Genomic DNA, 57671 nt, shown 5'->3' with positions numbered 1-57671 from the left:
TCACGACGCAATGCGGCGTGGGCAATGGGTACGACCGGTGCGATGGGCAGCCACCCGCAGTGTAACGGCATCGCACCATCGCTCGGGAGACGCGCGCGCCGCAAGTCGTCCCGAAATATGCTTCCGTACGCCGCGGCAGCCCCGCGATCGAACCGATGGCCCACCCCCGGCGTTCGACCGCCCAGCGGAACAAGCGCTGGCAGGCGCGGCAAGATCGGCGACAATAGCGCCAACGCGATTTTGGCACCGGTTTGCATTAGCTGGAGAGACGTCAGGAAATTCATTTCCCGACCGACCGGTCGGACGGTAGAATGACACGTCACTTCCATGCCCGCGCCGTGCGCGCGAACCGCGCCACCCCGATCGACGACACCCGAGCCCCCCGATACCCATTTCGAGACACTCCGTATGACTGCATCCTCCTCCCAGGCCTGCGCGACCTCCCCCGGCAAGGCTATCGACGTGCTGGGCATTGTCGGCGCCGGCGCCATGGGCCGCGGCATCGCCCAGATCGCCGCGCAGGCCGGCCTGCGTGTGAAGCTTTACGACACCAACGCCAGCGCCGTGCAAGCCGCGCTGGGCACCCTGCGCGATACGCTGGACAAGCTCGCCGCGAAGGGCAAGATCGACGCGTCGAGTGTCGAGGCGACGATGGGCCGTCTGCAGGCATGCAGTGCGCTCGAGGATCTGGCCGATTGCCAGCTCGTCGTCGAAGCCATCATCGAGAAGCTCGAGATCAAGCGCGATCTGTTCCGCTCGCTCGAAGGCATCGTGGCGGCGGACGCGATTCTCGCGTCGAACACGTCGTCGCTGTCGATCACGGCAATCGCGGCCGCGTGCGAGCGTCCGGAGCGCGTGGCAGGCTACCACTTCTTCAACCCGGTGCCGCTCATGAAGGTGGTAGAGGTCATCGACGGCCTGCGCACCGCCCCCGAGGTCGGCGACGCCCTGCTCGCGCTGGGTCAGCGCATGGGGCACACGGCCGTGCGTTGCAAGGACATGCCGGGCTTCATTGTCAACCACGCCGGGCGCGGCATGAACACCGAAGGCCTGCGCGTGGCGAGCGAAGGCGTGGCGAGCTTTGCCGACATCGACCGCATCCTGCGCGAGCAGGCGGGCTTTCGTCTCGGCACGTTCGAGCTGCTCGACCTCACCGCGCTCGACGTCTCGCATCCGGTGATGGAGTCGATCTACCACCAGTTCTACGAAGAAGCCCGCTTCCGTCCGTCCCCGATCACGGCCGTGCGCTTCGCGGGCGGCCTGCTGGGCCGCAAGGTTGGCGAAGGCTTCTATCGCTACGTCGACGGCAAACAACAGGTGCCGCCTGAAGCCCCGGCACCCGACACCCTGCCCGCCAGCGTCTGGGTGAGCCGGGCCGACACGCGCGGCTTCGCGGCCGTGGTTGAATGGCTCGGCGCGACGGGCGTCACCCTCGAAAGCGGCGACAAGCCGTCGGCGACAGCGCTGATCGTTGTCACGCCGCTCGGCCTCGATGCCACGACCTGTGCCGTCGAACAGGGGCTCGACGCGGCGCGCACGGTCGCTGTCGACACGTTGCTGCCGCTCGCGGGCGCGAAGCGTCACACGCTGATGACCACGCCGGTCACGACGCCCGAGGCACGCGACGCCGCACATGCCCTGTTTGCGCACGGCGGTACACCGGTGACGGTGATTCGCGACTCGGCGGGCTTTGTCGCCCAGCGCGTGATCGCCACCATCGTGAACATCGGCGCGGACATCGCGCAGCAACGCATCGCAGCCCCAGGCGACATCGATCGTGCCGTGACGCTGGGTCTGGGCTACGCCAAAGGCCCGCTCGCCCTTGGCGACGCCGTCGGCGCGCGCCAACTGCTCACCGTCCTGCGCAATCTGCAATCGTTTTATGGCGATCAACGCTATCGTCCGTCGCCGTGGCTCACGCGCCGCGCGCAACTGGGCGTGTCGCTGCTGACCGAAGACCAGTGATCCGGAGACTCGCCTCATGAGCGCCGAACTGCTTGCCGAACGCGTCGACCACACCCTGGTGCTGACGCTCTCGAACCCCGGGGCGCGCAATGCGCTGCACCCCGGCATGTATGCCGCCGGGGTCGAAGCGCTGGCCACGGCCGAGCGCGATCCGTCCGTGCGGGCCGTGGTGCTCACCGGCGCCGACAACTTCTTTTGCGCGGGCGGCAACCTGAACCGGTTGCTCGAGAATCGCCAGAAGGATCCGGCGGTGCAGGCCGCGAGCATCGACGCGCTGGCCGAGTGGATCGAAGCGCTGCGGGCGTGTCCGAAGCCGATCATTGCGGCCGTCGAGGGCGCTGCCGCCGGCGCCGGCTTCTCGCTCGCGCTCGCGTGCGACCTTCTCGTCGCGGCCGACAATGCCAAGTTCGTGATGGCCTATGTCAAGGTCGGCCTCACGCCCGATGGCGGCGGCTCGTGGTTCCTCTCGCAAGCCCTGCCCCGCCCGCTCGCCACGGAGATCCTGCTCGAAGGCAGGCCGGTGGCCGCAGGGCGTCTGGCGGCAGCGGGTCTCGTGAACCGGGTGGTCGCACCGGGACAAGCCCGTGCCGAGGCGCTGAACTGGGCGACCGATCTCGCGCAGCTCTCGCCGAACGCCGTCGGCCGGATCAAGTCGCTTATCGAGAGCGGCGCCAGCCAGACGCTCACCGCGCAGTTGGGCGCCGAGCGCGACAGTTTCGTCGCATCGCTTCACCATGCGGACGGCCTGGAAGGGATCAGTGCCTTCCTCGAGAAACGTCCGGCAAAATACGCCTGATGGCTTGACCGACGGCGCGCGACCGAACTTCGCACGCGTGCCGTCGGTCAATGCATTGCCGCAGCGCCCCGACCGACTGCCGGCGCCCCTCTCAGGAGAGTTACCGCATGCGCGACTCACTCGGCCAACCCGGCCCCGCCGCCGGCCCCTTGACATTCACGCCACCGCAGCGCCGGCGCATCTATCTGATGCGTCATGGCGACGTCACCTACTTCGACGACAGCGGCAAGCCCATCGACCCCGACACCGTTGCGCTCAACGCGCTGGGACGCTCGCAAGCCAGCGCCGCCGGACGCGCCTTTGCCGCCGAGAACATCCGCTTCGACCGTGTGATCGTGAGCGGCCTGCCGCGCACCCGCGAGACGGCCGAGCGCGTGCTGGCCGAGACCGGGCAATCGATCGACATCGAGACGTGGACCTGCTGGCAGGAAATTCGTGCCGGCAATATTTCCGACCTGCCACCGCACGAGATCGCACAGGCGTTTCTCGGCGCGTTCGATGGCCTCGTGCCGGAGCACACCCGCTTCATGAACGGCGAGTCGGTGCGCGAGTTGCTCGACCGCGTGGTGCCGCCGCTGGCAGAGCTGCGCGCTGATCGATCGTGGGACACGGTGCTGCTTGTGCTGCATGGCGGCGTGAATCGCGCGATACTCTCGCATGCCATGCATCCGCTGGGGCGCCTCTTCCTGGGCCAACTCGCCCAGACACCCGCCTGCATCAACGCGCTCGACGTGGGCGACAAGCCCGACGACTGGGTCGTGCGCCTGATGAACTTCGCGCCGCCGCAACAACTGCATCGCGACAACCGGCTGACCGTCATGGAAAAGATCTTTGCGTCGTTCGTGCGAACGCGAGCGCGCGGATAAGTCCATCGAGTGCACGGGCGTCGCCCGGCGCTTGGTCTTTTCCAAGTCGCATGACCCGCAGTCGCAGCACAAGCCATGACAGGTAAGCACAGGTAACACACAGCGCCGTCGACGCGCTCGAACTCGTCACCGTTAACGTAGCACCGGAAATGCAGGAGACAGCATGACCGAGGAGCTTGCGCAGGACTATTCCACATTCGCTGGCGAACGCGCGCTGGACGCTCGCGTGCCTTTCGATACCGTCGCGCTCGAAGGCTGGCTCGCCGCGCAGGTCGACGGCTTCGCCGGGCCGCTGACGATCACCCAGTTCAATGGCGGCCAATCCAATCCCACCTATCGCCTGACGACGCCCGGCGCCGCCTACGTGCTGCGCACCAAGCCCGCGCCGGCGGCCAAACTGCTCCCGTCTGCCCATGCCATCGAGCGCGAGTATCGCGTGATGGATGCCCTCGCCGGCACCGACGTCCCCGTGGCCCGCATGCGCGGCCTGTGCGTGGACGAAAGCGTGATCGGGCTGGCGTTCTACGTCATGGACTTCGTCCCGGGACGCGTGTTGTGGGATCCCTCACTGCCCGGCATGACGCTCGCCGAGCGCGCGGCCATCTACGACGAGATGAACCGCGTCATCTCGGCCTTGCACCGGGTCGACTACCGCGCCATCGGCTTGGCGTCCTACGGCAAGCCGGGCGACTACATCGCGCGCCAGATTGCCCGCTGGAGCCAGCAATATCGCGCCTCACAGACGCAGACCATCGACGCGATGGACCAGCTCATCGAGTGGCTGCCCACGCATCTGCCGACCGGCGAGCCCGAGCGCACGAGCATCGTGCACGGCGACTTCCGCCTCGACAACCTGATCTTCCATCCAAGCGAGCCGCGCGTACTTGCCGTGCTCGACTGGGAACTGTCGACGCTTGGCGACCCGCTCGCCGACTTCAGTTATCACTGCATGGCGTGGCACGTCAGCCCCGGCGTCTTTCGCGGAATTGCCGGCCTCGACTGGACCGCCCTCGGCCTACCGGACGAGAACGCCTACGTCGCCCGCTACAGCCAGCGCACCGGGATCGCCCGGCCCGCGCAGTGGCATTTCTATCTGGCTTACAACATGTTCCGTATTGCTGCGATTCTGCAAGGCATCATGAAGCGCGTCGCCGACGGCACCGCCGTCAGTCAGCAGGCGCTCGATGCGGGCAAGCGCGCGCGGCCGATGGCCGAACTCGCCTGGGCGTACGCGCAGCGCAGTACGGAACCGGCGCCATAGTGACCACAATATCGATCGTGGCCACGAAAACAGGCAGTCACGCAACGGAGACCCCATGGATTTCAGCTACAGCCCGAAAGTCGAGGCATTGCGCGCGCGCCTCAGCGCCTTTTTCGACGAGCACATCTTCCCGAACGAACACCGCTATCTCGAAGCGATCGAGGTGGCGCGGCGCCAGGGCGACGCCTGGCAGCCGTCAACGGTCATCGAGCGCCTCAAGCCGCTCGCGCAGCAGGCGGGACTGTGGAACCTGTTCCTGCCCGACTCGGGCCGCGGCGCGGGCCTGACCAACGTCGAGTACGCACCGCTATGCGAGATCATGGGACAAGTGCCGTGGGCCCCGGAGGTCTTCAATTGCAATGCCCCCGATACCGGCAACATGGAAACGCTGGAGCGTTACGCGACCGACGCACAGAAGGCCCAGTGGCTCGAGCCGCTGCTGCGCGGCGAGATCCGCTCCGCCTTTCTGATGACCGAGCCGGACGTGGCCTCGTCCGATGCCACCAACGTGCAATGCCGCATTCGACGCGACGGCGACGACTACGTCATCAATGGCCGCAAGTGGTGGTCGACGGGCGCGGGTGACCCACGCTGCGCCCTCTACATTGTGATGGGCAAGACCGATCCGGACGCGCCGAAACACGCCCAACAATCGATGATTCTCGTGCCGGCCGACGCCAGGGGCGTGACGCGCGTGCGCCCGCTCACTGTCTTCGGCTACGACGATGCCCCGCACGGCCATATGGAAATCGTGCTCGACGAGGTTCGCGTGCCGGCGAGCAGCCTCCTGCTCGGCGAGGGACGCGGCTTCGAGATCGCGCAGGGGCGCCTCGGCCCTGGGCGCATTCACCACTGCATGCGGCTCATCGGGCTGGCCGAGCGCGCGCTATCGCTGATGTGCCAGCGCACGCTCTCGCGGGTGGCGTTCGGCAAGCCGATTGCGGCGCAGGGCGTCACGCGCGAGCGCATCGCCGAAGCCCGGTGCCTGATCGAGCAGGCGCGTCTGCTCACGCTCAAGGCCGCCTATATGATGGATACGGTCGGCAACAAGGCGGCGCGGGCCGAAATCGCCATGATCAAGGTCGTGGCGCCGAACATGGCGTGCCAGGTGCTCGATTGGGCGATGCAGGCACATGGCGCGGCAGGGCTGTCCGGCGACTTTCCGCTGGCCTACGCGTATGCGAGCGCGCGCACGTTGCGTTTCGCCGACGGCCCCGACGAAGTCCATCGCAATGCCATCGCCAAGCTGGAACTGGCACGTTACCCGGGCGCGCCGAGCGCCCCGTCGTCAACCGACGCCCCAACAAGGAGCCACAATTGATTCAGGTCTATTCCTGGGCCACGCCCAACGGCCACAAGGTCCACATCATGCTCGAAGAGTGCGGGCTGCCCTACCATGCACATCCCGTCGACATCGGGGCGGGCGATCAGTTCAAGGACGCCTTTCTCGCCATCTCGCCGAACAACAAGATCCCCGCCATCGTCGACGAGGATGGCCCGGACGGCAAACCGATGTCGCTGTTCGAGTCGGGGGCGATTCTGCTGTATCTGGCGGGCAAGACCGGGCGCTTTCTGCCAGAAGACGTGCGCGGCAAGTACGAGACGCTCGAGTGGCTGATGTTCCAGATGGGCGGCGTCGGGCCGATGCTCGGTCAGGCGCACCATTTCCGGATCTACGCGCCCGAGAAGATCGATTACGCGATCAAGCGGTACACCAACGAGGCACGGCGACTGTATGGCGTGCTCGACAAACAGCTTGGCCAGCATCCATATGTCTGCGGCGACATGTACACCATTGCGGACATCGCGATCTGGCCGTGGCTGCGCTCGTGGAAGAATCAAGGGGTCGAGCTATCTGACTTCCCCAATGTGCAGCGCTGGTTCGAGACCATCGAAGCACGTCCGGCCGTGCAGCGCGGCATCAAGGTGCTGGCCGAGGCGCGCAAGCCATTCCAGGACGCCAAGGCCCGCGAAATGCTGTTCGGCGCGACGCAATACTCGCGCCATTAAGCCCACGCCGGTCCACCGAGCGGCCCGCCAGCGCCCGACGCAACCCGCAACCTCGTGTCCCCGCCACGCCGTGCGCCGATGGCCAGGGTTCGGCGGGGGGCGGGGCGAAGTGGTTTACACTTCGCAACAGACGGCGGTTTCGTCGCGACGCCGGCAGTGCTAATCTAGGTGCATTACGCTACGGTGCGCAGGCGCATCGAACCTGTCGAACGCGTTGAACACGTTCCTGCAGACGTTTTTCCAGATGTCTTTGACGCGGCCGGCAGCCGTCGTCCCCTTGCAGTTCGCAGTCCCTCGCCGCTGGCTTTTGGAAGATCCGGGAGATCCACATATGTCAGGCAAGTTCGAACTCAAGCGCAGCCCCAACGGTGAATTCCACTTTCACCTGCTGGCCGACAGCGGGCACATCATCCTCTCCTCCGAGACTTACAAGGCGCGTGCCTCTGCGCAGAATGGCATCGAGTCCGTTCGCAAGAACTCGGTCGAGGATCATCGTTTCGAGCGCAAGACGTCGACGTCCGGCCGCCCGTATTTCGTGCTCAAGGCGCGCAACGGCGAAATTATTGGCCAAAGCCAGATGTTCTCGAGCGCCGAGCAGATGGAAGACGGCATCACGCAGGTCAAACGCGACGCCCCGGCGGCGTCGGTGAGCGACTTGTCGCATTGAGACGCGTCGCGACGAGCCGACGCGAGCGCCGATGCGCCGGGCGCTCGTGCGTCAGGCGGTTCGCTTCAGATAGAGCCCGGTTCCGCGGAACCGGCAGACTTCTTCGCCGTGCTGGTTGGTGGCCGTCCAGAGCTGGCGCACGATACCCCGGTCGGGACGGCTTTTCGACGCGCGCACTTCCAGCGTGCTGCTCGTCACCGTGATCGTGTCTCCCGGACGCACCGGTTTGAGCCATTCGATCTGCTCGACGCCCGGCGATCCCATGCTCGACGAGCGCGAGAGCAGCTTGTCGACGTTCATCCGCATCATGATGCTGCACGTGTGCCAGCCACTGGCCACCAGCCCGCCGAAATGCGACGCGCGCCCGGCGGCGTCGTCGATGTGAAACGGTTGCGGATCGAATTGCCGGGCAAAGTGCACGATCTCGTCGGCCGTGAACGTGTACTCGCCCAGATCGAAAGTGTCACCGACTGCGAAGTCTTCGAAGTAGTACTCGAGGTTTGCCATCGCTAACTCCTGCGTGCGGCGCGCCGGTGTGGTCTGTCAGGCGCGCACGAATGGAAAGGCGGGGACACGCCCGGAAAAAGGGCAACGGCCAACGGCCGACGCGAAACAGGCGCCCCGCCATCGGTGGGCGAGCGGTGATCGCCATGCGCCCCCGCGCCCCGGGCGGTTACGGGCTTACTGTAACGTATCCTTGAAGCCGTCGGGAATCGGTAGCGGCATGACGTCGATGCCCTCCTCCGCCAGCGCTTCGCCCTCTTCTCGCGACACGGTGCCGCGAATATTGCGCTCCGGGGCTTCGTGGTAGTGAATCTTGCGGGCTTCTTCGGCAAACTTGCTGCCCACGTCTTCCGTATTCGCCATCACGTGGCGCACGGCCTTCATCCAGAGCGTCTGCAATTCGCTTTTCGCCTTGGCAACGTCCTGCGGCACCGTCTCGCCGCGAGGTGGCACGATCGGGGCGCTGTCGGCACGCGAGGTGGCCCCCGACAGGTTCAGGCGCGGCGCAGACGGCATGCGCGCAATCTGGGCGTCGCCGCAGACGGGACAGCTCACCAGCCCGCGCGCTTGCTGCGACAGGTAATCGTCCTCCGAGCCGAACCAGCCCTCGAAGGTGTGCTCGTGTGCACAACGCAAATCAAAAACCTTCATGACGCGATGGATGTGTCCCAGCCCCGCCAGTCACGAGACCTCGGGGCCGACAAGTTGACGGTGGCTTAGCGCTGGGGCGACCGCTCGTTCGGCTGCCACATCCCCGATAATATCTTTTCCAGCCAAAACGCGCCGATGATCGATTTGACGTCCGTGATACGCCCGTCTCGCACCCATTGCAGCAGTTCGGTCGCGGGCATCTTGAACACGTCGAGAAACTCGCCGTCGTCGAGTCGTTGCTCGCCAAGCGTCAGGTCGCGCGCGAGCCAGATGTCGATGAATTCGGTCGAGTACGAGATCACCGGGTGAATGCGCGTGAGGTAATCCCAGCGCTCGGCGCGATAGCCCGTCTCTTCCAGCAGTTCACGCTGACCGCACGCCAGCCCGCCCTCGGCGTCGTCGAGCTTGCCGGCGGGCAGCTCCGTCATCACGCGCTCGAGCGGGTAACGGTACTGGCGCTCCATGAGCACCTGACCATCATCGAATAGCGGGATCACCATGACGGCCCCCGGATGGGTGGTGTATTCACGCGTTGCGGTCTTGCCGTCGGGCAGACGCACGCAGTCCCGCTTGATGGTCAGGAACGAACCGTCGTAGACCGTATCGCTCGCCAGACGCGTCTCAATCAGATGCTGATCGTCGAATTGACGCTCGGTCATAAGCCCTCCACGGCTGAAAATTGGCAAATCCAAAACAAAACGCCGCCCCAGGGGCGGCGTCTTGCGAAGCCTGCATCTCAGGCGGCAACCGCCGGTCGATGACGCCACAAATATCGGTACACGAAGCCGGGAAACGCGAACACGACGAACAAACTTGCCGTCACCGCATAGAACTCCCAGCCCTGCGCAAACACGTTGCCGATGCCCGACTCGATCAGATGACCGAGCGCACCCGCCACGAAGTAAGCCACCACCATCTCGACAAGACGCCACCACAGCGGCTTGACAGCACGCTTGAGCGCGATGACGCCGAACAGGCGCTGATTGACGAACGGCAGATTCGCGCCCAACAGGGCCAGCAGAATCACCAGCGTACTACCTGCCTGCATCCCCATCGACATTCCCTCCGCCTGTTCATCATTCAAGCGCCGGGCCGGTCATGTCGACTCGCCCGGCGCGGTGTTGGCGCGCCTTCGTACGAACTGGCGCGCCCCGTTGCTTAGCTGGCCAGCGTGAGCTTGATGGTGCGCAGGCACCAGTCCATCAGCGAGCCCGGCATCAGGCCCAGGTACAGCAGCACCAGACCGTTGAGCGACAGCACGAAGCGCATCGTGCCGCTGCCTTGCAGCGCGTTCTGGTCGTCGGCCTTGTCGAAATACATCAGCTTGACGACGCGCAGGTAGTAGAACGCCCCGATCAGCGACGCGATCACCGCCACAACCGCCAGCCACACCATGCCCGCGTTGACCACGGCTTGCAGCACGGCCAGCTTGGCGTAGAAGCCTGCCAGCGGCGGAATGCCGGCCAGCGAGAACATCAGCATCAGCATCACGAACGCGAACCACGGGCTACGCTGGTTCAAGCCCTTCAGGTCCGAGAGATTCTCGGCTTCGAAGCCCTGGCGCGAGAGCAGCAGCACGATACCGAACGTGCCCAGCGTCGTGAGCAGGTAGATCACGCTATAGAACAGCGACGAACCGTAGGCATCGGCGATCCCGTCGATCTTGCCGCCCACCACGCCCGAGAGCATACCCAGCAGCACGAAGCCCATGTGCGAGATGGTCGAGTAGGCCAGCAGACGCTTGACGTTGGTCTGCACGATGGCCGTCAGGTTACCGATCACCAGCGAGAGCACCGCCATGATGATCAGCATCTGCTGCCAGTCGATCGCCAGCGGCAACATGCCTTCGACGAGCAGGCGCAGCAGCAGCGCGAAGGCGCCCAGCTTCGGTGCACCGCCGATGAGCAGCGTAACCGGGGTCGGCGCGCCCTGGTAGACGTCGGGCACCCACATGTGGAACGGCGCAGCGCCGAGCTTGAATGCCAGGCCGGCCACCACGAACACGACGCCGAACACCAGCACGACCTTGTTCACGGCACCCGAGGCGATCACTTCGAAGACCTTGGACAGTTCGAGCGAACCGGTCGCCCCGTACATCATCGACATGCCGTACAGCAGGAAGCCCGAAGCGAGCGCACCCAGCACGTAATACTTCATGGCCGACTCGGTCGCGTTCGTCGAATCGCGCCAGACGGCGGCGAGGGCATACAGCGACAGCGACATCAGTTCCAGACCCAGGTACAGCGTCAGGAAGTTGTTGCCCGAGATCATCACCGACAGGCCCAGCAGCGAGAACAGGCTGAGGACGTAGAAGTCGCCACGGGCGAGACCGCGGGCTTCCAGATACTTCTGACCGTAGACGAACGTGACGAACGTGGCCAGGCCACCGAAGGCCTTGAGCAGGTTCGACATCGGATCGGCGACGAACGCGTTGCCGAACAGGTAGTGCGACGCCGGATCGCTGGCATTGCACGCCCACAGCACGGACACGGCCGCGGACGTGATGAGCGCCAGAACGTAGTTAAGCTTGCGCGTCTGGCCGAGGAACGCGTCGCACATCATGATCACGAGGATCATGAGCAGCAGGATGGCCTCCGGCAACGCAGGCAGCAGATTAATGTTTTGCATGATCTAGATATCCTCCCCGATTAAGGCAGCTTGGTCTGCGCCACGTGGGCGAGGAGGTTAACTACGGAGGTGTGCATCAGGTCCGTAAAGGGCTTCGGATAGATACCCATGAACAGCGTGAGCGCCGCCAGTACGGCCAGCATGAAGAACTCGCGCTTGTTGATATCGACCAGTTCCCGAACGTGATCGTTGGCGATCGCGCCGAAAATCACGCGCTTGTACATCCACAGCGAGTAGGCCGCACCGGTGATCAGCGAGGTGGCGGCCAGCAGCCCCACCCAGAAGTTCAGCTTCACGGCGCCCAGGATCACCAGGAACTCGCCCACGAAGCCCGACGTTGCCGGCAGACCGCTGTTGGCCATCGCGAACAGCATGAACAGCGCCGCGAACTTCGGCATCGTGTTCACCACACCGCCGTAGTCGGCGATGTTGCGCGAGTGCATACGGTCGTACAGCACACCGATACACAGGAACATGGCGCCCGAGACGAAGCCGTGCGAGATCATCTGCACCAGCGCGCCTTGCATGCCGATTTCGCTGAACATGAAGAAGCCGAGGATCGCGAAGCCCATGTGAGCGATCGACGAATACGCCACCAGCTTCTTCATGTCGGTCTGCACCAGGGCCACGAGGCCGATGTAGACGACGGCGATCAGCGCGAGTGCGATCATGAAGCCCGACAGGTAGTGACTGGCGTCCGGGGCAATCGGCAGCGAGAAGCGCAGGAAACCGTAGGCCCCGAGCTTGAGCATGATCGCGGCCAGCACGACCGAGCCGCCGGTCGGCGCTTCCACGTGGGCGTCCGGCAGCCAGGTATGCACCGGCCACATCGGCACCTTCACGGCAAAGGCCATGAAGAACGCCGCGAACAGCAGTATCTGCACGTTCATCGGGAGCTTCGCGGCGTACCAGTCGGTCAGCGTGAACGACTGCGTCACGTTGTACAGATAGATCAGCGCGACGAGCATCAGCAGCGAGCCGAGCAGCGTGTACAGGAAGAACTTGAACGCGGCGTACACCCGGTTCGGGCCGCCCCACACACCGATGATCAGGTACATCGGAATCAGCGTGGCTTCGAAGAAGACGTAGAACAGCAGGCCGTCTTGCGCCGAGAACACGCCGATCATCAGCCCCGAGAGGATCAGGAACGCGGCCATGTACTGGGCGACGCGCTCGGTAATCACTTCCCAGCCCGCGATCACCACGATCACCGTGATGAGCGAGGTCAGCACGATCAGCCACAGCGAGATGCCGTCGATGCCGAGGAAGTAGTTGATGTGGAAGCGGTCGATCCAGCTCGATTTCTCGACGAACTGGAACGCCGCCGTGTTGGCGTCGAAGTTCGAGATCAACGGCAGCGTGACCACGAAGCTCACCAGCGACCCGATGAGCGACAGCGCGCGTGCGCCCCCCGGGTTGCGGTCGTTACCCACCGCGAGGACAGCGATCCCCGAAATGATGGGCAGCCAGATGGCCAGACTCAGAAGCGGTAGCGATTGCATTATTGTTGGCTCCCCCTATTACTTGCCGTTCAACGTCACAAACAGCGTCAGGAGCCCGAGCATGCCGAGGATCATGGCGAACGCGTAGTGGTAGATGTAACCGGATTGAACGAAGCGGATGACACCGGCGAACCAGCCCACCAGACGCGCGCTGCCATTCACGACGGCGCCGTCGATGAGACCCTGGTCGCCCGCCTTCCACAGGCCGCGACCGATCTTGAGCGCGCCCTTGGCGAAGACCACTTCGTTGATCTTGTCCATGTAGTACTTGTTGTCGAGCAGGTTGTAGATGCCCGAGAACCGGTGCTTCAGCGCTTCCGGAATATCCGGGCGCTTCAGGTAGAAGAACGCCGCCAGCACGATGCCGAGGGCCGACAGGGCGATCGGCAGCGTGCCGAACGAGTGCAGCGCCATGGCCAGCCAGCCGTGGAAATCATGGCTCAGCTCTTCCATCGCCGGATGGTTTTCGCCGACGTAGATCACGTCCTTGAACGCCACGCCTTGCTTGAAGAAGTTGCCGAACAGCATCGGGGCAATCGCAATGGCACCGATGATGACCGACGGAATCGCCAGCAGGATCAACGGAATGGTGACAACCGCCGGCGACTCGTGCGGCTTCTGACCCGGGGCCAGACCATGGTGATGATCGGCGGTTTCCTCTTCTTCCTCGTGATGGTCGTCATGGTCGTGATGCGCCTGACCGAAACGCTCCTTGCCGTGGAAGACCATGAAGTACATGCGGAACGAGTAGAACGCGGTGACGAACACGCTGGCGACCACGGCGAAGTACGCGAAGCCCGAGCCCGGCAGATGCGAGGCGGCCACGGCTTCGATGATCGAGTCCTTCGAGTAGAAACCGGCGAAGAAAGGCGTACCGATCAGCGCGAGCGAGCCCAGCAGCGACGTGATCCACGTGATCGGCATGTACTTCCACAGGCCACCCATGTTGCGCATGTCCTGGTCGTGATGCATGCCCATGATGACCGAGCCCGCACCGAGGAACAGCAGCGCCTTGAAGAACGCGTGCGTCATCAGGTGGAAGATGGCGACCGGGTAGGCCGACACGCCGAGCGCGACAGTCATGTAACCGAGCTGAGAGAGCGTCGAGTAGGCCACGACACGCTTGATGTCGTTCTGGATCATACCCAGGAAGCCCATGAACAAGGCCGTGATCGCGCCGATGATCGTGATGAACGACAGCGCGGTGTCCGAGAGTTCGAACAGCGGCGACATGCGGCTCACCATGAAGATGCCCGCGGTCACCATCGTGGCCGCGTGAATCAGTGCCGAGATCGGCGTCGGGCCTTCCATCGAGTCCGGCAGCCAGACGTGCAGCGGGAACTGCGCCGACTTGCCCATCGCGCCGATGAACAGGCAGATACAGGCCACGGTAATCAGGCGCCAGTCGGTGCCCGGGAACGACAGGGCCGCCACCTCGTTGGCCTTGGCGAACACTTCACCGTAGTTCAGCGTGCCGGTGAAGGCCAGCAGCAGGCCGATACCGAGCAGGAAGCCGAAGTCGCCGACACGGTTGACCAGGAACGCCTTCATGTTGGCGTAGATTGCGGTCGGGCGCGTGTACCAGAAACCGATCAGCAGGTACGAGACCAGGCCCACCGCTTCCCAGCCGAAGAACAGTTGCAGGAAGTTGTTGCTCATCACGAGCATCAACATCGAGAACGTGAACAGCGAGATGTACGAGAAGAAGCGCTGGTAGCCCGGATCCTCCGCCATGTAGCCGATGGTGTAGATGTGCACCATCAGCGAGACGGAAGTGACCACGCACATCATCGTGACGGTGAGCGTGTCGACGAGGAAGCCGATCTCGAGCTTGAGGTCGCCGATGCGGGCCCATTCGTAGACGGTGGCGTTGAAGCTCGCCCCGTTCATGACGTCGATGAACGTCATGACCGACAGGACAAATGCGACCAGCACGCCGAGGATCGTGACCGTGTGGGCGCCCGCGCGTCCGACTTGCTTGCCGAACAGGCCGGCGATCATGGAGCCGACGAGCGGCGCCAGCGGGATCGCGAGCAGCAGGTTGGGATTCAATGTGGATGCCATAACAGCGTTCGCTTTTGTTAACCCTTGAGGCGGTCGAGATCTTCGACGTTGACCGTTTCGAGCTTACGGAACAGCGTGACCAGAATGGCCAGCCCGATCGCGGCTTCCGCCGCGGCCACCGTAAGAATGAAGAACACGAATACCTGGCCGGCAATGTCGCCCAGGTAATGCGAAAACGCGACGAAGTTCAGATTGACCGCGAGCAACATCAGCTCGATGGCCATGAGCAGCACAATCACATTTCTGCGGTTGAGGAAGATACCGGTAATGCTGATCGCGAAGAGAATCGCGCCCAACACCAGGTAATGCGCTAGCGACAACGACATCATGCTGTCTCCTTATTCCGCCGCCGGCGTATCGCTGCCGGTGGACTGCTGCCGGGCTTCGGCGGGCATCGACACCAGACGCACGCGGTCGCGCGCCTTCACGCGCACCTGCTGGCTCGGGTCGGTCTGTTTGTGATCCTTACGGGTGCGCATCGTGAGCGCTACGGCCGCCACGACCGCCACCAGCAGGATCAGACCTGCCACTTCGAAGGCGAAGATATAGTCGGTGTACAGCGCGACGCCGAGCGCCTTGGTGTTCGCCACGTCCGGCGCCGAGACGGCCTTGACGGGGGCGCGCGTAGCACCGTAGCCGCGCATGAGCACCAGTGCCGCTTCGACGATCATGATCGCGCCGACGGCACTCGCCAGCGGAATGAACTTGCCGAAACCGCGTCGCAGTTCGTCGAGATTGATGTCGATCATCATCACCACGAACAGGAACAGCACCATCACCGCGCCAACGTACACGAGCACGAGCATGATGGCCAGGAACTCGGCCTGGAGCAGCATCCAGATCGCCGCGGCGTTGAAGAACGCGAGTACCAGGAACAGCGCCGACTGCACGGGGTTGCGCGCGGTCACGACCTTCAGGCCGGAGATCACGAGGATCAGCGCAAACACGTAGAAAAGAAAGGTTGTGAATTCCATAATCACCGGGTGTTGCGAGAATTAGCCAACGTCAATTGCCGTACCGGGCGCACCGTCGATGCGTTGCGCCCTGCCCTGCTTAACGGTACGGCGCATCGGCCGCCTTGGCCGCCGCGATCTCGTTTTCGTAACGATCGCCCACCGCGAGCAACATCTCCTTGGTGAAGTACAGATCGCCACGCTTCTCGCCGTGATACTCGAGAATGTGCGTCTCGACGATCGAGTCCACCGGGCAGCTTTCTTCACAGAAGCCGCAGAAAATGCACTTGGTCAGATCGATGTCGTAGCGCGTGGTGCGGCGGGTGCCGTCGTCGCGCACATCCGACTCGATCGTGATGGCCATTGCCGGGCACACCGCTTCGCACAACTTGCAGGCGATGCAGCGCTCTTCACCGTTCGGATAACGGCGCAGCGCGTGCAGACCGCGAAAACGCGGCGACATCGGCGTCTTCTCTTCCGGAAACTGCACCGTCACCTTGCGTGCGAACGTATAGCGCCCTGTGAGCGCCATGCCCTTGAGCAGTTCCAACAACAGGAAACTGCCGAAAAAGTCCTTGATTGCCCTTACCATGGGATTCCTCTACTCCGTTCGCCTCAGCCCCAGATGTTCCAGGGAGACATGATCCAGACACCCACCACGATCACCCAGATGATCGTCAGCGGCAGGAACACTTTCCAGCCCAGACGCATGATCTGGTCGTAGCGGTAGCGCGGGAACGTCGCACGCACCCAGATGAACACCGACAGCAGCAGGAACACCTTGAACGCCAGCCAGAACACCCCCGGGATGAACGACAGGAAGCCGAACGGTGCACTCCAGCCACCCAGGAACAGCACCGAGGCGAGCGCCGAGATGATGATCATGTTGATGTACTCGGCCAGGAAGAACAGGGCGAAGCCCATGCCCGAGTATTCGATCATGTGACCGGCCACGATTTCCGATTCGCCTTCCACCACGTCGAACGGGTGGCGGTTCGTTTCCGCAATGCCCGACACGAAGTAGACGACGAACATCGGCAGCAGCGGCAGCCAGTTCCACGACAGCAGGTTCAGGCCCAGGCCCGCGAACATGCCGTGCTCTTGCGAGCGCACGATGTCCGACAGGTTGAGCGAGCCGGCTGTCATCAGCACCGTGACCAGCGCGAAGCCCATGGCGATTTCATACGAAATCATCTGGGCCGACGCGCGCATGGCGCCGAGGAAGGCATATTTCGAGTTAGAGGCCCAGCCGGCCAGAATCACGCCGTACACGCCGATCGACGAAATCGCGATGGCGTAGAGCAGACCGGCATTCACGTCGGCCAGCACGGCGCCCGGCTGGAACGGAATCACCGCCCAGATCGCGAAGGCCGGCAGCACGGCCATCACCGGCGCGATGGCGTAAATGCCCTTGCTCACCTGCGACGGCGTAATGACTTCCTTGAGCAGGAGCTTCAACACGTCGGCGATCGGCTGGAGCAAACCGGCCGGACCCACGCGGTTCGGGCCCAGACGCACGTGCATCCAGCCGATGAGCTTGCGCTCCCACAGAATCAGGTACGCCACGCACAGCAGCAGGATCACGGCCACGACGAGGATGCGGACCAGCGCCCACACCGTCGGCCAGGCCACGCCCAGCAGTTGCGTGCCGTATTGATTGATGACTTCGTTCAGGCTCATTTACGCCTTCTCCACCGAAATTTCACCGAACATCGCGCCAAGCGCGGCGGACGCCGGCGTGGCGGCCGGCACGCGCACCACATTGGCGGGCAGCGTTTCCGAGCGAGCCGCCGGCAGCGTGACCACCGCATCGCCCTGACGCACGCGCACGGCATCGCCGGCGGCGAGGCCCAGGCGGTCGAACAATGCAGCCGGCAGCGTGGCGCGCAACGCCGCCTTGGCGTCGTTGGTCAATTGCAGCGACGGGGCACGGCGCACCAGGGCGTCGGCCGCGTAGATCGGCACATCGGCCAGACGCTCCAGACCCTGCCCTGCTGCCGTCGGTGCGGCCAGCGCGGCCTTGGCGCGGTTGTCGAGCGAGGCGGACGAGAAACCGGCGAGCGCTTCGTCGCGCACCTGTTCCGCGGTGTCCTGAGCGAAGCCTTGCAGCTTGAGCAGATTGCCCAGCACGCGCAGCACCTTCCAGCCCGGACGCGTCTCGCCCAGCGCACGCACCACACCGTTGAAGTGTTGCGGCAGGCCCTCGGCGTTGACGAACGTACCGGCCGTCTCCGTGAACGGGGCGATCGGCAGCAGCACGTCGGCATACTCGAGGCCGTGCTTGAACGGCGAGAGCGAGACGACCATCTTCGCGGCGTTCAGTGCCGTGAGTGCTTGCTTCGCATCGGCCGAGTCGTATTCCGGCTCGGCATTGAGCAGCAGGTACGCCTGGCGCGGTTGCGCGAACAGCGCAGCAGCACCCTTGGCATTCGTGGCCTTCACGGCGTAGGCGCCGACCGTGTTCGCGCCTTCGGTCAGGAAGCCCAGCGTGGCGCCGGTGATGTCAGCGATCACTTGCGCGATGGCGTGCAGTTGTGCGAATTGCGGATGCTGCACCACGGCGTTACCCAGCAGGATGGCGCGACGCTCCCCGCTCACCAGCGACGCGGCGATGGCCTTGGCGGCATCGCTGGCGCTCACACCGGCGAGCTCAGTCGGGGCGGCAACGCCCTTGGCCGCGGCGGCGGCGACCGCGATACCGGCCAGCTCGCTCGCCCAGGCGCTCGGTGCGGCGATGATCTTGTTGGCGAGCTTCACCAGCAGATCGTCGTCCGAACCATGCAGCACGTGCAGTTGAGCGCCAGCCTTCACGGCGGCGCGCAGACGCGCGGCGAACAGCGGATGATCCTTGCGCAGGAACGAGCCCACGACCAGCGTGCTTTGCAGCTTGTCGAGTTCAGCGATCGGCAGGCCGAGCCACGGGGCACCCTGAGTGCCGCCCGACACGTCGGTCTGACGCAGACGGAAGTCGACGTTCTCGCTACCCAAGGCGCGCACGAACTTCTGCAACAGGTGCAGTTCTTCGATCGTGGCGTGCGGCGAAGCCAGCCCGGCGACGGCATCGGCGCCGTGGTCGCGGATGATGTCCGTCAGGCCGTGACCGACATACTCGAGCGCCGTCTGCCAGTCGACTTCGTGCCACTCACCGCCCTGCTTGAGCATCGGCTTCGTGAGGCGATCGTCGCTGTTCAGACCTTCGTACGAGAAACGATCCTTGTCCGAGATCCAGCATTCGTTGAGCGCTTCGTTCTCGAGCGGCACAACGCGCATGACCTTGTTGTTCTTCACTTGCACCACGAGGTTTGCACCCACGCCATCGTGAGGGCTCACCGACTTGCGGCGCGACAGTTCCCACGTGCGGGCGCTGTAGCGGAACGGCTTCGACGTCAGGGCACCGACCGGGCACAGGTCGATCATGTTGCCCGAGAGTTCGGAGTCGACCGTCTTGCCGACGAAGGACGTGATTTCCGAGTGCTCGCCGCGACCCAGCATGCCGAACTCCATGACGCCGGCCACTTCCTGGCCGAAACGCACGCAGCGGGTGCAGTGGATGCAGCGCGACATCTCTTCCATCGAGATGAGCGGGCCCACGTTCTTGTGGAACACCACGCGCTTCTCTTCCTGATAGCGCGACGCCGACTTGCCGTACCCGACAGCCAGATCCTGCAACTGGCACTCGCCGCCTTGATCGCAGATCGGGCAGTCGAGCGGGTGGTTGATCAGCAGGAACTCCATCACCGATTGCTGCGCCTTCACCGCCTTCTCGGAGTTGGTGCGCACGATCATGCCGTTGGCCACCGGCGTGGCGCAGGCCGGCACCGCCTTCGGGGCCTTCTCGACCTCGACCAGGCACATGCGGCAGTTCGCGGCGATGGACAGCTTCTTGTGGTAACAGAAGTGGGGAATATAGGTGCCGTTCTTCTTGGCAGCCTGGATCACCATGCTGCCTTCGGGCACCTCGACCTTTTGGCCGTCAATTTCGATTTCAACCATAGCGGTTCAATGCCAAGCGTCAAAAGGGATTAGTGAGCGCCGACCAAGCAATGCTTGTGCTCGACGTGGTAGGCGAACTCGTCCCAGAAGTGTTTGAGCATGCCGCGCACTGGCATCGCTGCGGCATCGCCCAGCGCGCAAATGGTGCGGCCCATGATGTTCTCGGCCACCGAGTTGAGCAGATCCAGATCTTCCTGGCGGCCTTCGCCATGCTCGATTCGATTGACCACGCGCCACAGCCAGCCGGTGCCCTCACGGCACGGCGTGCACTGACCGCACGATTCTTCGTAGTAGAAGTACGACAGGCGCAGCAGCGAGCGCACCATGCAGCGCGTCTCGTCCATCACGATCACGGCGCCCGAGCCCAGCATCGACCCAGCCTTGGCGATGCTGTCGTAGTCCATCGTGGTTTCCATCATCAGCCCGGCCGGCACGACCGGTGCCGACGAGCCGCCCGGAATCACCGCCTTGAGCTTCTTGCCACCGCGCATGCCACCGGCCAGTTCCAGCAATTCGCCGAACGGCGTGCCCAGCGGCACTTCATAGTTACCCGGCAGCTCGACGTCGCCCGACACCGAGAAGATCTTGGAGCCGCCGTTGTTCGGCTTGCCCATTTCCAGGTATTGCTGCGGTCCGATGGCCAGCAGGAACGGCACCGCGGCGAACGTCTCGGTGTTATTGATGGTCGTGGGCTTGCCGTACAGACCGAAGCTCGCCGGGAACGGCGGCTTGAAGCGCGGCTGGCCTTTCTTGCCTTCGAGCGATTCGAGCAACGCGGTCTCTTCGCCGCAGATGTACGCGCCATAGCCATGGTGGGCGTGCAACTGGAACGAGAAGTTCGTGCCGAGGATGTTGTCGCCCAGGTAACCGGCAGCGCGCGCTTCCTCGAGCGCCTCTTCGAAGCGCTCGTACACGTCGTAGATTTCGCCGTGGATGTAGTTGTAACCGACGGTGATGCCCATGGCGAAACCGCCGATGGCCATGCCTTCGATCAGCGCGTGCGGGTTGTAGCGCAGGATGTCGCGATCCTTGAACGTACCGGGCTCACCTTCGTCCGAGTTGCAGACGAGGTACTTCTGCCCCGGGAACGCGCGCGGCATGAAGCTCCACTTCAGACCGGTCGGGAAGCCTGCGCCGCCACGGCCGCGCAGACCCGACGCCTTGACGTCGGCGATGACCTGCTCCGGCGTGAGGCCTTCCTTCAGGATACGGGCAAGCTGCTGGTAACCACCGCGCTTGACGTAATCTTCGAGGTGCCAGTTCTCTCCGTTGAGGTCGGCGAGAATCAGCGGTTTGATGTGACGGTTGTGCAGCGACGTCATGCTTTCTCTCCCGCGGCGCCCGTGGCCTTGAGCTCATCGATGAGCGCGTCGACCTTGGCTTCGTTCATGAAGCCGCACATGCGATGGTTGTTCACCAGCATGACGGGGGCATCGCCGCAAGCGCCCATGCACTCGCCTTCCTTGACCGTGAAGAGACCATCCGGCGTGATGTCGTTATAGTCGACACCCAGCTTCTCCTTCAGGTACTTCGCCATCTCTTCGCCACGCGTGAGCTGGCAAGGCAGGTTCGTGCACACGGTCAACTTGAACTTGCCCACAGGGCTCGTGTTGAACATGGTGTAGAAGGTTGCGACCTCTTGCACCGCGACTGCGGGCATCTCGAGGTAGTCCGCCACGAATTGCATCACTTCGGGCGACAACCAGCCTTTCTCGACCTGCGCGACGGCAAGGGCGTGCATCACCGCCGACTGTTTCTGGTCGGCAGGGTATTTGGCAACGGCACGGTCGATTTTCTTCAGGGCTTCGGGAGAAAGCATTTCCGATCCGACGGTTCTCTAAAACGTTATCCCCGCTCGCGCCAACACGGATGGGCCGTTTTTTTCGGCCACCCGCGACTCACAGGCACGGCAACTGGAACGGCAATGGCATCGACCTGCGAAACCCTGCCGAATGAAAACTTGCGGGCGCCTGAGGCGCCCGCTGCGCGTTTAGCGATCGATCTCGCCGAACACGATGTCCTGGGTCCCGATGATCGCCACCGCATCGGCAATCATGTGACCCTTCGCCATCTCGTCGAGCGCCGAAAGATGGGCAAAGCCCGGCGCACGAATCTTCAGGCGGTACGGCTTGTTCGCGCCGTCCGACACCAGGTAGATGCCGAACTCGCCCTTCGGGTGCTCGACGGCGGCATACGTCTCGCCGGCGGGCACGTGGAAGCCTTCGGTGAAGAGCTTGAAGTGGTGAATCAGCTCTTCCATGTTCGACTTCATCTCGACACGCGAGGGCGGCGCCACCTTGTGATTGTCCGTAATCACCGGACCTTCATTGGCACGCAGCCACGTCACGCACTGACGGATCAGGCGGACAGACTGACGCATTTCTTCTACGCGCACCAGATAGCGGTCGTAGCAATCGCCTTCCTTGCCCACCGGAATGTCGAAATCGAGACGATCGTACACTTCGTACGGCTGCTTCTTGCGCAGATCCCAGGCAATGCCCGAGCCGCGCAGCATCGCGCCGGAGAAGCCGAGCTGCATCGCACGCTCGGGCGACACCACGCCGATCCCCACCAGACGCTGCTTCCAGATACGGTTGTCGGTGAGCAGCGTTTCGTACTCGTCGACACACTTCGGGAAGCGATTGGCAAAGTCTTCGATGAAGTCGAGCAGCGAGCCTTCGCGAGCTTCGTTCATCTTCTTGATGGCGCGCTCGTTGTGGATCTTCGACGCGCGATATTGCGGCATTGTGTCCGGCAGGTCGCGGTACACGCCTCCCGGACGGTAGTACGCCGCGTGCATGCGCGCGCCCGAGACGGCTTCGTACACGTCGAACAGGTCTTCGCGCTCACGGAAGGCGTACAGGAACACCGCCATCGCCCCCACGTCGAGGGCGTGGGAACCAATCCACATCAGGTGATTCAGAATCCGCGTGATTTCATCGAACATCACGCGGATGTATTGTGCGCGAATCGGCACGTCGACGCCGAGCAGCTTCTCGATCGCCATGACATAGGCGTGCTCGTTGCACATCATCGAGACGTAGTCCAGACGATCCATGTACGGCACGGATTGCAGGAACGTCTTCGACTCGGCAAGCTTTTCGGTCGCACGGTGCAACAGGCCGATGTGCGGATCGGCGCGCTGGATCACTTCGCCGTCCAGCTCGAGCACCAGGCGCAGCACGCCGTGCGCTGCCGGGTGCTGCGGACCGAAGTTCAGAGTGTAGTTCTTGATGTCTGCCACAAGGCCACCTTAATGTTTCAGACCGGCGTAATGTTCTTCGCGGATGATGCGCGGCGTGATTTCGCGCGGCTCGATCGTCACCGGCTGATAGATCACCCGCTTCTGCTCGGGGTCGTAACGCATCTCGACGTAACCCGAGGTCGGGAAGTCCTTGCGGAACGGGTGACCGATGAAGCCGTAGTCCGTCAGAATGCGGCGCAGATCCGGGTGCCCTTCGAACACGATACCGACCAGGTCGAACGCTTCGCGCTCGAACCAGTTGGCCGAACTCCACAGATCGATCAGCGATGCCACGACCGGCAGATCGTCGTCGGGTGCGAACACGCGCACGCGCAGACGCCAGTTGTGGGTCAACGAGAGCAGATGCGACACCGCGGCGTAGCGCGGGCCGTCGTAGGCGCCGTCGCCGTAGGCCGAGTAGTCCAGGCCGGCAACGTCCATCAACTGCTCGAACTTCAGTTCGGGATGATCGCGCAGCGTGCGCGCCACCTCGAGATAGTCGCTCGCCTTGACGGTCAGCGTCAGCTCGTCGAGGGCTTCCACCAACAGCTCGGCGCGGGCGCCAAGCACGTTTTGCAGGGTGGTCTTGAGTTGTTCTAGTTTAGACATGGGCGGGGGCGGTTATTTACGCGCGATCGTCGCAGTCCGCTTGATCTTCGACTGCAGCTGGATGATGCCGTAGACGAGTGCTTCGGCCGTCGGCGGACAGCCGGGCACGTAGACGTCGACCGGCACGATGCGATCGCAACCGCGCACCACCGAGTAGGAATAGTGATAGTAACCGCCGCCGTTGGCGCACGACCCCATCGAGATCACCCAGCGCGGCTCGGCCATCTGGTCGTACACCTTGCGCAGTGCGGGCGCCATCTTGTTGCACAGCGTACCGGCCACGATCATCACGTCCGACTGACGCGGGCTCGGGCGGAACACCACGCCAAACCGGTCCAGATCGTAACGCGCCGCGCCGGCGTGCATCATTTCGACGGCACAGCAGGCCAGGCCGAACGTCATCGGCCACAGCGAACCCGTGCGCGTCCAGTTGATGAGTTTGTCAGCCGTGGTGGTGACGAACCCTTCGCGCAAAACCCCTTCGATGCTCATATGCTTACCCTGAATCCTTCTGCAATACTGCCAAATACGTTGACGGCCTTATTCCCAGTCAAGCGCACCGCGCTTCCACAGGAAGACGAAACCGACGAGCAGTTCAAGCAGGAAACCCATCATGGAGATAAAGCCCACCCAGCCGATATCGCGCAGGGCAACGCCCCACGGGAACAGGAATGCCGTTTCGAGATCGAACAGGATGAAAAGGATGGCGACGAGATAGTAGCGCACATCGAACTTCATGCGCGCGTCTTCGAATGCCTCGAAGCCGCACTCGTACGGAGAGAGTTTTGCGCTGTCGGGTTTGTTGGGGCCGAGGAATTTACCAACCCCAATCAATAGCGCCCCAAGACCGCCACCTACCAGAAGAAACAGCAGGACGGGATAATAGGTTCCGAGGTTCAACTCTACCCTCTTTTTGGTTAGTCCAAAAACCGCTCTCGTCTTGGCGTGGGGGCCAGAAAGCGGATGAACAGCGAGCACAAAATAAAATGCCAGCCAAAGCATAAACGCAAGGCTGGCATCGGAGAACTGTGGTGCCGACGGCGAGACTCGAACTCGCACAGCTTTCGCCACTACCCCCTCAAGATAGCGTGTCTACCAATTTCACCACGTCGGCATTCAAATTCTGCAATCCGCTGTCACTTACGAATCGCTTCAAGACCGCTATATTAGCGCTCTTCAGCATTTTGTTCAACGCACAAATCGATTTTTTTTCGATTTTCTTTACAGCTTATTACACCTCACAAAGCACGCTGCGCGTTACTTCGGCACGTCTTGCGGATTGGTCGCCGATGCGGGCGCCGGGGCACTTGCCGCAGCCGCAGCCGATGCCGTGACCGGCGATGTCGCGGCCGGCAAATTACCAAGGACACCGATGTTTGCCGCCGGCTTGTACGAGCCGAGATACGTGAGACCCAGCGTGGTCACGAAGAACACGGCCGCCAGGACGGCCGTGGTGCGCGACAGAAAGTTCGCGGAACCCGATGCACCGAAGAGACTGCCCGACGAACCACTGCCGAACGCCGCGCCCATGTCGGCGCCCTTGCCATGCTGGAGCAACACCAGACCGATGATGCCCAGCGCGGAAAGCACCTGCACCACGATCAACAACGTTTTCAACAACCCCATCTCATCACCCGTATAGAAGAATCTGATTTGCCGTGCACTTTTGGTGCACTGCATCATGATTATTTCATGCCGTTACCGCGCACGGCATCGACGTCAGCGTGGCAGACCCGCCTCGCAAATCGCCAGAAAATCGGCCGCCTTCAATGCCGCGCCGCCGATCAACCCGCCATCGACGTCCGCCATCGAAAACAGCTCGGCCGCGTTATCCGGCTTCACACTGCCGCCGTACAACACCGCCACATCCATCACCGCCTCACCCTTCGCACGCAGCAGCGAGCGCAGATGCGCATGCACCTCCTGCGCCTCGGCCGACGTCGCCGTCTTGCCCGTGCCGATCGCCCAGACCGGCTCATAGGCCACCACAATCTGCACCGCCTGCTCTGCCGTCAGCACCGCGAGCACGGCTTCGAGCTGACGCGTCACGACGGCCTTCGTTTCGCCGGCCTCGCGCTCGGCAAGTGTCTCGCCCACGCACACGATCGGTGTCATGCCCGCGTCGAGCACGCGCACGGTCTTTGCCGCGACGCCCGCATCGGTCTCGCCATGGTACGTGCGACGCTCCGAGTGACCCACGATCACGAACCGCGCGCCGAACTCGGCGATCATCGGGGCGGAGACTTCGCCCGTGTAGGCACCACTCACCTGCGCCGAGACGTCCTGCGCGCCAAAGCCCAACACCTGCCCCGAGAGGCGGGCCTGACATTGGGCGAGATAGGGGAACGGCACACACACGGCGGCCGTCACGCCCGGAGCGCTCAACACCGGCGACGCCAGCAGGTCGCCCAGCAGCGCCTCATTGCCGGCCAGACTGCCATGCAGTTTCCAATTGCCCACGACGAGCTTGCCAGCCTTGCGGCCGAGGGTGCGAGCCGAAGCTGCGGTACCGATTGTCACGCCTGATCCCCCAATGCGTAAGGACGAAAAACCTCTCATTCTAGTGCGTCCGGGGCATGGGGGTCAATTTCGCCGGCTTTCAAACGTGAGAATCCGCATGAAATGGGGCTTTCACGCGGATTCCGCTCGTCAGCCGAGACGAGATGCCTTACCAGGTCAACACGATCTTCCCGACGTGCGTACTCGTTTCCATCAATGCATGGGCTTTGTCTGCTTGTTCGGCCGGAAACGTCTGATAAATTACGGGCCGGATCTTGCCTGCGGCGAACAGCGGCCAGACCTTGTCGTGGAGACTTTGTGCGATCGCCGCCTTGAACGCCACCGAGCGCGGACGCAGCGTCGAGCCGGTTACCGTCAGACGACGGCGCAGCAACGCGCCCATGTCCAGCGTCGCCTTGCTGCCACCAAGCAGCGCGATGATCGCGATGCGCCCGTCGAATGCCAGCGCCTGCACTTCACGCGGCAGGTAGTCGCCCCCCACCATGTCGAGCACGACATCCACGCCGCGATCGCTGGTGAGTGCCTTGGTGACGGCGACGAAATCTTCGGTCTTGTAGTTGATGCCCCGCTCGGCACCGAGCGCTTCGCACGCACGGGCCTTCTCGTCGGACCCGGCGGTCGCAAACACGCGATGGCCCAGCGCCACGCCGAGCTGAATCGCCGTTACGCCAATACCGCTCGTGCCGCCTTGCACCAGGAGCGTTTCCTTCTCGCCCGACTCGGTCTCGCCGAGGTGAGCGCGATCGAACACGTTGCTCCACACGGTGAAGAACGTCTCCGGCAGCGACGCCGCTTCCACGTCCGACAAGCCTTGCGGCACCGGCAGCACCTGCGCGAGCGGCGCGGCGCAGTACTCGGCGTAGCCCCCGCCCTGCACGAGCGCGCATACGCGCGAGCCCACTTTCAATCCCCAGCGGTTGTCCGGGCCGTCGAGCGCGCCATCGACGATCTCGCCCGCCACTTCGAGTCCGGGCAGGTCCGAGGCGCCCGGCGGCACCGGATATTGGCCGATGCGCTGAAGCACGTCGGGACGGTTCACGCCCGACGCCGTCACCTTGATGAGCACCTCGCCCGGCTTGAGCTCGGGTCGCGGCCGCTCGGTGGGCTTGAGCACGTCCGGTGCACCGTATTGGGTAATCTCGATCGCCTTCATCGTGTCTGTCCTTGGTTCTCGGGGCGACGCCCCCGTCTGCGCGCGGGCTGCCCGTCTCGTTAGGGTCGCGAAGGTCGTGGGGCTGCCATGCGAGCGGCGCGCCGCGCACCTGCCATGCCACTGACCCCGCGTGAAAACTGTGTCGAGCCGGTACCTTATCACCGACCGAGCGATCGCGTTGGTCGTCGATGCAAACGCCATCCGCATTCGAAATCAAACCGAGGTATTCGGGACGATGGCGGGAGTCATACCGGAGGACTGCGGGAAGTCCTGCGGGGGCACTGCGACACGACTGCCGGGGCACCACGGGAGCGCTGCGGCACGACTGCGGGGGCGCTACGCGACCAATGCGGGATGACTGCCGCAGACCTGCAAGACGTGTAGACACCGGCACGCATGCCGGTTGTCGGGCGCGTCGCGTACGGTTCCGAGACCACGCGCGACGCGCCGGGTTAGCCCCAAAAGCGTGGCGCCGACAGCCCGCAGGCCTGTCAGCGCCGCCCGCTCGCTCGGGCGTCGTCAGGCGACGCCTTCCGCCCCTTCGTCGATCAGCCCGTGCCGTATCGCGTAGTCGGTCAGTTCTGCACGGTCGTCGAGCGCGAGCTTGTGCAGGATATGGGCAACGTGTGATGCGATCGTCCGCTCGCTCAATTGCATCGCGTGCGCGACTTCATTGACGGCCAGGCCGTCGACCAGCATATGAAACACTTCATTCTCACGACTCGACAAGCTCAGGTGCCTCGCCTGGTCGTCGTGCGCATCGGCGACTTGCCGCACGCGCGGCCCCCGATGCGAAGCCTGCGGTGGCTCACGGCGCGCCCCCGGCGCACGCCACCCCGCTTCGGAAGCCGCGCGCGCTGCTGCCCGGCTTCGTCCGCCCTCAACTTTCATGCCTGCCTCCCGTGAAGAAACGTCCCACGCCCGAAAGCCGCCCGCCGCACGTCTCGGCGAACGGATGGCGTCGCCTATTGTGCGTCAGACCCTTCACGCCCGTATCTTCAGCGAAGCTGATCGCTGTCGCCCATTTGATTGGTTGCGCCTAATGCTCGACGCACGCCCCGTCACCGAGCACGAAGCGGCCGCGGCCGCCATGCTTCGCGTCGTACAGCGCGCGGTCCGCCGCCTCGAACATCATCCCGGGCGTCTTGACTTCGCCGCAGGCGACCATCGCCACGCCCACGCACGCACCGACCGTGACCGGGCCGACCGACAGCGCCATCGGCCGCGACGCCGCCTCGAGAATCGACATGGCGGTGCGCTCGACATCGAGCACGTCCTGAACGTTGCGCATGACGACAGCAAACTCGTCGCCGCCGAAGCGCGCGATCACATCGCCCTCTGGCACGCACGCAACGAGCCGTTTGGCCAGGCGTCGCAACAATTCGTCGCCCAGCGCGTGCCCCCACGTGTCGTTGACGAGCTTGAAACGATCGAGATCGACGAACAGCAACGCCTGCGCCCCGCCCCCGTCGCGCGCGCCGCGCAACGCGCTCGCCAGCGCCTGGTCGAAGCCCTTGCGATTGAGCAGTCCCGTGAGGTGATCGGTGTGCGATTCGCGCCGCCAGCGCCGCTCGTTCGAGCGCTCGACGGTGATATCGCGCACGAACACGTGAACGCCGGCGAGTACGTTGTGCATGGCCCATTCCGGCTGATAGCTGACTTCGAAACAGCGATACGCCGTGTCCTCGCCGAAATCCCAGATGAACGTGGCGGCCTCGCCCGCGAACGCTCGCGCGAGATGCGGCGCGAATTCGCGGTACAGCGAGGGCCCGAGCAGTTCGCTCACCGTCGCTCCGAGAATGCGTTGACGCGAACGGCGCAACCGCGTTTCACACGCCCGGTTCACGAACGCGAAGCGCTCTTCGCTATCGAGAAACGCCACGAGATACGGCACACGATCCGCAATTTCCTGCATGCGGCGCACGTTCGCACGCGCCGCCTCGCGCGAGCCCTCGAGCGCCTCGGTGCGATCGCGCAATTGTTCCATCATGTCGCGAAATGCGTTCGCGAGCGCCCCGATCTCGTCCGCACGTTGCACGGGTAGCGATTGCACTGCGCGCATGTCGCCGGCGCTGCGCTGCACGAGGTCGCGCAACGTATCGAGCGGGCGCAACATGTGGCGCGCCATCCACCACATCGCGAACGCGGCCAGACCGATCACGGCAATCGCGAGCAGCGTCACGCGCCGCCGCACGCGCGCGAGCGGATCGAACGCCTCGGCCCCGGGCAATACCGCCACGACCGACCAGCCGGTCGTCGCCATGCTTGCGCGGGCCACGAGCGGATGCATGCGCAACAGGTGATTCGGGCCAGGGTCGCGCACGCCGCACAACGTCTGCACCGGGCCGACGGGCGAGAGAATCTTGGTCACGTCCGCCTGGATCACGTATCGGGCCTGCGCTTCGTTCGTCGTCACGCAGTAGCGGCCGGTTGTGCCGACGGCATTGCTGGCCAGATCGACCATGAAATTCTGCCGCAGCAGATTGATGGCGCCGCCGATCACGGCGATCGTGTTGCCCTGCGCGTCCACCACGGGTACTGCAAGGATGATGCCCGGCGAGCGCGTGATCCTGCCTGCAATCAACCCCGACGCCGCCTGCGGCGCGCCCGCAAGCACCTGCCGGAAATAGTCGCGATCGGCAATATTGATTGCCGTAGCCGGGAACGTCGAGTCGTAGAGCATGCGGCCATCGGGCGCGGCCACGAAGAATGTGTTGAACGTCTCGGGCATCGACACCGACATGTTGGCGAAGGCGTCGAACTGCGCGACCGTCATTGCGTACGGATTGCCGATGTGCCGCGCCATGCGGTGCAACGCGAGAAACTTCCCGCGTAATTTGTCGTCGAGCTGCTCGGCCACGAGTTTGACCTGGGTGTCGAGCTGCGCCTGCATCGAGCTTCGCAATTCCCCATAGACGAAGAATTCGATGCCGACGGCCACGCCGACGATCAATATCATCGAGACGATGGCCGTCGTGGCCGCGACCCGTCCCTTCAACGACTTCACCATACTGGCCCGTGCGAGAGTAGCTTGTGATGCTTTTTGGTAATTTTTGCGGGAGCTTATCACCCGAAACGGCACATTTTCTGGAAACTTGAGCCAAATTCGCTGCCTTCGTGTAACAGGCGCATCGATACTCGCTTGCGACAATGCCAGCCGGCGAATAACGAGGTTCGCCGAACCCGTCGTAAAATTGCGCATCCAACGCGCCACGAGGGGGCGAACCGGCCTGCACCACGCCGGATCGCCGCGATATCGTACCGCGGCCGCAGCCGGCATCCGCTGCCGCGGCCCCGTCGTGACCCGACTTGCCCGACCCGACCGAATTCATGACGAGCACCCAAGCCCACGCCACGCCCGCCTCCGCCACACCGATGACGCCGATGACGCCGATGACGCCGATGATGCAGCAATACACGCGCATCAAGGCCGACCATCCGAACATGCTCGTTTTCTATCGCATGGGCGATTTCTACGAACTGTTCCACGATGACGCGGCCAAGGCGGCGCGCCTGCTCGACTTGACGCTCACCGCGCGCGGTCAGTCCGGCGGGCAGCCGATTCGCATGGCCGGGGTGCCGCATCACGCCGTGGAGCAATACCTTGGCAAGCTGGTCAAGCTCGGCGAGTCGGTCGCCATCTGCGAGCAGATTGGCGACCCGGCCACGGCCAAGGGCCCGGTCGAGCGCAAGGTCGTGCGCATCGTCACGCCCGGCACCCTCACCGACGCCGCCTTGCTCAGCGACAAGGTCGACCAATACCTGCTCGCCGTGCAAATCCCACCGGCGCGCCGCGCGAGCGAGCGCATCGCCGGCCTCGCCTGGCTGTCGCTCGCCAGCGGCGAGTTGCGCCTGATGGAAGTGGCCGTCGACAAGCTGCCGCGCGAACTGGAGCGCATCCGCCCGGCCGAGACGCTCGTGCCCGATAGTGACATCGAAACGTTCGGGGGCTTCGCCCTCGGCACCACGACGCGCGTGCCCGACTGGCATTTCGACACGGCGGCCGGCACCCAGCGCCTGCGCGACCAGTTGAGCGTCGCGAGCCTGACGGCCTTCGGCTGCGACGGGTTGAACCCGGCGCTGGGCGCGGCCGGGGCGCTGCTGCAGTACGCGGCCGCTACGCAAGGTCAGTCCTTGCGTCATGTGCAAAGTCTGAACGTGGAGCGGGAAGCCGCCTATATTGGGCTGGACGCCGCCACGCGTCGCAATCTGGAACTCACCGAGACACTGCGCGGCACCGAATCGCCGACGCTGCTCTCGCTGCTCGACACTTGCGGCACGACGATGGGCAGCCGGCTGATGCGCCACTGGCTGCATCACCCGATGCGCGATCAGCAAGTGCCGCAGTCGCGCCAACTGGCGATCGCCACGTTGCTCGAAGGTCCGGGCGCGTGGCGGGCGCTACACAGCGAATTGCGCCATGTGGCGGACGTCGAGCGGATCACGGCGCGCCTGGCACTGCTTACCGCGCGACCACGCGATTTGTCGAGCCTGCGCGACGCCTTGCGCCGCCTGCCCGAACTGCACACCACGCTGCGCGCGGTCGAAGCGCGCGCACCGCTGCTCGCGATGCTGCACGACGACCTCGCGATTCCCGAGGCCGCGCTCGCGCTGCTCACGCGCGCCATCGCCGAAGAGCCCGCGGCCATGTTGCGTGACGGCGGGGTCATCGCGCGCGGTCACGACGCCGATCTCGACGAGTTGCGCGACATCTCGGAAAACTGTGGCCAGTTCCTCGTCGATCTGGAAACGCGCGAGCGTGCGCGCACCGGCATCAACAATTTGCGGGTCGAGTTCAACAAGGTGCACGGCTTCTACATCGAAGTCACGCGCGGCCAGACCGACAAGGTGCCCGACGACTACCGCCGCCGCCAGACGCTCAAGAATGCCGAGCGCTACATCACGCCGGAGCTCAAGACGTTCGAGGACAAGGCACTGTCGGCGCAGGAGCGTTCGCTCGCGCGGGAGAAGCTGCTGTACGACGCGCTGCTGCAAGCGCTGCTGCCGCACATCACTGAGTTCAAGCGCATTGCGCAGGCACTCGCCCAGTTGGACGTTCTTGCCGCGCTGGCAGAACGCGCCGAAACCCTGGGATGGGTCAAGCCCGATCTGGTGCAGGATCGCGTGGTCGACATTCGCCGGGGTCGCCATCCGGTCGTCGAACAGCAAGTGGAGCGCTTCATCGCCAACGACTGCTCGCTGGGTGACGCGCGCCGGCTGCTGCTCATCACCGGACCGAACATGGGCGGCAAATCGACGTTCATGCGTCAGACGGCCCTCATTGCCCTGCTCGCTTACGTCGGCTGCTACGTGCCCGCCGAGGCGGTGCGCCTCGGCCCGCTCGACGCCATCTTCACGCGCATCGGCGCGTCGGACGACCTCGCAGGCGGACGCTCCACGTTCATGGTCGAGATGACCGAGTCGGCCGCGATTCTGCACACGGCGACCGATCAGAGTCTGGTGCTGATGGACGAAATCGGGCGCGGCACGTCGACGTTCGACGGTCTCGCACTCGCCTGGGCGATCGCGCGGCATCTGCTTGGGCACAATCGCAGCTACACGCTGTTCGCCACCCACTATTTCGAACTCACGCAACTGCCCGACGAGTTTGCGCAGTGCGCGAACGTGCACCTGTCGGCCGTGGAACATGGCGAAGGGATCGTGTTCCTGCACGCGGTACAGGACGGCCCGGCAAGCCAGAGCTACGGCTTGCAGGTCGCGCAACTCGCCGGGGTACCGATGCCGGTCATTCGCGCAGCGCGCAAGCATCTTGCGCTGCTCGAACAACAGGCCCTCGATCCGGCCGCGCCGCAGCTCGATCTGTTTGCGCCGCGCGCCCCGCTCGAGTACGCGATCGATGACACTTCGATGGAAGCTTCGTCGGACACTTCGGATGCCGCGCCGAACGGCCGGCAGACGACGCACGTTGGCCATGAGGCGGGCTTGGCGCACGGTGCCGCCGCGCTCGATCCGGCCGCGCAGGCCACGCTGGCGCGTCTGTCGCAGATCGATCCCGACGACCTGCGCCCGCGCGATGCGCTCGACCTGCTGTATGAACTGCGAGGCCTGCTGGACGGCCGCGCGCACTGACATCGCCTCTCATGCCGAGCCCGCCTCGCCTGCGCGTCCCTCGACACCCAAGCCACGGCCTGCGCGCCGTGTGCCTCGTGGCGCTCGCGCTCGCGCTCGTGGCCGGAACCGCGACGACGACGGCGGCATCGCCGAGCGCGAGGACCGCTGCGGCCAAGCCTCGCGCCAAGGGCCCGCACAAGCCACCGCCGTTCGAATTCGCGGTGCTGGGCGACACACCGTTCGGCAGCACCGAAGTGCCGGTGGTGCGCAGCGTGCTGGCCAACATCGGTGACAGCCCGGCCGCGTTCGTCATACACGCGGGCAATCTAAAAGGCGCTGCAGAGTCGTGTCGTGACGAACTCATCACACAGCGCCTGGGCCTGCTCGCCAGTTCGCCCAAGCCACTGATCTACGTACCGGGCGCGAACGACTGGGCCAATTGCCAGCGCGCGACCGAGGGCGGCTACAACCCCGTGGAGCGGCTCGACTTTCTGCGCGACCACGCGTTCAGCGACGATGCGTTGCTTGGCCCCGGCCCCGTGGGACACGCGCCGTTCGATCTCACGCGTCAGAGCGACATGGCACGGTTTCGTCAGTACCACGAGAACGTGCGGTGGTTCTACGGCGGGGTGGTATTCGTCGGCCTGAATTTGCCTGGCAACAACAACAATTACCGCTCGGCCGGGGGACGCAACGGCGAGTTCGAAGATCGGGCCGTCGCGACGCGCGTCTGGCTGCAGCATGCCATTGTGTACGCGAAGCAAAAGGCGGCCATCGGTATGGTCATCGTGGCGCAGGCCGATCCGGCCTTCGAACCGGCCCGCAGGGGGGGACTGAGAAGCCTTTTCTCGGATCGCGCAGGACGCCATGGTGTCGACGGCTACAAGGAATTCCGGACGCAGTTGCTGCGGCTCACGACGCACTTCAGGGAACCGGTCCTGCTCATCGACAGCGGCAAGACGATGCGCCGCGCCCAACCGCTGCGCGATGCCCGCGGCGCACTGGTGAAGTCGTTCACGCAATTGAGTACCTACGGCTCGCCGACCACGAATCGATGGGTGCGCGTGCGGGTCGATCCAAGCACGTCGTCGCTGTTCCACCTCGAAGCCGTCACGCTCCCCGCCAACAGCGCGGCGACACCAGGTGCGCCGCGCGGCGGCGGTCTCATCCCAGTGCCGGGAGGGGCCTCGACCGGTGCGGCAGCCCCCGCCCCCGGCAGTTTGCCCTACGCGGCACCCTACGACGCGGCACCCTATTCGGCACGCTATCTGTCGTCCGGCATGTCGAACGACCTGGATCCGGCTGCGTCGGATCCAAATCAGGGCGTCATGCCCATCGGGCCCGCGCTCCACCTGAACACGGGCGCACACCCAGCCAGGCACAGCCACTGAATACGCGCCAGTCGCTACGCGCCGAAACGCAAACGCCGAGTCAGACGCGTTGCATTGCGCAAGGCGTCTGACTCGGCGTCTGACTTGGCGGTTGCCCGGGGACTGCTGTTGCGTCGTGCGTTACGTGCCCCGCCCTGAATCAGCAGCGCGGCGTTGCGGCAACGCGACGGCGCAACCTCAATGCAGCGTGGGAGCGCCGTCCTGGTCTTCGTCTTCGTCGACGACTTCAAGCCCCGACGCGCCGTGCGCGTGCTGGTGCTCGATTTCTTCTTCCGTCGCCTGGCGCACGTCGGCCACCTTCAGCTCGAAACGCAGTGCCATGCCGGCGAGCGGATGATTGCCGTCGAGCACCACCTTGTCTTCGGCGACATCCGTCACCGTGTAGATCAACGTGTCGGACTCATCGTCGCCATCTTCCGGCGTGCCTTCAAACTGCATGCCGACTTCGAGCGGATCCGGGAAACGACCACGCGCTTCGATCTTGATCATCTCGGGATCGTAATCGCCGAACGCGTCGGACGGTTCCAGTTGCAGTTGCGTCTCGTAGCCTACGTCCTGGCCGTCGAGCGCTTCCTCGATCTTGGGGAACGTGCCATCATAGCCGCCGTGCAGGTAAACCATCGGCTCGGCGCCGCTTTCTTCGATCAGGTTGCCCTGAGCGTCCGACAACTTGTAAGTCACCGAGACGACGGTATTCTTTTCGATCTTCATCAAACTCTCCGAAAAACAGCCCGCATTATACGCGCAGCCGCATGACATCGCCCCGCGCACGACCCAACGCCACATCGAATCGCGCACGCACTTGCGTGGCCAGGCTGCATCTCGTGCGTCATCGCATCCTCATGCCGATTCGTTGCAGGCGACCATGGCGCGACCGGACATGCGGCGCTGCGCGGATGCCGACCCTTGTGCCGTCACCGCTGCCAGCCTTCGTGCCACCCTCTTTTCATGCATTGACCCACTGATGACGACAGCCCGTTCCCCCTCGCCCCTGCTTGGCGGCCTCGCGCCCGACGCATTCATGAAGCGCCACTGGCACAAGCGCCCGCTGCTCATCCGCCAGGCCATCCCCGACTTTACCGCGCCGGTCTCGCGCGACGCGCTGTTTGCGCTGGCGGCGCGCGATGATGTCGAATCCCGCTTGATCAGCCACGCCCGCAAACGCTGGCAACTCGAGCATGGGCCGTTCGATGCCGACGATCTACCGCCGCTGAGTCGCAAGCAATGGACGCTGCTCGTGCAGGGGGTGAATCTTCACGCGCCGGCCGTCGACGCGCTCATGCAGCAGTTTCGCTTTATTCCCGATGCGCGTCTCGACGATGTGATGATCAGCTACGCCACCGACGGTGGTGGCGTCGGCCCGCACCTCGATTCCTACGACGTCTTTCTGCTGCAGGCACATGGCAAGCGGCGCTGGCGCATCGGCCCGCAGCGCGACACGACATGGCTCGATGGCGTGCCCCTGCGCATCCTGAAGCACTTCGAGGCCGAACAGGAGTGGGTACTGGAACCGGGCGACATGCTGTATCTGCCGCCGGGCTATGCGCACGATGGCGTTGCGCAAGGCGAGTGCATGACCTACTCGATCGGCTTTCGCGCGCCGCTGGAGCAGGAAATGCTCCAGAACTTCCTGTACTACCTTGCGGAAAACGCCCCCGCCTTGCCGTTCGCCCGCCATTTCGCGGGGCGGTACGCCGACCCCGGGCAATCGGCTGTCAAACATCCGGCCGCACTGCCCGACGCCATGATCGAGACGCTCGTCTCGCAGCTCGAGAAGGTGCGTTGGGGACAAAAGGAGGTGGAGGATTTCCTCGGACGATGGCTCAGCGAGCCAAAGTCGCACGTGTTCTTCGATCCGCCGGAAACCCCGCTTTCAATGACGCGGTTCGTGCGCGAAGCCGCTGTGCACGGCCTGGCGCTCTCACCCAAGACGCATTTGTTGTATCGGCGCAACAAATACTACGTCAACGGCGAGCCGCTCGATATCCCGGCCGGGGCACGTTCGATGTTGCGGCAACTTGCCGATCGCCGTCAGCTAAATGCAGGGGAATGCGCGAATTTCGAGAAAAAAGGTCCGGAAATCATCGAAATTCTGTACGATTGGTATGCTTCTGGGTGGCTGCAACTGCCAACCGACCCGCAACCCCCGCTAACGTTGCGCCCCGTAAGGAAAAAAGCGGGAAAATGACGCGAGATTGTGGTGACGGGTTGGGGAAAACCCAATATAATTTCTCGCCAAGCAGCTTGCATGACCAAGGGTAATCCTTAATTGCCAACGTCTCGCAATCGGCTTTGCGCTGGCAAGAGCGTATTACCGTAATTATTATTCCATTCGCTTGTCTTCTACCATAAAAGGACGTGATCATGAAGAAGTCTCTCCTCGTCGCTTCGTTGTTGGCTATCGCCCTGACCGCCTGCGGCAAGAAGGAAGAAGCCGCTGCTCCGGCCGCTGACACGGCCGCTTCGGCTGCTGCTGCTGTTGCTGATTCGGCCGCTTCGGCTGCTTCGGCTGTCGGCGCTGCTGCTGACACGGCGGCTTCGGCTGCCGGCGCTGCTGCTGACGCTGTCGCTTCGGCTGCTGACGCTGCTGCCAGCAAGTAAGCTCTCACTGCCGCAAGGCAGTTGAGCAAAAAAAGCCGGTCTTATGACCGGCTTTTTTATTGTCCTTACTCGGATCGCAACGCGTCGCGCTCACTTCCATCCCCCTCGGCGCCACCCTTCCTTCAGGCAACCGGCCCGTTCATATCGCCCCGAGCCGCCCTCACGCCGTCTATAGGTCTATAGGTCTATAGGTCTATAGGTCTATAGGTCTATAGGTCTGTGGGTCTGTGGGTCTGTGGGTCTGTGGGTCTGTGGGTCTGTGGGTCTGTGGGTCTGTACGTCTGCATGTCTGCATTGTCAGCACGTCAGCCAATCGAAGCCGCCCGCCTGCGTTGCCACGAGAATCTCCGTCGACTGCGAGCCGATAACGGCCGACATCGCCGCCATCGCCAGCTCAGGCGTATTGTTCTGCTCGCTCAAATGCGCACAGATCACGCGCTGCAGCTTCACCCGGTCGATCGCCCCCAGAATCTCCGCCGCTGAATCGTTCGCCAGATGGCCATAGGTGCCGCCAATCCGCGCCTTGAGCGACGGTGGATACTTGCTGTTCGCCAGCATATCGCGATCGTGGTTGCATTCGAGCACCAGCGCATCGCAGCCGCCGAGGGCGGCGACCAGATGCGCCGTGGCACATCCCGCGTCGGTCAGCACGCCCAACCGCCGCGCACCATCGGAAAACACGAACTGCAGCGGTTCGCGCGCGTCGTGCGGCACCGTGTAGGGACGAAGCTCGATTCCCCCAACGGCAAACCGCTCATCGGCGCGGCACCAGCGCACAAGCGCCGCATCGTCCTCGCCCTTGAGCGTGGCGTGAACCTTGACGGCCTGACCCGTTCCCCAGCTCATGATGAGGGGAATCCGGTACTTGCGAGCGAGGGAAAGGGCGCTGCCGATGTGGTCGGCATGCTCGTGGGTGATGACAATGGCGTCAAGCGACGCCACATCGATCGCGCGTGCCGTGAGGCGCCGCTCGACTTCCCGCATCGAGAAACCGCAATCGAGAAGGATACGGGTCGTGGAGGCGCCTTCCGACGCCTCCACGAGCAGGGCATTTCCTTCGCTGCCGCTGCCCAGACTGGCGAACCGCACGCCCCGCCTTAACGGAGCTGGTTGCCGATCACGCTGATGATCGTCTGCGCGATCTGTGAGTTGTCGACGTTACCCTTGTCGTCGAGCACCTGCACACGGGTCTGGCTATCGCCGCGGCCCTGCACGTTCACGCTTAGCTTCTTGGCCTTCTTGCTGTCCTGTACTTCCTTCGCATGGAACAGGCTGTAGAAGAAACCGTTGTCTTTCGCCAGCGAGGCCGGATCGACGTAGCTCACGTAGTAAAGGCCCTTCTCGCGGTCGCGATCGTCCACGGTGAAGTTACCGCGATCGAGCGCCACACCGACGCGACGCCAGGCCCGATCAAACGGCTCATTGATGTCGAGATACGCCGCGTCGGCCGTCTTTACGATCTGGCTCGACGGGCCGCCCGCCTTGGCGCTTTCCACTTGCGCCTTGGCCTGATCGGCCTGCACGCCGAAGCGCTGCATCAACTTGGTCAGGAAAATCGCCTCGAGACCCGGATCGTTCGGCGCCGGCTCCCACTTGGTCGTGTCCTTCTGCGAGTTCGTGAACACTTCCACCATGCGACGGTGCGTGATGTAGACGTCCGTGCCGCCATTCGGATCACGTTCCACGCGCGTGCGGAAACGGTCGCGTTCGCCGGTCGAATACAAGCCATCGAGCACCTTGCCAAGCAGATCGCGGATGATGTCCTGATTCAGCTTGGCGCGGTTTTCCGCCCAATCGGTTTCCATCACGCCCGTGTCCGGCGAATCGATCGTCAGCACGAACCCGTTCTCTTGCCAGAATTCACGCAGCGTCGGCCACAGGTCGCCCGGGGCCTTCTGAATCACCAACCAGCGCTCGTTGCCGTCGCGCACGACCTTCATGCCCGGCACCGACGGCAGCACCGTGTCGGTCGGGTTGGTCGCGACCACTTTCTGCTCGTTCTCGTAGGTCGACAGCGTGGCAGTGCCGGCCGGCGACACATACTTTCGATCGGACGCCTGAACGTTCGTCAGATCCGGTGGAACGTCAAGCGAGGGGCCGGTCTTCGAGCTCTTGTAATCGACCTTGTCGGAGGACAAGGCGCTCGAGAGCGAACTGCATCCGGCGACGAGAGCCAACGAGGCAATAGCGGCCCATGCCAGCACGGGACGAGCTACGGAAATACTGACGATTCGTTTCATGAGTCGCAAAAAAAGGGGTGGGCAATCGAACCCGGGTGCCGGAACGACAGGTTAGACAACAGCGATGTTGGCCGACTTGAGGGCACCAAGCACCGTGTCGTGGTACGCCTGCGCCAGCGGCGTGAGCGGCAGGCGGATGCCCGACGCGATCATGCCCATCTGTTGCAACGCCCACTTCACAGGGATCGGATTGGCTTCGACGAACATGGCGCGGTGCAGTTCGAACAACTGGAATTGCAGCTCCCGTGCCTTGGCCACATTGCCGGCCAGCGCAGCCGCGCACAGCTCGTGCATCGCACGCGGTGCCACGTTGGCAGTGACCGAGATATTACCCTGACCGCCCATGAGCATGAGCGCAACTGCCGTCAGGTCGTCGCCGCTGTACACGGCGAAACTCTTCGGGGCACGACGGATCAGGTCGATGCCGCGATCCAGATTGCCCGTGGCGTCTTTCACGCCCACGATGCCAGGCACTTGTGCCAGACGCAGCAGCGTGTCGTTGCTGGCGTCCGCCACGGTGCGGCCGGGCACATTATAGAGAATGACCGGCAACTCCACGGCTTCGGCAATCGCGCGGAAGTGCTGATACTGGCCTTCCTGCGTGGGCTTGTTGTAGTACGGCACGACCTGCAGCGACGCGTCGGCGCCGACCTGCTTCGCATGCTTCGTGAGCTCGATGGCTTCCGCCGTCGAGTTGCCGCCCGTGCCGGCAATCACCGGCAGCTTGCGGCCGCGCGACTCGCCGGCTTGCGCGGCTTGCTGCACGGCAATCTCGATGAGCTCGCAGTGCTCTTGGACGTTGACGGTCGGCGATTCGCCCGACGTGCCGACGATCACGATACCGTCGGTGCCTTCGTCGGCATGCCAGTTGATCAGGTTACGCAGGGCTTCACGGTCAAGGCTGCCGTCCTCTGCCATCGGCGTGACAATCGCGACGATACTGCCTTGAATCGGAGTTTGGGTAGTCATGGTTGATCGAACAATTCAGCGATAAGGGTGGATTGTAGCGGATTACGCGGCCGGCTCGTACAGCGCGGCATCGCCGGGGTTTTCCCCGGGGGCGGCACGCGTGGCGCACAAGCGCTGCACGCACGCCGCACGCGGTGCCGCCAGCGTGACATCCTCGAAGCCCGCCACGCGCAGACCGGCCTCGCGTGCCACCTCGAGCAACTCGCCGGGCGCCAGCAGAAACTGCAGATTGGACGGTTTTCCGTACCGTTCGTTTCCCTGCGCGAAGGTTTCATAAATCAGCACGCCGCCCGGCGCGACGCTGGCCGCGATACGCGAGAAAAGCGGCCGGTGCAGATAGTTCGTGACGATAACGGCATCGAAGCGCTCGCCCTCGGCCAACGGCCACGGCGCGCCTTCCAGGTCCGCCGTGAGTGTCGTGACGTTCGCTAGCATTGACATCGTGGCAAGCGCCGCCGCATCCCGGTCAACGGCGACGACGCTCACCCCGCGGGACGCGAGCCAACGCGCGTGACGCCCCTGACCGCACGCCAGATCGAGCGCGCGGGTGCCCGGCGCGATCAGATGCCCCCAGCGCACCAGCCACGGCGACGGTACGCCAGTGCCATGCGCCACGCCGGGCGCCACGCCAGGAACGGCCAGGTCCGTCATGAATATTGGAGCCCCATCGCTTCGCGCACGTCGCGCATGATCTCCTGCGCGGACTTTCGCGCTTTCTCACAACCGTCGGCCACGATGGCGCGCAGCAGCGACGGGTCGTCGACATACTTCTGGGCGCGTTCGAGCATGGGTTGCTGCTCGCGCAGAATGCCTTCGATGACCGGCTGCTTGCACTCGATGCATCCGATCCCGGCACTGCGGCAGCCCTTCTGCACCCAATCGCGCGTGTCGTCGTCGCTATAGACCTGATGCAACTGCCACACCGGACACTTCTCGGGATCGCCCGGATCGGTACGACGCACGCGTGCCGGGTCGGTCGGCATCGTGCGCACCTTCTTGGTGATCGATTCCGCGTCTTCACGCAGGCCGATGGTGTTGTTGTACGACTTCGACATCTTCTGGCCGTCGAGTCCCGGCATGCGCGACGCCGGCGTGAGCAACGCCTGCGGTTCGACCAGGATCAGCTTGCGCGCGCCTTCGAGATAGCCGAAGAGCCGCTCGCGATCCCCCATGGACAGCGACTGCGATTCGGAGAGCATCGCGCGCGCCTGTTCGAGCGCCTCGTCGTCGCCCTGCTCCTGGTAAGCCGTGCGCAGCTCGAGGTACAGCTTCGCACGCTTGCCGCCGAGCTTGCGGGCGGCCGCCAGCGCCTTCTCCTCGAAGCCGGTTTCGCGGCCGTAGAGATAGTTGAAGCGACGCGCGATCTCGCGGGTCATTTCGACGTGCGGCACCTGGTCTTCGCCCACCGGCACGTGCAACGCGCGGTAGAGCAGAATGTCGGCCGCCATCAACACCGGATACCCCAGGAAACCGTACGTCGAGAGATCCTTTTCCCTGAGCTTCTCGATCTGCTCCTTGTATGTCGGCACACGTTCGAGCCAGCCCAGCGGCGTGCTCATGCCGATGAGCAGCGCCAGCTCGGCATGCTCGGGTACCTTGCTCTGGATGAAGAGCGTGGCCTGATTCGGATCGATCCCGGCGGCAAGCCAGTCGATCAGCACGTCCCATACGTTCTGTTCGATGACTTCCGGCGTCTCGTAGTGCGTGGTGAGCGCGTGCCAGTCGACCACACAGAAGTAGCACGGGTACTCGGACTGAAGCTGAATCCAGTTCTTGAGCACGCCATGGTAATGACCGAGGTGCAGACGACCGGTCGGTCGCATGCCGGAGAAAACGCGTTCGGGGTACATGGTCTCGTTATGTTCTGCAAAAACTTCAGGAAATCAGCGACAACAGCGGTGTGAGCATCCAGACGATGAAGTCACGCCCCCACTGAATCAGCGGCCACAGCCAGACACGGCCGAGCACACCGCTCACCACCAGGGCCATCACGATGAAAAAACCGTAGGGCTCGACGCGCGACAGGCTGTAGGCCGCGCGCGCCGGCAGCAGCGACACGAGCACGCGCCCGCCATCGAGCGGCGGCACCGGAAACAGGTTGAACATGCACATGACGAGGTTCACCAGAAGCCCGGCCTGCGCCATCATCATGAAGAACGGCTCGTGAACGCCGACGATTTGCAGCCCCACCCCGAACACGGCCCACAGCATCGCCTGCACGAAGTTGCACAGCGGACCGGCCAGCGCCACCCAGATCGTATCGACGCGCGGATTGCGCAGGCTACCGAACGCGACCGGCACCGGCTTGGCGTAGCCGAACAGGAACGCGCCGCTCGTCATGAAATAGAGGGCAAGGGGCACGAGCACCGTGCCGATTGGGTCAATGTGCTTGAGCGGATTGAGCGTCACGCGCCCCATCAGATAGGCGGTGGGGTCGCCAAAATACTTGGCGACGTAGCCGTGTGCCGCCTCGTGCAGCGTAATCGCGAAGAGGACGGGGAGCGCATAGACCGCAACGGTCTGGATCAGGTCAGCATTCATAGCCGGGTATTGTAGCAAGCCGACCTGCGCGCCAGTATTACCGCGTATTGCAACATGCGCGGCGCACGCCCCGTCAAGACAGGCCGAACGGCGCCAGCGAGCCGCGCCCGCGGCGCAGCACCTCGGGCGGCGTCACCGTCAGGTCGACCACCGTGGACGGTTCTTTAGGACACGCCCCGCCATCGATCACCAGATCCAGTTGCTTTTCCAGGCGCTCCCGAATCTCTTCGGGGTCGTTCAGCGGCTCGGTTTCGCCGGGCAAAATCAGCGTGGTGGCAAGCAAGGGCTGGCCCAGTGCCTCGAGCAACGCCAGCGTGATGGCATGCTCCGGCACGCGCAGGCCGATCGTCTTTCGCGACGGATGCGAGAGCCGGCGCGGCACTTCCTTCGTCGCTTCGAGAATGAACACGTACGGCCCCGGCGTCGTCGCCTTGATCAAGCGGTACTGCCGATTGTCGACGATGGCGAACTCGGCCAGCTCCGACAGATCGCGCACCAGCAGCGAGAGCAGTTGCTTGTCGTCGAGCCCGCGAATACGACGCAGGCGCTCGACAGCCTGCCGGTCGTCGATGTGACAGGCAATCGCGTAGCTCGAATCGGTCGGCAACGCCACGATGCCGCCCTTGTCGATGATCTGGGCGGCCTGCTTGATGAGTCGTGACTGAGGATTTTCCGGATGGATCTGGAAGAATTGCGACATAGCGTCGGAAAGTTACTGCCAGCGGCTCCAGACCGGGGTGAGATCGTCGGGCAGCGCCGGCAGCTTGCCGAGCAGCGCGCGGCTCTCGGTTGGTCCATGGAAATCCGAGCCGCGCGACGCCAGAAAATCGTAGCGGCGCGCGACGTCGGCATACTCGCGGTACTGATCCGGCGTGTGGCTGCCGGTCACCACCTCGATGGCCTCACCGCCCAGCTCGCGGAACTGATCGAACAATACCCCGAACTCGAGCGGCGTGAATCGGTAACGCCCCGGGTGTGCCACGACGGCAATACCGCCCGCCCCCCGGATCCAGGTCACGGCATTCTCGAGCGTGGCCCAGCGGTGCGGCACGTAGCCAGGACGTCCCTCCGCGAGATATTTCGAGAACACGTCGGAGACCGATGCGCACTTGCCGATCTCCACCAGATACCGTGCGAAATGCGTGCGCGAAATCAAATCGGGATTGCCGACGAAACGCAGCGCGCCCGCGTAGGCGTTCGGAATGCCTGCGGCCGCCAATTGCTCACTCATCTGTTGGGCGCGCGCCGCGCGGCCGCCGCGCGTGGCCGCCAGGCCATCGATCAGCGTGGCGTTGTCGGGGTCGACGTTCAGTCCGACGATATGTACCGTGCGATTGGCCCACGTAATGGAAATTTCCACGCCACTCACGTAATCCATGCCGAGCGTTTCGGCCGCCTCGCGCGCTTCACGCTGGCCGCCGATCTCGTCGTGGTCCGTGAGCGACCAGAGGTCGACACCCGCCTCGAACGCCACCTGCGCCACTTCGGTGGGCGAAAGCGTGCCGTCCGACACTCTGGAATGACAATGAAGATCCGCGTTAAGCATGATGAGCCGCCGGGCGATGACACGTCTGGTCCGTCGAGCACCGGCGTGTGACGTGGTAATGACGCCTTTATTCTACCGCTCAAGTGAGCGCGGCGCGAGTGACCCGCACCCTCAATCTCGGCAGAAGTCGTCGATCAGCCGGGCCACGACTTCCGGTTGGTCGTGATGCAGCATATGGCCGGCATCGTCCACGAAGGCCTCCGTCATCTTCGGAAAGACTTCGAAACGCTCCCGGAACGCCGCCGTGCCCTGCGCGCCAACGAAGTGGCGCAGCACGTCCGAGTCGGTCGCCTCCACATGCAGCACGGGCGCGCTCACGTTGCTCCATACTGCCATGGCTTCGTCGAGCCGGTACGGATAGGGATTGGCGATCTTGTGCGCCGCATCGGCAAGCAAATGCCATTGCCCGTCGGCGGCCTGGCGTGCCCAGCGCGGTGCCAGCCAATCCGCGCGCGCCTGTGTGAGGCGCGGATTGGTCTTGCGCAACCGTGCCGCCACCGCGTCGAGCGTGGCATAGGGGCGCAACGTCGGCCCATGCTGCAAGTCGTCGAGCCAGCGGCCGAGCTGACGAATCGCCGCGATGGGCTGTGTAGGCGGCAAGCCGAAGCCCTCCAGATTCACGAGACGTCGAACCCTCGCGGGCCGCACGCCGGCGTACAGGCACGCAACGTTGCCGCCCATGCTGTGGCCGATCAGGTGGACGGCTTCGCCCGGCGACGTGTAGACATCGAGCAAGGCGTCGAGATCGGCGAGGTAGTCCGGAAACCAGTAACTGCCGCAGCGGCCGTCCGCGACCGGCCAGTCGGTGAGGCCAAACCCGCGCCAATCCGGGGCCAGCACATGCCAGCGTTGCGCCAGCGTTTGCGCCACGAACTGGAACGACGCCGAGACGTCCATCCAGCCGTGCAGCGCGAACAGCTTCGGCGCGCCCGGCGTGCCCCACTGCCGCACATGGTGGCGCAGGCCTCGCACCGTCAGAAATTCGGATCGCGAATCGGGCACATCGAGCACATCGGAGGCAGCAAGCGAATCAAGCGGATCGGTCATGGCGCTGGCAGATAGTGAAGATCGAAACGATTGAGGAACGCCGAGTCTATCAGCGTCAAAAATGACGGATCGGCCGCGCGATTACGCGAGTGCCTGCAACGCCGCGAGTTCATCGTCGTCGAAGCCCGCCGCCCGTCTGGCCGCCAGATTGAATGGCCCGCGCAGACGCGGCGCGCCGTATTGCGCCGCGAGCCGCGCATAGGTCTCGATGGGGTCGCATCCGGCGCGTGCGCAGCCCCAGCGATACCACCGGTTGCCGATGGCGACATGCCCGATTTCGTCGCGCAGAATGACGTCGAGAATGGCGGCGCCGGCGGCGTCGCCCGCGCTCGCCAGCTTGGCCTTGATCGGTGGGCTCGCGTCGAGGCCGCGCGCTTCCAGGGTGCGGGGCACCAGCGCCAGCCGGGCGAGCCAGTCGCCGGACGTCCTGCGCGCCATTTCCCACAGGCCGTCGTGCGCGGGGAAACAGCCATAGCGATAAGGTTCGCCCAGCGTCGTCAGATGGGCGGCGAGCAGCGAGAAGTGATACGCCTCCTCGGCCGCGACCTGAAGCCAGTCGTCGTAATACTCGGCGGGCAGGCCGTCGAAGCGCCACAGCGCATCGAGCGCAAGATTGATCGCATTGAATTCGATGTGGGCCAGCGCATGCAGCAACGCGGCACGGCCCTCGACGGACGTCACGGCGCGGTGCTTCAACTCGCGCGGCGACACCAGCCGGGGCACGGCGGGACGCCCGGGAATGCCTGCGTCGCGTGCGTCGGCATCACGGGCATCGTCTGCCTTGTCAACGTCGAGGCGCCGCTCGGGATGCCAGTGCGCAAGACCGTTGCACACGGCGTCGCGAAGCGCCGTCACCCCGCGGGCTTTTTCATACGGGTCGCACAGGCGCAGAAGCGCAAGTGCGTGCTCGCGGGCACAATCGGACGCGGCGCACACGGGACGCGCGTTGCCGGGAGGGCAAGCTTCGGGGGAACCGCAGACGGCGTTGCGCGTGGCAGCGCCGCTGGGCGCAGGAGTGAAATCGGCCATGACGTTACAATAGCGAATTGACCGATTTTAACCGCGAACCGAAGCCGCCATGCCGATCTATAAACTTGGAGACAAGACCCCCCAGATCCACGAGAGTGCTTTCGTGGCCGACACCGCCAGCATCATCGGCGATGTGAGCCTCGCCGAGAACAGCAGCGTGTGGCCGGGGGTCGCGATTCGCGGCGACAACGAGCCGATCAAGGTCGGCGTCGGCACCAACGTGCAGGAAGGTGCTGTGCTGCATGCGGATCCGGGCTATCCGCTCACACTGGCCGGCGGCGTCAGCATTGGCCATCAGGCGATGCTGCACGGCTGTACGGTGGGTGAAAACTCGCTCATCGGCATTCAGGCGGTGCTGCTCAACGGCGCGGTCATCGGCCGCGACAGTCTGGTTGGCGCGGGCGCGCTGGTCACCGAGCGCAAGACGTTCCCGGACCGCTCCCTGATCCTGGGGGTGCCCGCCAAGGTCGTGCGCGAACTGACCGACGAGGAAGTCGCCAATCTCAAGCGCAACGCCGAGGGCTACGCGTCGCGGCGTCAGGTCTTCAAGGAACAGCTGGTTCGCATCGGCTGATCGCGCCATCGGCGGCGGCGCGGGCGACGAGCTCGGCACCCCGCCTGCGCGACCGGCGTGTTGAAAATGCGGTGCGCGCCCTCAGATTAGCCAGTATTGACGCGCCAATCCCCGGCGTTTGTGCAGCATCCGGCCCCATTTCAAGGTGTTTTTTATCGCACACCGCCTGCCGCCATGCCGCAACGCCGACGCTGCCGCATTTTTCAGGAATTCAACTGTGTCCGATCAACTTCAGAAATTCATGTTCGACGCCGCGCCGGTGCGTGGAGAGTACGTCAGCCTCGACGCCACCTGGCGCGCCGTGCTCGAACGTCACGATTACCCGGCGCCGGTGCGTCACTTGCTCGGTGAAATGATGGCCGCGGCCGCGCTGCTCACCGCCAACGTCAAATTCGACGGCGCCCTGATCCTGCAACTGCACGGCGATGGCCCCGTTACCATGATCGTCGTCGAATGCAACGCCGACCTGACGATGCGCGCCACGGCAAAGTACCACGGCGAGATCCCCGACGACGCCACGCTCAAATCGCTCGTCAACGTCAACGGCCAGGCGCGCTTCGCCATCACGCTCGACCCGCGGGTGAAGCCGCCGGGCCAACAGCCCTACCAGGGCGTGGTGCCGCTGTCCGACGAACACGGCCCCCTGCCCGATCTGGCGTCGGTGCTCGAGCACTACATGCATCACTCGGAGCAACTCGACACGCGCCTGTGGCTCGCGTCGGACGATCGCCACGCCGTGGGCATGCTGCTGCAGAAGCTGCCCGGCCATGGCGGCACGGCCGGTGCCGGCGCCGAGCGCGCGCCCGAGCAGGACGAGGACATGTGGAATCGCGTCTGCCAGCTCGGCAACACGCTCAAGCGAGACGAAATGCTGAGCGTCGACCGGGAAACCCTGCTGCAACGCCTGTTCTGGGAAGAGACCGTGCGGGTGTTCGAACCGGCGCTCACCGCGTTTCGCTGCTCGTGCTCGCACGAGCGCGTTACCAACATGCTGCGCACGCTCGGCGAAGCGGAAGTCATGAGCGTGTTCGACGAACGCCCTGACCTGGAGGTGGCGTGCGAGTTCTGCCGCCAGACCTATCGTTTCGACAAGGTGGATGCAGCGCAGCTCTTCACGGAGCCGTCGCACGCCGCGCCATCCGTGCAGCATTGAACGACGTCGAGATCACGGGCCTGCGCTGCGACCGGCGCGCCCGCGAATCTCGTGGGCGATGCGACGTTCGGTCGTTCACCTCGCCGCACCGCCGCGTCACCACCTCGTGGCCCATTCACGGAGAATCGCTCATGTCGCTACTCGCTCCCACCCGCCGTGCCACGCGCTCACCGCGTGGACGGCGCACTCGCCCGGTTGTCTACGCCGTCGGCGCTCTGGCCCTGACACTTGCCGCCGGCTGCACGTCACTGCAACTGCCACCGCCCGATGCCCCCGCCGCGCGCCTGCCGCAGACGCCGGGCACCCCTGCGATGACCGAGGCGCAGAAGCAAGACCTGACGCGTCTGAACAAACGCATCTACGACGAGCAGGAAGCTACCATCGAGCGCGACCGTGCGCAGCGCGCTATCGACGAGGTCCTGCGTAGCAACGCCTATGGGTATGGCGGTTGGGGAGGCGTTGGGTGGTATGGTCCGGGGTGGTATGGACCGGGGTGGTACGGCCCAGGCGGATATGGCGGATATGGCCCAGGCGCATCGGTGGGTGTGGGCATCGGCTTCTAGCGCGCCAGCCCGAGATGACATGAAAAAGGCGTTCCCGTGGGAGCGCCTTTTCGTTTTACCGCCTGCGCGTCCTGTCGGCGACACTCAATGATGCTTGGCCTTGTGCGCAGCCTGCGCGCCACGCTTCGTCTGTGACGACGAGGGCGGTGCGGGTGGCGCCGCGGCCACGGACTTATGCGCAGGTTCGGTTGACGACACAAGCGGCGCAGCGGCACCGGACGCCGCCTGCGGGCCGCCAGCGCCATCCGGCCCCACGAACTGGACAAACACTTCGCCGTCCTTGACCATGCCCAGCTCGAAACGCGCGCGCTCCTCGATCGCCGACGTGCCTTCCTGCAAATCCTGCACTTCGCCGGCAAGACGATCGTTACGTTCCTTCAACTGCTCGTTCTTCTGCTGTTCGGCACTCAGTTCGTCGCGCAGTTCGTGCACGTACAACCACCCCCCGTGGCCGAACCAGAGCGGATACTGGATCGCCGCGAGAAGCAGCACCAGCACCAAGGTCACCATTCGCATGCTTTCGCCTGGCAAGAATGCCGGGAAGCGCGCCCCGATCAGCGTCGGGGCACAACGTCCCGGGAAACGGAATTAGCGCAGATTGTAGAACGTTTCCTTGCCCGGATACGAAGCAATATCGCCCAGATCCTCTTCGATGCGCAGAAGTTGGTTGTACTTGGCGATACGGTCGCTGCGCGAGAGCGAGCCCGTCTTGATCTGACCCGCGTTCGTGCCAACGGCGATGTCGGCAATCGTCGAGTCTTCGGTTTCGCCCGAACGGTGCGACACGACGGCCGTGTAGCCGGCACGCTTGGCCATTTCGATGGCGGCGAACGTTTCGGTGAGCGTACCGATCTGGTTGATCTTGATGAGGATCGAGTTGGCGACGCCCTGCTCGATGCCTTGCTTCAGGATCTTCGTGTTGGTCACGAACAGGTCGTCACCGACCAGTTGCACCTTGTGGCCGAGCTTCTCGGTCAGGATCTTCCAGCCGGCCCAGTCGTCTTCCGACATGCCGTCTTCGATCGAGACGATCGGGAACTTGTCGCACAGGTTGGCAAGGTAATCGGCAAACGCTTCCGAGGTCAGCGAGAGGCCTTCGCCGGCCAGTTCGTACTTGCCGTCCTTGAAGAATTCGGTCGAAGCGCAGTCCAGCGCGAGCAGCACGTCCTCGCCCATGCGATAGCCGGCGTTCTCGACCGCCTGCTGAATCGTGGTCAGGCACTCTTCGTTCGACGCGAAGTTCGGTGCGAAACCGCCTTCATCGCCCACGGCCGTGCTCATGCCCTTCTCGGCGATGAGTTTCTTGAGCGCGTGGAAGATTTCGGCGCCGCAACGCAGGGCTTCGCGGAAGCTCGACTGGCCGACGGGCATCACCATGAACTCCTGGATGTCCAGGCTGTTGTTGGCGTGCGCGCCACCGTTGACGATGTTCATCATCGGCACCGGCATCTGCATCGCGCCCGAACCACCGAAATAGCGGTACAGCGGCAGGCCGGCTTCTTCCGCCGCAGCCTTGGCCACAGCCATCGACACGGCCAGCATGGCGTTCGCGCCGAGGCGCGACTTGTTGTCCGTGCCGTCGAGTTCGATCAGGGTCTTGTCCAGGAAGGCTTGCTCGGCCGCATCCAGGCCCATGATCGCTTCCGAAATCTCGGTGTTGATGTGCTCGACCGCCTTCTGCACGCCCTTGCCGAGATAGCGGCCCTTGTCGCCATCACGCAGCTCGATCGCTTCGCGCGAGCCGGTCGATGCGCCCGACGGCACCGCCGCACGGCCCATCACGCCCGACTCCAGCAGCACGTCGCACTCGACCGTCGGGTTGCCGCGCGAGTCCAGCACTTCGCGCCCGATGATATCTACGATTGCACTCATGTATTCCTCGGTATCTGTATGACAAAAACGCTAAAGAGAACCTGCTTCGCGCCGCGGCCCGTCACCTGCCGCCTTCACGTCGGGCGCTTGCGCCGAAGCCTGACGTGGACGCCGATGCGGCGCTCGCGCGCGCAACGGCGGGGACTGCATGGACGGGGAAACCTCGGCGCCTCGAAAAGAGGCACGGGTGAGGCACGGCGGCCGGCGGGATGACATCGATGTCGACGGTGCGCTCGGCGTACGGCACGCGGGCATCTCCTTGTGGGCCTGCCCTCGCGGCGGCCACTGACGACCGCTGCGGCGACAAGCTTAACGACTCGACGCCACGCTGCCAAGGCATCCGAGCGCTATACCCGTCCTGTGGGCGTTCTGATAGTGGCCCCAGGACGGCGTGTCTCATTTCAGTTGAAATTATTTTCCAGGAACTCGCCTTGCTTCACCGCCGCATCGATCGTCTTGAGGGTGGTGAGCAGCTCGCGCATGCGCGCCAGCGGCACGGCGTTGGGACCGTCCGAGAGCGCGCAGGCCGGATCCGGATGCGTCTCCATGAACAGGCCCGACACCCCCACGGCCACGGCGGCACGCGAGAGGACCGGCACGAACTCGCGCTGGCCGCCCGAGCTGGCGCCCTGGCCGCCCGGCAATTGGACAGAGTGCGTCGCATCGAACACGACCGGCGCCCGGGTCTCGCGCATGATCGCCAGCGAGCGCATGTCCGAGACCAGATTGTTGTAGCCGAACGAGACGCCGCGCTCGCAAGCCATGAAGACGTCGTCGGGCAGGCCGGCTTCGCGCGCAGCGTCGCGGGCCTTGTCGATGACGTTGATCATGTCGTGCGGCGCGAGAAACTGCCCCTTCTTGATGTTCACCGGTTTGCCCGACTGGGCGCAGGCACGGATGAAATCGGTCTGGCGGCACAGGAACGCCGGCGTTTGCAGCACATCGACGATGGGCGCGGCCACGGCCACGTCTTCTTCGGTATGCACGTCGGTGAGCACCGGCACGCCCAGCTGGCGGCGCACTTCCTCGAGGATCTTCAGGCCGGCCTCGCGCCCGGGGCCGCGAAACGACTTGCCCGAGCTGCGATTCGCCTTGTCGAACGACGACTTGTAAATGAACGGAATGCCCAGCGCGCCGGTAATTTCCTTGAGCTGTCCCGCGACGTCGATCGTCATTTGCTCCGATTCGACGACGCAGGTACCCGCGATCAGGAAAAACGGCTTGTCCAGGCCAACCTCGAAACCGCACAGTTTCATGGGAACTCCTTGTGTCTCGCTCGCTGCGGGCGGGGCCTCAGGCGGCCTTCTTGCGCGCCTGCTGACCGGCCAGCGCCGCCTCGACATACGCCTTGAAGAGCGGATGGCCGTCGCGCGGCGTCGAGGTGAACTCGGGGTGGAACTGAACGCCCACGAACCACGGGTGCACCTGCTGCGGCAACTCCATCATCTCCGGCAGGTTCTCGGTCGGCGTGCGTGCCGAGATCACCAGGCCGGCGGCTTCGAGCTGCGGGACATAATGATTGTTGACTTCGTAGCGATGGCGGTGACGCTCGTTGACCGTGTCGCCGTAGATGCGCGAGGCGAGCGTGTCGGTCTTGACGGGCACGCGCTGCGAGCCCAGGCGCATCGTGCCGCCCAGATCCGAATTTTCGGTACGCTGCTCGATCTTGCCGTCGCGGTCCTGCCACTCGGTGATGAGGGCGACGACCGGATGCGGCGTCGACGGCTCGAATTCCGTGCTGTTGGCTTCGGACAGATTGGCCACGTCACGCGCGAATTCGATCACGGCGAGCTGCATACCCAGGCAGATGCCGAGATACGGCACGCGGTTCTCGCGAGCGTAACGAATCGCCTTGATCTTGCCCTCGGTACCGCGTCGACCGAAACCGCCCGGCACGAGAATGGCGTCCAGATGCTTGAGCGCGTCCGTGCCGTCCTTCTCGATCTGTTCGGAATCGATGTACTCGATGTTCACGCGCGTTTCCGTGTGGATCGCGGCGTGGCGCAGCGCTTCGATGAGCGATTTGTACGACTCGGTCAGATCGACGTACTTGCCGACCATGCCGATGGTCACGTCGTGCTTCGGATTCTCGACGGCATGCACCAGACGCGTCCACATGGACAGGTCGGCCGGCTTGGCTTCGATCTTCAGCGCTTCGCAGATGATCTTGTCCATGCCCTGGTCATGGAGCATCTGCGGAATCTTGTAGATCGTGTCGACGTCCCAGACGGAGATCACGGCGTCCTGCGGGATGTTCGCAAACAGCGAAATCTTGGCGCACTCGTCTTCCGGAATCTGACGGTCGGCGCGGCACAGCAGCACGTCCGGCGAAATACCGATTTCGCGCAGCTTCTGCACGCTGTGTTGCGTCGGCTTGGTCTTGAGTTCGCCGGCCGTCGCGATGTACGGCACGAGCGTCAGGTGCACGAAGGCCACGCTGTTGCGGCCCAGGCGCAGGTTCATCTGACGCGCGGCTTCGAGGAACGGCAGCGATTCGATATCGCCGACCGTGCCGCCGATTTCGACGATGGCAACGTCCGGATGGCCGTCCCAGGTCGAACGCGCACCGCGCTCGACGAAGGCCTGAATTTCGTTGGTGATGTGCGGAATGACCTGAACGGTCTTGCCGAGATATTCGCCACGGCGCTCCTTGCGGATCACCGATTCATAGATCTGGCCCGTCGTGAAGTTGTTCGCACGACGCATCTTGGCGCTGATGAAGCGCTCATAGTGACCCAGATCGAGGTCGGTTTCCGCACCGTCCTCGGTCACAAACACCTCGCCGTGCTGGAACGGGCTCATCGTGCCCGGATCGACGTTGATGTAGGGGTCAAGCTTGAGGAGGGTGACTTTGAGGCCACGCGATTCGAGAATCGCGGCCAGAGATGCGGCAGCAATTCCCTTACCAAGAGAGGAAACCACGCCGCCCGTGACAAAAACAAATTTGGTCATCGCAGTAATTGCTCGCGGGAAAGCCGGATTATACCCGAAAGCCGCCCTGCCCTCGACGTGCGACGCGGCAAATTTTGACCTTGACAGGCACCCCGCGCGCCGCTCCGTATGGCCGATGCGTCCCACACGCCCGCGAGGAACACACCCGACTCGGGCTCGCGCGGCGCAAGCCCGAGTCGGGCGTCTCAGGCGGCCAGCGAACGCCGGTGCTCGCCGCGCAGTGCCGCCAGCATATCTCGCACGGCATCCGCGGTCTCCAGCGGCCGCTCCATCGGAAAGAGGTGGGTGCCCTGCACGTAGCGCAGATGCGTGCCGACGATACGGCGTGTCGCCCCGATTCCGGCCTGCCGCAACTCACGCGACTCGGTGCCGGCGAGAAAGCCGACCGGCACCGGCACGCCACGCATGGCGCGCACGGCAAGCAGCGGCGGCAGGGTCAGATAGATCCGATATTCGATGTCACGCGCAAACGCGAGGCGCCGGGCTTCGCCCTCGCCGGTCGGCATCGTGCCGCAGTCGATGTAGTCGCGCAGCACGTCCGGATCCCAGCCGGCGAACACCGGCTTGCTGGCGAAATGTTGCCACGCCGCCTCCCAGTCGGGCCAGTGATCGCGGCGCCGCTTGGTCACGCCCGCGGGCGACAGGCGTTCGTACAGCCCGGTGAGCAGGCTAAGGCGGAGCATTTGCGTGCGCCAGCCCGGCGTGACGATGGGCGAATCGATCATGACCACACCGCGCACGGCCTGCGGTGCCTTGAGCGCGGCCATGAGGCTCAGAAAGCCGCCCAGCGAATGTCCCACGAGCCAGACGGGCTCACCGCGGTACTGGCGCGCGAGCGTATCGACCAGTTCGTCGCGTAGATGGCGCCAGCCCGGCGTGACCGGATAGTGCGGATCGTGACCGATACGATTGATGGCACGCACGTCGTACTCATCGGCCAGGGCCCCCAGCAGCTTGCGATACACGCCAGCGGGGAAGCCATTGCCGTGCGAAAAATGAAGGATGTCTCTTGTCATGGCGTTCGTTGTCGTGGAGAGCCAACCAGGTGCGCAATGCCGTGACGCCTGTCGCCCGACGGCGACTGACGTTGACAGGCGGCAGCTACCGGGGATCGCGGGGAATCGCTAGGGATCGCTGCAATCGCAGGGACTTGCTGATGACCGCTGCAATCGCCACGAATCCGTAGTGATCGGCGGCAACCGGGGTCGTTCACCACGCCCGCACGGACCCGGGTCGCCCTGACCGAGATCCGGCTCGTCGGTCCATTCTAGCGAACCGCTCGTCGAGTAACGGTAGAGGTTTCCGTCGAATTGCGACGCCCGCGACGGCCCCGCGCGTCTCGCCCTTAGCCGCCCGAAGCCGCATAAAGCCGGGGTTGCCGGCCCCGCAACGTCGCCGTCACGACGTATCCGGCACGTCCGCGTGCCAATAGCGCCGATATTGCTCGCGGTACGACAGCGCTTCGATGCCATCGTCTGTGATCGAAAACCGGATGCCTCCATGCGTCACGCTTTGCCAGATCCGCGCGCCGGCTGCCCGATAACGGGCCACAACCCCGGGCCTTGGATGTCCGAAGCGGTTGCGGTAGCCCGCCTGGAACACCACATGATCCGGCGATACCGCGTCGATGAATGCGGGCGTCGACGACGTCAGGCTGCCGTGATGGGGCACCAACAGGATGTCCGAACGCAGATCGGCCCCGAATCGCGCCAGCATGCCCCGCTCCTGCGGCGCCTCGGCATCCGCCGCGAGCAGCACACTATGCCGGGCATTCGCAATGCTCAGCACACAACTGACGCTGTTCGGCCCGGCGCGACCGCCCCAGCCGTCGCGCAACGCTGCCTGATCGGGGTGCAGAAAGCGGAAGGTGATGCCGTCCCATGTCCATTGCTGTCCAGCCAGGCACGTGCGATGCGCCGCTGCGGCGCGACGCACGCCATGTGTCGCCGGTAACGACGAGAACACCGGCGTCGACGGATACGCCTTGAGCACACTCAATGCGCCGCCGAAATGATCGTCGTGCGCGTGACTGACGACGAAGCGATCCAGCCGCGTGATGCCATGTGCGCGCAGATAGGGAACGATCACGCGGCGGCCGGCATCACTGTGTCGTCCCAACGGCGGTCCTGCGTCGAAGAGCAGCGTGCGCGTCGCCGTCTCGACAAGCACCGCATTGCCCTGCCCGATATCGAGCATCGTGACACGAAACGCCCCGGCATCCGGCCGCGGCGACGACGCGAGCCATGCCGGCCCCAGCAGCGCGAAACCGGCGAAACGCACGCCAACGCGCCACGCGCTCAGTCGCCGCATCGCGGCCGGCAGAGGCATCAGGCAGATGATCACGCCGCCGAGCGCCGCCGCCTGCGCCCAAGGCGGCGCGACGGCCGCCCGCCACACGGCCCACGGCCACGCCGCCAGTGCACCGAGCCAATCGGCCAGCCAGACCACCGCTGTATGCGCGATCACCAGCGCCCAATGCGCCAACGACGCGGGCAGCAACAGGCTCACCAGCGTCAGCGGCGTCACGATCAATGTCATCACCGGGATGGCGATCGCGTTCGCCAGCGGCCCAAGCAGCGGCACCGCCCCAAACCATGCCAACGTCAACGGCACGAGGCCTACCGTGACCGCATACTGTGCCCGCGCCGCAGGCCCCAGACGGGCCAGGATCGCGACTCGCCAGCGGCGGATCGCGCCATCCTGACGTTCACGGGCCTGGCGCTCACCCGCCCGGCATTCGCCTGGCTGCCGATCACCGCCCAGACCTTCGCCAAGCTGCCGCTCGCCCCCCTGACATCCGACTGACTGACGCTCGCCGCCCCGACTTTCGCCCTGCTTACGCTTACCGTCCAGACGTTCGGCCCGCTTGCGCTTACCGTCCCGCCATTCGCCGAATTGACGCTCTCCCCACAACCCGCGCCGAATCTCGCGCGATGTCGCTGATGAACGCGCGGTCTCAGAAGCACCGCGCAGACGTGCCGCCCGCGACGTCTGCCCCCGCTTCGCGCCCAGGACAAGCGCCGCGACCGCGCCAAATGAAAGCCACAGGCCTGGCGTCACCACGGCCCAGGGATCGAGTGCGACGACGATGGCCAATGCCCACGCCAGCACGTACGACGGCGCCGCCATACGACCATTGAGCAAGGCGAAGACCAGAATCGCCACCATGCCGACGGCACGCCGCACCGGAACGCCCCACCCGGCTATCGCCCCATACGCCACCGCCGCCAGCAGAGCGGCCACGGCCGCTGCCTTGGGCGCAGGCCACCAAAGCGGCAAGCTGAAGCGCCGCGTACAAACGCGTCGCCACAGCAAGCCAACCAGCGCCGCAAACGCGCCCGCCACAAGCGACACGTGCAATCCGGAGATCGCCAGCAAGTGACTGACACCGGTATCGGCAAAGACTTGCCAATCGTCGTCCGCGATATCGCCCCGCTCCCCCAGCGCCAGCGCGATCAGCACCCCGCCGTATCGCGCCGACGGCCCGAGTCCGGCCCAAACGCCGTCGCGCAGCCGCTCGCGCCATGCCACGAATCGGTACCCCGGCATCGTGTCGGCCTGGAGACGAAGTGCGCCCGTCGCCCCCGCACGCGTTCCCATCGCGCCGCCTCTGCCGCTCGACGCCCGCACATATCCCGCCGCGCGAATCCCGCGCACCAGCGCCGTCAGTTCCGCATCGGCACCATGCCAATTCGCGAAACCTCTTGGCGCCTTGAGCCGCACCGGCAATCGCCA

General features: G+C 64.4%; 54 protein-coding genes and 1 tRNA gene (1 of these 55 cut by a window edge). 14 read left to right on the top strand and 41 right to left on the bottom strand.

What is annotated here, in order from left to right:
• Positions 1-408 precede the first annotated feature (408 nt).
• The 7 genes from PEP31012_RS12245 (at position 409) to PEP31012_RS12215 (ending at position 7565) form a co-directional block, all read left to right on the top strand.
• Positions 409-1965, top strand: a complete 1557-nt coding sequence (locus tag PEP31012_RS12245; protein WP_150589597.1) for a 3-hydroxyacyl-CoA dehydrogenase — start codon at positions 409-411, stop codon at positions 1963-1965.
• 16 nt (positions 1966-1981) lie between these two features.
• Entirely contained in the window at positions 1982-2761 is a 780-nt protein-coding gene (locus PEP31012_RS12240; RefSeq protein WP_150589596.1) for an oxepin-CoA hydrolase, alternative type, read from the top strand.
• 149 nt (positions 2762-2910) lie between these two features.
• Positions 2911-3627, top strand: coding sequence for a histidine phosphatase family protein (locus PEP31012_RS12235; RefSeq protein ID WP_174978224.1), 717 nt, complete (start codon positions 2911-2913; stop codon positions 3625-3627).
• Between the two features lie 163 nt (positions 3628-3790).
• Positions 3791-4888 carry a phosphotransferase gene (locus PEP31012_RS12230; protein ID WP_150589594.1) on the top strand — a complete coding sequence of 366 codons (1098 nt, stop codon included), beginning with the start codon at positions 3791-3793 and terminating at the stop codon, positions 4886-4888.
• 55 nt (positions 4889-4943) lie between these two features.
• Positions 4944-6209, top strand: coding sequence for an acyl-CoA dehydrogenase family protein (locus PEP31012_RS12225; RefSeq protein WP_150589593.1), 1266 nt, complete (start codon positions 4944-4946; stop codon positions 6207-6209).
• Complete coding sequence (locus PEP31012_RS12220; protein ID WP_150589592.1) at positions 6206-6898, top strand: glutathione binding-like protein; 693 nt, start codon at positions 6206-6208, stop codon at positions 6896-6898. The genes PEP31012_RS12225 and PEP31012_RS12220 overlap by 4 nt, the downstream gene beginning before the upstream one ends.
• Positions 6899-7229: 331 nt before the next feature.
• Entirely contained in the window at positions 7230-7565 is a 336-nt protein-coding gene (locus PEP31012_RS12215) for a YegP family protein (protein WP_150589591.1), read from the top strand.
• A gap of 51 nt (positions 7566-7616) precedes the next feature.
• Here PEP31012_RS12215 and PEP31012_RS12210 read toward each other — a convergent pair whose 3' ends face one another.
• The 24 genes from PEP31012_RS12210 to PEP31012_RS12095 form a co-directional block, all read right to left on the bottom strand.
• The gene (locus PEP31012_RS12210) at positions 7617-8072 is read right to left on the bottom strand and encodes a MaoC family dehydratase (protein ID WP_150589590.1); all 456 of its coding nucleotides are present in this window, start codon (positions 8070-8072) and stop codon (positions 7617-7619) included.
• Between the two features lie 174 nt (positions 8073-8246).
• Positions 8247-8720, bottom strand: a complete 474-nt coding sequence (locus PEP31012_RS12205) for a DUF1178 family protein (protein ID WP_150589589.1) — start codon at positions 8718-8720, stop codon at positions 8247-8249.
• A 65-nt stretch (positions 8721-8785) separates the two neighbouring features.
• Positions 8786-9379 carry an NUDIX domain-containing protein gene (locus PEP31012_RS12200; RefSeq protein WP_150589588.1) on the bottom strand — a complete coding sequence of 198 codons (594 nt, stop codon included), beginning with the start codon at positions 9377-9379 and terminating at the stop codon, positions 8786-8788.
• Between the two features lie 77 nt (positions 9380-9456).
• Complete coding sequence (locus PEP31012_RS12195; protein WP_425494953.1) at positions 9457-9774, bottom strand: DUF2818 family protein; 318 nt, start codon at positions 9772-9774, stop codon at positions 9457-9459.
• A 104-nt stretch (positions 9775-9878) separates the two neighbouring features.
• Positions 9879-11348 carry an NADH-quinone oxidoreductase subunit NuoN gene (gene nuoN / locus PEP31012_RS12190; protein ID WP_150589587.1) on the bottom strand — a complete coding sequence of 490 codons (1470 nt, stop codon included), beginning with the start codon at positions 11346-11348 and terminating at the stop codon, positions 9879-9881.
• Between the two features lie 20 nt (positions 11349-11368).
• Positions 11369-12850 (bottom strand): NADH-quinone oxidoreductase subunit M, encoded by a 1482-nt coding sequence (locus tag PEP31012_RS12185; protein ID WP_150589586.1) that lies wholly within the window; start codon positions 12848-12850, stop codon positions 11369-11371.
• 18 nt (positions 12851-12868) lie between these two features.
• Positions 12869-14914 (bottom strand): NADH-quinone oxidoreductase subunit L, encoded by a 2046-nt coding sequence (gene nuoL / locus PEP31012_RS12180; protein ID WP_150589585.1) that lies wholly within the window; start codon positions 14912-14914, stop codon positions 12869-12871.
• 17 nt (positions 14915-14931) lie between these two features.
• Positions 14932-15243 carry an NADH-quinone oxidoreductase subunit NuoK gene (gene nuoK, locus PEP31012_RS12175; protein ID WP_023596640.1) on the bottom strand — a complete coding sequence of 104 codons (312 nt, stop codon included), beginning with the start codon at positions 15241-15243 and terminating at the stop codon, positions 14932-14934.
• 9 nt (positions 15244-15252) lie between these two features.
• Positions 15253-15888: an NADH-quinone oxidoreductase subunit J gene (locus PEP31012_RS12170; protein ID WP_150589584.1), complete on the bottom strand. Its 636-nt coding sequence runs from the start codon at positions 15886-15888 to the stop codon at positions 15253-15255.
• 79 nt (positions 15889-15967) lie between these two features.
• Positions 15968-16459: an NADH-quinone oxidoreductase subunit NuoI gene (gene nuoI, locus PEP31012_RS12165; protein WP_017233020.1), complete on the bottom strand. Its 492-nt coding sequence runs from the start codon at positions 16457-16459 to the stop codon at positions 15968-15970.
• 23 nt (positions 16460-16482) lie between these two features.
• Positions 16483-17547 carry an NADH-quinone oxidoreductase subunit NuoH gene (nuoH, locus tag PEP31012_RS12160; RefSeq protein WP_017233019.1) on the bottom strand — a complete coding sequence of 355 codons (1065 nt, stop codon included), beginning with the start codon at positions 17545-17547 and terminating at the stop codon, positions 16483-16485.
• Positions 17548-19860 carry an NADH-quinone oxidoreductase subunit NuoG gene (nuoG, locus tag PEP31012_RS12155; RefSeq protein WP_150589583.1) on the bottom strand — a complete coding sequence of 771 codons (2313 nt, stop codon included), beginning with the start codon at positions 19858-19860 and terminating at the stop codon, positions 17548-17550. It abuts the gene before it with no gap.
• Between the two features lie 29 nt (positions 19861-19889).
• Positions 19890-21182: an NADH-quinone oxidoreductase subunit NuoF gene (gene nuoF / locus PEP31012_RS12150; protein WP_150589582.1), complete on the bottom strand. Its 1293-nt coding sequence runs from the start codon at positions 21180-21182 to the stop codon at positions 19890-19892.
• Positions 21179-21679 carry an NADH-quinone oxidoreductase subunit NuoE gene (gene nuoE / locus PEP31012_RS12145; protein WP_150589581.1) on the bottom strand — a complete coding sequence of 167 codons (501 nt, stop codon included), beginning with the start codon at positions 21677-21679 and terminating at the stop codon, positions 21179-21181. Before nuoE ends, nuoF begins: the two co-directional genes overlap by 4 nt.
• Before the next feature lie 171 nt (positions 21680-21850).
• Positions 21851-23104: an NADH-quinone oxidoreductase subunit D gene (locus tag PEP31012_RS12140; RefSeq protein ID WP_150589580.1), complete on the bottom strand. Its 1254-nt coding sequence runs from the start codon at positions 23102-23104 to the stop codon at positions 21851-21853.
• 9 nt (positions 23105-23113) lie between these two features.
• A complete protein-coding gene (locus PEP31012_RS12135; RefSeq protein WP_150589579.1) occupies positions 23114-23713 on the bottom strand; it encodes an NADH-quinone oxidoreductase subunit C in 600 nt (199 codons plus the stop codon).
• 12 nt (positions 23714-23725) lie between these two features.
• On the bottom strand, positions 23726-24205 hold the full coding sequence (locus tag PEP31012_RS12130; RefSeq protein ID WP_010807413.1) for a NuoB/complex I 20 kDa subunit family protein: 480 nt from the start codon (positions 24203-24205) through the stop codon (positions 23726-23728).
• Positions 24206-24253: 48 nt separating this feature from the next.
• On the bottom strand, positions 24254-24613 hold the full coding sequence (locus tag PEP31012_RS12125) for an NADH-quinone oxidoreductase subunit A (protein ID WP_150589685.1): 360 nt from the start codon (positions 24611-24613) through the stop codon (positions 24254-24256).
• 129 nt (positions 24614-24742) lie between these two features.
• A tRNA-Leu gene (locus tag PEP31012_RS12120) sits at positions 24743-24827 on the bottom strand.
• 143 nt (positions 24828-24970) lie between these two features.
• Entirely contained in the window at positions 24971-25339 is a 369-nt protein-coding gene (secG, locus tag PEP31012_RS12115) for a preprotein translocase subunit SecG (protein ID WP_150589578.1), read from the bottom strand.
• A gap of 93 nt (positions 25340-25432) precedes the next feature.
• Positions 25433-26233 (bottom strand): triose-phosphate isomerase, encoded by an 801-nt coding sequence (gene tpiA / locus PEP31012_RS12110; RefSeq protein ID WP_425494952.1) that lies wholly within the window; start codon positions 26231-26233, stop codon positions 25433-25435.
• Between the two features lie 148 nt (positions 26234-26381).
• On the bottom strand, positions 26382-27386 hold the full coding sequence (locus PEP31012_RS12105; protein ID WP_150589577.1) for an NAD(P)H-quinone oxidoreductase: 1005 nt from the start codon (positions 27384-27386) through the stop codon (positions 26382-26384).
• Between the two features lie 519 nt (positions 27387-27905).
• Positions 27906-28277: a response regulator transcription factor gene (locus PEP31012_RS24155; RefSeq protein WP_150589576.1), complete on the bottom strand. Its 372-nt coding sequence runs from the start codon at positions 28275-28277 to the stop codon at positions 27906-27908.
• A gap of 148 nt (positions 28278-28425) precedes the next feature.
• Positions 28426-30396 (bottom strand): sensor domain-containing diguanylate cyclase, encoded by a 1971-nt coding sequence (locus tag PEP31012_RS12095; RefSeq protein WP_174978213.1) that lies wholly within the window; start codon positions 30394-30396, stop codon positions 28426-28428.
• A gap of 365 nt (positions 30397-30761) precedes the next feature.
• On the opposite strand from PEP31012_RS12095, the gene mutS reads away from it, so the two are divergent.
• Together mutS and PEP31012_RS12085 are read left to right on the top strand one after the other, a co-directional pair.
• Positions 30762-33476, top strand: a complete 2715-nt coding sequence (gene mutS / locus PEP31012_RS12090) for a DNA mismatch repair protein MutS (protein ID WP_150589683.1) — start codon at positions 30762-30764, stop codon at positions 33474-33476.
• Between the two features lie 11 nt (positions 33477-33487).
• Positions 33488-34849, top strand: a complete 1362-nt coding sequence (locus PEP31012_RS12085; RefSeq protein ID WP_150589574.1) for a hypothetical protein — start codon at positions 33488-33490, stop codon at positions 34847-34849.
• A 177-nt stretch (positions 34850-35026) separates the two neighbouring features.
• On the opposite strand, the gene PEP31012_RS12080 is transcribed toward PEP31012_RS12085, so the two are convergent.
• A complete protein-coding gene (locus PEP31012_RS12080; RefSeq protein ID WP_150589573.1) occupies positions 35027-35560 on the bottom strand; it encodes an FKBP-type peptidyl-prolyl cis-trans isomerase in 534 nt (177 codons plus the stop codon).
• A gap of 169 nt (positions 35561-35729) precedes the next feature.
• Here PEP31012_RS12080 and PEP31012_RS12075 point away from each other — a divergent pair, with 169 nt between their 5' ends.
• Both PEP31012_RS12075 and PEP31012_RS23660 read left to right on the top strand, forming a co-directional pair.
• The gene (locus tag PEP31012_RS12075; RefSeq protein WP_425494955.1) at positions 35730-37037 is read left to right on the top strand and encodes a ribosomal protein uL16 3-hydroxylase; all 1308 of its coding nucleotides are present in this window, start codon (positions 35730-35732) and stop codon (positions 37035-37037) included.
• A 176-nt stretch (positions 37038-37213) separates the two neighbouring features.
• Positions 37214-37450, top strand: coding sequence for a hypothetical protein (locus PEP31012_RS23660; RefSeq protein WP_174978212.1), 237 nt, complete (start codon positions 37214-37216; stop codon positions 37448-37450).
• A 297-nt stretch (positions 37451-37747) separates the two neighbouring features.
• On the opposite strand, the gene PEP31012_RS12065 is transcribed toward PEP31012_RS23660, so the two are convergent.
• The 10 genes from PEP31012_RS12065 to PEP31012_RS12020 all read right to left on the bottom strand — a co-directional run bounded on the left by PEP31012_RS12065 (position 37748) and on the right by PEP31012_RS12020 (position 46822).
• The gene (locus tag PEP31012_RS12065; protein ID WP_150589571.1) at positions 37748-38539 is read right to left on the bottom strand and encodes an MBL fold metallo-hydrolase; all 792 of its coding nucleotides are present in this window, start codon (positions 38537-38539) and stop codon (positions 37748-37750) included.
• 8 nt (positions 38540-38547) lie between these two features.
• Positions 38548-39690, bottom strand: a complete 1143-nt coding sequence (bamC, locus tag PEP31012_RS12060) for an outer membrane protein assembly factor BamC (RefSeq protein WP_150589570.1) — start codon at positions 39688-39690, stop codon at positions 38548-38550.
• A 51-nt stretch (positions 39691-39741) separates the two neighbouring features.
• Complete coding sequence (gene dapA, locus PEP31012_RS12055; RefSeq protein ID WP_150589569.1) at positions 39742-40659, bottom strand: 4-hydroxy-tetrahydrodipicolinate synthase; 918 nt, start codon at positions 40657-40659, stop codon at positions 39742-39744.
• 42 nt (positions 40660-40701) lie between these two features.
• Positions 40702-41310 (bottom strand): class I SAM-dependent methyltransferase, encoded by a 609-nt coding sequence (locus PEP31012_RS12050; protein WP_150589568.1) that lies wholly within the window; start codon positions 41308-41310, stop codon positions 40702-40704.
• Entirely contained in the window at positions 41307-42509 is a 1203-nt protein-coding gene (locus PEP31012_RS12045; RefSeq protein ID WP_150589567.1) for a tryptophan--tRNA ligase, read from the bottom strand. The genes PEP31012_RS12050 and PEP31012_RS12045 overlap by 4 nt, the downstream gene beginning before the upstream one ends.
• Before the next feature lie 25 nt (positions 42510-42534).
• Positions 42535-43200: a site-2 protease family protein gene (locus PEP31012_RS12040; protein ID WP_150589566.1), complete on the bottom strand. Its 666-nt coding sequence runs from the start codon at positions 43198-43200 to the stop codon at positions 42535-42537.
• Positions 43201-43273: 73 nt separating this feature from the next.
• The gene (locus tag PEP31012_RS12035; protein ID WP_150589565.1) at positions 43274-43900 is read right to left on the bottom strand and encodes an L-threonylcarbamoyladenylate synthase; all 627 of its coding nucleotides are present in this window, start codon (positions 43898-43900) and stop codon (positions 43274-43276) included.
• Between the two features lie 12 nt (positions 43901-43912).
• Entirely contained in the window at positions 43913-44746 is an 834-nt protein-coding gene (locus PEP31012_RS12030) for a 3',5'-nucleoside bisphosphate phosphatase (protein ID WP_150589564.1), read from the bottom strand.
• Positions 44747-44857: 111 nt separating this feature from the next.
• On the bottom strand, positions 44858-45793 hold the full coding sequence (locus tag PEP31012_RS12025; protein WP_174978211.1) for an alpha/beta fold hydrolase: 936 nt from the start codon (positions 45791-45793) through the stop codon (positions 44858-44860).
• A gap of 81 nt (positions 45794-45874) precedes the next feature.
• The gene (locus tag PEP31012_RS12020; protein WP_150589563.1) at positions 45875-46822 is read right to left on the bottom strand and encodes a ferritin-like domain-containing protein; all 948 of its coding nucleotides are present in this window, start codon (positions 46820-46822) and stop codon (positions 45875-45877) included.
• A gap of 49 nt (positions 46823-46871) precedes the next feature.
• Between PEP31012_RS12020 and PEP31012_RS12015 the strand changes: the two genes are divergently transcribed.
• The 3 genes from PEP31012_RS12015 to PEP31012_RS23655 all read left to right on the top strand — a co-directional run bounded on the left by PEP31012_RS12015 (position 46872) and on the right by PEP31012_RS23655 (position 49112).
• Positions 46872-47396, top strand: coding sequence for a gamma carbonic anhydrase family protein (locus PEP31012_RS12015; protein WP_150589562.1), 525 nt, complete (start codon positions 46872-46874; stop codon positions 47394-47396).
• A gap of 217 nt (positions 47397-47613) precedes the next feature.
• Positions 47614-48549: an Hsp33 family molecular chaperone HslO gene (hslO, locus tag PEP31012_RS12010; protein ID WP_150589561.1), complete on the top strand. Its 936-nt coding sequence runs from the start codon at positions 47614-47616 to the stop codon at positions 48547-48549.
• A gap of 131 nt (positions 48550-48680) precedes the next feature.
• The gene (locus tag PEP31012_RS23655; RefSeq protein WP_174978210.1) at positions 48681-49112 is read left to right on the top strand and encodes a hypothetical protein; all 432 of its coding nucleotides are present in this window, start codon (positions 48681-48683) and stop codon (positions 49110-49112) included.
• An 84-nt stretch (positions 49113-49196) separates the two neighbouring features.
• Here PEP31012_RS23655 and ftsB read toward each other — a convergent pair whose 3' ends face one another.
• The 6 genes from ftsB to PEP31012_RS11980 all read right to left on the bottom strand — a co-directional run.
• Positions 49197-49628, bottom strand: a complete 432-nt coding sequence (gene ftsB, locus PEP31012_RS12005; protein ID WP_150589560.1) for a cell division protein FtsB — start codon at positions 49626-49628, stop codon at positions 49197-49199.
• 72 nt (positions 49629-49700) lie between these two features.
• Positions 49701-50984, bottom strand: a complete 1284-nt coding sequence (gene eno / locus PEP31012_RS12000) for a phosphopyruvate hydratase (protein ID WP_150589559.1) — start codon at positions 50982-50984, stop codon at positions 49701-49703.
• 401 nt (positions 50985-51385) lie between these two features.
• Positions 51386-52240, bottom strand: a complete 855-nt coding sequence (gene kdsA / locus PEP31012_RS11995) for a 3-deoxy-8-phosphooctulonate synthase (RefSeq protein ID WP_150589558.1) — start codon at positions 52238-52240, stop codon at positions 51386-51388.
• Between the two features lie 37 nt (positions 52241-52277).
• Positions 52278-53936, bottom strand: a complete 1659-nt coding sequence (gene pyrG / locus PEP31012_RS11990) for a CTP synthase (protein ID WP_150589557.1) — start codon at positions 53934-53936, stop codon at positions 52278-52280.
• 185 nt (positions 53937-54121) lie between these two features.
• Positions 54122-54952 carry an alpha/beta hydrolase gene (locus tag PEP31012_RS11985; RefSeq protein ID WP_150589556.1) on the bottom strand — a complete coding sequence of 277 codons (831 nt, stop codon included), beginning with the start codon at positions 54950-54952 and terminating at the stop codon, positions 54122-54124.
• 382 nt (positions 54953-55334) lie between these two features.
• Positions 55335-57671, bottom strand: partial view of a DNA internalization-related competence protein ComEC/Rec2 gene (locus PEP31012_RS11980; RefSeq protein WP_484549314.1) — the 3' portion only. Its footprint extends 522 nt past the window's final position; 2337 of the gene's 2859 nt are visible here — the last part of the coding sequence; the start codon falls outside the window, past its right edge; it ends in the stop codon at positions 55335-55337.

The sequence above is a fragment of the Pandoraea eparura genome (genome assembly GCF_902459725.1).
Classification (GTDB): domain Bacteria; phylum Pseudomonadota; class Gammaproteobacteria; order Burkholderiales; family Burkholderiaceae; genus Pandoraea; species Pandoraea eparura.
This window is presented reverse-complemented; position numbering and strand designations above follow the sequence as displayed.

Bases quoted from the DNA above. Each gene is read 5' to 3' on its own strand.
- PEP31012_RS12245 (WP_150589597.1), top strand. From the start codon at position 409: ATGACTGCATCCTCCTCCCAGGCCTGCGCGACCTCCCCCGGCAAGGCT.
- PEP31012_RS12240 (WP_150589596.1), top strand. From the start codon at position 1,982: ATGAGCGCCGAACTGCTTGCCGAACGCGTCGACCACACCCTGGTGCTG.
- PEP31012_RS12230 (WP_150589594.1), top strand. From the start codon at position 3,791: ATGACCGAGGAGCTTGCGCAGGACTATTCCACATTCGCTGGCGAACGC.
- PEP31012_RS12225 (WP_150589593.1), top strand. From the start codon at position 4,944: ATGGATTTCAGCTACAGCCCGAAAGTCGAGGCATTGCGCGCGCGCCTC.
- PEP31012_RS12215 (WP_150589591.1), top strand. From the start codon at position 7,230: ATGTCAGGCAAGTTCGAACTCAAGCGCAGCCCCAACGGTGAATTCCAC.
- PEP31012_RS12210 (WP_150589590.1), bottom strand. From the start codon at position 8,072: ATGGCAAACCTCGAGTACTACTTCGAAGACTTCGCAGTCGGTGACACT.
- PEP31012_RS12205 (WP_150589589.1), bottom strand. From the start codon at position 8,720: ATGAAGGTTTTTGATTTGCGTTGTGCACACGAGCACACCTTCGAGGGC.
- PEP31012_RS12200 (WP_150589588.1), bottom strand. From the start codon at position 9,379: ATGACCGAGCGTCAATTCGACGATCAGCATCTGATTGAGACGCGTCTG.
- PEP31012_RS12195 (WP_425494953.1), bottom strand. From the start codon at position 9,774: ATGGGGATGCAGGCAGGTAGTACGCTGGTGATTCTGCTGGCCCTGTTG.
- nuoN (WP_150589587.1), bottom strand. From the start codon at position 11,348: ATGCAAAACATTAATCTGCTGCCTGCGTTGCCGGAGGCCATCCTGCTG.
- PEP31012_RS12185 (WP_150589586.1), bottom strand. From the start codon at position 12,850: ATGCAATCGCTACCGCTTCTGAGTCTGGCCATCTGGCTGCCCATCATT.
- nuoL (WP_150589585.1), bottom strand. From the start codon at position 14,914: ATGGCATCCACATTGAATCCCAACCTGCTGCTCGCGATCCCGCTGGCG.
- nuoK (WP_023596640.1), bottom strand. From the start codon at position 15,243: ATGATGTCGTTGTCGCTAGCGCATTACCTGGTGTTGGGCGCGATTCTC.
- PEP31012_RS12170 (WP_150589584.1), bottom strand. From the start codon at position 15,888: ATGGAATTCACAACCTTTCTTTTCTACGTGTTTGCGCTGATCCTCGTG.
- nuoI (WP_017233020.1), bottom strand. From the start codon at position 16,459: ATGGTAAGGGCAATCAAGGACTTTTTCGGCAGTTTCCTGTTGTTGGAA.
- nuoH (WP_017233019.1), bottom strand. From the start codon at position 17,547: ATGAGCCTGAACGAAGTCATCAATCAATACGGCACGCAACTGCTGGGC.
- nuoG (WP_150589583.1), bottom strand. From the start codon at position 19,860: ATGGTTGAAATCGAAATTGACGGCCAAAAGGTCGAGGTGCCCGAAGGC.
- nuoF (WP_150589582.1), bottom strand. From the start codon at position 21,182: ATGACGTCGCTGCACAACCGTCACATCAAACCGCTGATTCTCGCCGAC.
- nuoE (WP_150589581.1), bottom strand. From the start codon at position 21,679: ATGCTTTCTCCCGAAGCCCTGAAGAAAATCGACCGTGCCGTTGCCAAA.
- PEP31012_RS12135 (WP_150589579.1), bottom strand. From the start codon at position 23,713: ATGTCTAAACTAGAACAACTCAAGACCACCCTGCAAAACGTGCTTGGC.
- PEP31012_RS12130 (WP_010807413.1), bottom strand. From the start codon at position 24,205: ATGAGCATCGAAGGGGTTTTGCGCGAAGGGTTCGTCACCACCACGGCT.
- secG (WP_150589578.1), bottom strand. From the start codon at position 25,339: ATGGGGTTGTTGAAAACGTTGTTGATCGTGGTGCAGGTGCTTTCCGCG.
- PEP31012_RS12105 (WP_150589577.1), bottom strand. From the start codon at position 27,386: ATGAAGGCGATCGAGATTACCCAATACGGTGCACCGGACGTGCTCAAG.
- PEP31012_RS24155 (WP_150589576.1), bottom strand. From the start codon at position 28,277: ATGAAAGTTGAGGGCGGACGAAGCCGGGCAGCAGCGCGCGCGGCTTCC.
- PEP31012_RS12095 (WP_174978213.1), bottom strand. From the start codon at position 30,396: ATGGTGAAGTCGTTGAAGGGACGGGTCGCGGCCACGACGGCCATCGTC.
- mutS (WP_150589683.1), top strand. From the start codon at position 30,762: ATGACGCCGATGACGCCGATGACGCCGATGATGCAGCAATACACGCGC.
- PEP31012_RS12085 (WP_150589574.1), top strand. From the start codon at position 33,488: ATGCCGAGCCCGCCTCGCCTGCGCGTCCCTCGACACCCAAGCCACGGC.
- PEP31012_RS12080 (WP_150589573.1), bottom strand. From the start codon at position 35,560: ATGAAGATCGAAAAGAATACCGTCGTCTCGGTGACTTACAAGTTGTCG.
- PEP31012_RS12075 (WP_425494955.1), top strand. From the start codon at position 35,730: ATGCGGCGCTGCGCGGATGCCGACCCTTGTGCCGTCACCGCTGCCAGC.
- PEP31012_RS23660 (WP_174978212.1), top strand. From the start codon at position 37,214: ATGAAGAAGTCTCTCCTCGTCGCTTCGTTGTTGGCTATCGCCCTGACC.
- bamC (WP_150589570.1), bottom strand. From the start codon at position 39,690: ATGAAACGAATCGTCAGTATTTCCGTAGCTCGTCCCGTGCTGGCATGG.
- dapA (WP_150589569.1), bottom strand. From the start codon at position 40,659: ATGACTACCCAAACTCCGATTCAAGGCAGTATCGTCGCGATTGTCACG.
- PEP31012_RS12050 (WP_150589568.1), bottom strand. From the start codon at position 41,310: ATGACGGACCTGGCCGTTCCTGGCGTGGCGCCCGGCGTGGCGCATGGC.
- PEP31012_RS12045 (WP_150589567.1), bottom strand. From the start codon at position 42,509: ATGTACCCCGAACGCGTTTTCTCCGGCATGCGACCGACCGGTCGTCTG.
- PEP31012_RS12040 (WP_150589566.1), bottom strand. From the start codon at position 43,200: ATGAATGCTGACCTGATCCAGACCGTTGCGGTCTATGCGCTCCCCGTC.
- PEP31012_RS12035 (WP_150589565.1), bottom strand. From the start codon at position 43,900: ATGTCGCAATTCTTCCAGATCCATCCGGAAAATCCTCAGTCACGACTC.
- PEP31012_RS12030 (WP_150589564.1), bottom strand. From the start codon at position 44,746: ATGCTTAACGCGGATCTTCATTGTCATTCCAGAGTGTCGGACGGCACG.
- PEP31012_RS12025 (WP_174978211.1), bottom strand. From the start codon at position 45,793: ATGACCGATCCGCTTGATTCGCTTGCTGCCTCCGATGTGCTCGATGTG.
- PEP31012_RS12020 (WP_150589563.1), bottom strand. From the start codon at position 46,822: ATGGCCGATTTCACTCCTGCGCCCAGCGGCGCTGCCACGCGCAACGCC.
- PEP31012_RS12015 (WP_150589562.1), top strand. From the start codon at position 46,872: ATGCCGATCTATAAACTTGGAGACAAGACCCCCCAGATCCACGAGAGT.
- PEP31012_RS23655 (WP_174978210.1), top strand. From the start codon at position 48,681: ATGTCGCTACTCGCTCCCACCCGCCGTGCCACGCGCTCACCGCGTGGA.
- ftsB (WP_150589560.1), bottom strand. From the start codon at position 49,628: ATGCGAATGGTGACCTTGGTGCTGGTGCTGCTTCTCGCGGCGATCCAG.
- eno (WP_150589559.1), bottom strand. From the start codon at position 50,984: ATGAGTGCAATCGTAGATATCATCGGGCGCGAAGTGCTGGACTCGCGC.
- kdsA (WP_150589558.1), bottom strand. From the start codon at position 52,240: ATGAAACTGTGCGGTTTCGAGGTTGGCCTGGACAAGCCGTTTTTCCTG.
- pyrG (WP_150589557.1), bottom strand. From the start codon at position 53,936: ATGACCAAATTTGTTTTTGTCACGGGCGGCGTGGTTTCCTCTCTTGGT.
- PEP31012_RS11985 (WP_150589556.1), bottom strand. From the start codon at position 54,952: ATGACAAGAGACATCCTTCATTTTTCGCACGGCAATGGCTTCCCCGCT.